The 57,671-nt window shown below is 45.7% G+C and carries 49 protein-coding genes (2 of these 49 running past the window's edge); 24 read left to right on the forward strand and 25 right to left on the reverse strand.

Features of this window, described 5'->3' with window-relative positions:
• Nucleotides 1-2,539, reverse strand: partial view of a hybrid sensor histidine kinase/response regulator transcription factor gene (locus LZZ85_RS12480; protein ID WP_237872152.1) — the 5' portion only. Its footprint begins 1,421 nt before the window's first position; the window shows 2,539 of its 3,960 coding nt (coding positions 1-2,539); it begins with the start codon at nucleotides 2,537-2,539; its stop codon lies off the left edge, out of view.
• A gap of 368 nt (nucleotides 2,540-2,907) precedes the next feature.
• Here LZZ85_RS12480 and LZZ85_RS12485 point away from each other — a divergent pair, with 368 nt between their 5' ends.
• The 6 genes from LZZ85_RS12485 to LZZ85_RS12510 all read left to right on the forward strand — a co-directional run bounded on the left by LZZ85_RS12485 (nucleotide 2,908) and on the right by LZZ85_RS12510 (nucleotide 15,978).
• Complete coding sequence (locus LZZ85_RS12485; protein WP_237872153.1) at nucleotides 2,908-5,925, forward strand: SusC/RagA family TonB-linked outer membrane protein; 3,018 nt, start codon at nucleotides 2,908-2,910, stop codon at nucleotides 5,923-5,925.
• An 18-nt stretch (nucleotides 5,926-5,943) separates the two neighbouring features.
• Nucleotides 5,944-7,443, forward strand: a complete 1,500-nt coding sequence (locus LZZ85_RS12490) for a RagB/SusD family nutrient uptake outer membrane protein (protein ID WP_237872155.1) — start codon at nucleotides 5,944-5,946, stop codon at nucleotides 7,441-7,443.
• Between the two features lie 31 nt (nucleotides 7,444-7,474).
• A complete protein-coding gene (locus LZZ85_RS12495; RefSeq protein WP_237872157.1) occupies nucleotides 7,475-8,947 on the forward strand; it encodes a SusE domain-containing protein in 1,473 nt (490 codons plus the stop codon).
• A 15-nt stretch (nucleotides 8,948-8,962) separates the two neighbouring features.
• Nucleotides 8,963-10,735, forward strand: coding sequence for an endo-dextranase (locus LZZ85_RS12500; RefSeq protein ID WP_237872159.1), 1,773 nt, complete (start codon nucleotides 8,963-8,965; stop codon nucleotides 10,733-10,735).
• 15 nt (nucleotides 10,736-10,750) lie between these two features.
• Nucleotides 10,751-13,246: a glycoside hydrolase family 31 protein gene (locus tag LZZ85_RS12505; protein ID WP_237872161.1), complete on the forward strand. Its 2,496-nt coding sequence runs from the start codon at nucleotides 10,751-10,753 to the stop codon at nucleotides 13,244-13,246.
• A gap of 92 nt (nucleotides 13,247-13,338) precedes the next feature.
• Nucleotides 13,339-15,978, forward strand: coding sequence for an alpha-L-rhamnosidase-related protein (locus LZZ85_RS12510; protein ID WP_237872163.1), 2,640 nt, complete (start codon nucleotides 13,339-13,341; stop codon nucleotides 15,976-15,978).
• 49 nt (nucleotides 15,979-16,027) lie between these two features.
• Here LZZ85_RS12510 and LZZ85_RS12515 read toward each other — a convergent pair whose 3' ends face one another.
• Complete coding sequence (locus LZZ85_RS12515) at nucleotides 16,028-16,705, reverse strand: DUF2461 domain-containing protein (RefSeq protein ID WP_237872165.1); 678 nt, start codon at nucleotides 16,703-16,705, stop codon at nucleotides 16,028-16,030.
• Between the two features lie 63 nt (nucleotides 16,706-16,768).
• A complete protein-coding gene (locus LZZ85_RS12520) occupies nucleotides 16,769-16,993 on the reverse strand; it encodes a DUF4287 domain-containing protein (protein ID WP_237872167.1) in 225 nt (74 codons plus the stop codon).
• A gap of 357 nt (nucleotides 16,994-17,350) precedes the next feature.
• On the opposite strand from LZZ85_RS12520, the gene LZZ85_RS12525 reads away from it, so the two are divergent.
• Entirely contained in the window at nucleotides 17,351-17,650 is a 300-nt protein-coding gene (locus LZZ85_RS12525) for a SemiSWEET transporter (RefSeq protein WP_237872169.1), read from the forward strand.
• A gap of 21 nt (nucleotides 17,651-17,671) precedes the next feature.
• On the opposite strand, the gene LZZ85_RS12530 is transcribed toward LZZ85_RS12525, so the two are convergent.
• Both LZZ85_RS12530 and LZZ85_RS12535 read right to left on the reverse strand, forming a co-directional pair.
• Nucleotides 17,672-18,847: a zinc-dependent alcohol dehydrogenase gene (locus LZZ85_RS12530; RefSeq protein ID WP_237872171.1), complete on the reverse strand. Its 1,176-nt coding sequence runs from the start codon at nucleotides 18,845-18,847 to the stop codon at nucleotides 17,672-17,674.
• A gap of 3 nt (nucleotides 18,848-18,850) precedes the next feature.
• A complete protein-coding gene (locus LZZ85_RS12535; protein ID WP_237872173.1) occupies nucleotides 18,851-19,651 on the reverse strand; it encodes an SDR family NAD(P)-dependent oxidoreductase in 801 nt (266 codons plus the stop codon).
• 164 nt (nucleotides 19,652-19,815) lie between these two features.
• On the opposite strand from LZZ85_RS12535, the gene LZZ85_RS12540 reads away from it, so the two are divergent.
• Both LZZ85_RS12540 and LZZ85_RS12545 read left to right on the forward strand, forming a co-directional pair.
• A complete protein-coding gene (locus tag LZZ85_RS12540; RefSeq protein WP_237872175.1) occupies nucleotides 19,816-20,097 on the forward strand; it encodes a hypothetical protein in 282 nt (93 codons plus the stop codon).
• Between the two features lie 217 nt (nucleotides 20,098-20,314).
• Entirely contained in the window at nucleotides 20,315-21,751 is a 1,437-nt protein-coding gene (locus LZZ85_RS12545; RefSeq protein ID WP_237872177.1) for an ATP-binding protein, read from the forward strand.
• A 152-nt stretch (nucleotides 21,752-21,903) separates the two neighbouring features.
• Here the strand turns inward: LZZ85_RS12545 and LZZ85_RS12550 are convergent, their stop codons facing one another.
• The 3 genes from LZZ85_RS12550 to LZZ85_RS12560 all read right to left on the reverse strand — a co-directional run bounded on the left by LZZ85_RS12550 (nucleotide 21,904) and on the right by LZZ85_RS12560 (nucleotide 24,914).
• Entirely contained in the window at nucleotides 21,904-22,797 is an 894-nt protein-coding gene (locus LZZ85_RS12550; protein ID WP_237872178.1) for a bestrophin family protein, read from the reverse strand.
• A gap of 154 nt (nucleotides 22,798-22,951) precedes the next feature.
• On the reverse strand, nucleotides 22,952-24,085 hold the full coding sequence (locus LZZ85_RS12555; protein WP_237872180.1) for a PAS domain-containing sensor histidine kinase: 1,134 nt from the start codon (nucleotides 24,083-24,085) through the stop codon (nucleotides 22,952-22,954).
• Complete coding sequence (locus LZZ85_RS12560; protein ID WP_349291742.1) at nucleotides 24,075-24,914, reverse strand: alpha/beta fold hydrolase; 840 nt, start codon at nucleotides 24,912-24,914, stop codon at nucleotides 24,075-24,077. Before LZZ85_RS12560 ends, LZZ85_RS12555 begins: the two co-directional genes overlap by 11 nt.
• Before the next feature lie 190 nt (nucleotides 24,915-25,104).
• On the opposite strand from LZZ85_RS12560, the gene LZZ85_RS12565 reads away from it, so the two are divergent.
• Nucleotides 25,105-25,602, forward strand: a complete 498-nt coding sequence (locus LZZ85_RS12565) for a hypothetical protein (RefSeq protein WP_237872184.1) — start codon at nucleotides 25,105-25,107, stop codon at nucleotides 25,600-25,602.
• Between the two features lie 240 nt (nucleotides 25,603-25,842).
• Nucleotides 25,843-26,973: a glycosyltransferase family protein gene (locus tag LZZ85_RS12570; RefSeq protein ID WP_237872186.1), complete on the forward strand. Its 1,131-nt coding sequence runs from the start codon at nucleotides 25,843-25,845 to the stop codon at nucleotides 26,971-26,973.
• 8 nt (nucleotides 26,974-26,981) lie between these two features.
• Here the strand turns inward: LZZ85_RS12570 and LZZ85_RS12575 are convergent, their stop codons facing one another.
• A complete protein-coding gene (locus tag LZZ85_RS12575) occupies nucleotides 26,982-27,260 on the reverse strand; it encodes a hypothetical protein (RefSeq protein ID WP_237872188.1) in 279 nt (92 codons plus the stop codon).
• Between the two features lie 110 nt (nucleotides 27,261-27,370).
• Here LZZ85_RS12575 and LZZ85_RS12580 point away from each other — a divergent pair, with 110 nt between their 5' ends.
• A complete protein-coding gene (locus tag LZZ85_RS12580) occupies nucleotides 27,371-27,961 on the forward strand; it encodes a YciE/YciF ferroxidase family protein (protein WP_237872190.1) in 591 nt (196 codons plus the stop codon).
• Between the two features lie 80 nt (nucleotides 27,962-28,041).
• Nucleotides 28,042-28,242, forward strand: a complete 201-nt coding sequence (locus LZZ85_RS12585; protein ID WP_237872192.1) for a hypothetical protein — start codon at nucleotides 28,042-28,044, stop codon at nucleotides 28,240-28,242.
• Nucleotides 28,243-28,391: 149 nt separating this feature from the next.
• Here the strand turns inward: LZZ85_RS12585 and LZZ85_RS12590 are convergent, their stop codons facing one another.
• From LZZ85_RS12590 to LZZ85_RS12620, 7 genes are all read right to left on the reverse strand, one after another.
• Nucleotides 28,392-29,600 (reverse strand): family 1 glycosylhydrolase, encoded by a 1,209-nt coding sequence (locus LZZ85_RS12590; RefSeq protein WP_237872194.1) that lies wholly within the window; start codon nucleotides 29,598-29,600, stop codon nucleotides 28,392-28,394.
• 59 nt (nucleotides 29,601-29,659) lie between these two features.
• On the reverse strand, nucleotides 29,660-31,633 hold the full coding sequence (locus LZZ85_RS12595) for a family 1 glycosylhydrolase (RefSeq protein ID WP_237872195.1): 1,974 nt from the start codon (nucleotides 31,631-31,633) through the stop codon (nucleotides 29,660-29,662).
• Complete coding sequence (gene glf / locus LZZ85_RS12600) at nucleotides 31,608-32,744, reverse strand: UDP-galactopyranose mutase (RefSeq protein WP_237872197.1); 1,137 nt, start codon at nucleotides 32,742-32,744, stop codon at nucleotides 31,608-31,610. Before glf ends, LZZ85_RS12595 begins: the two co-directional genes overlap by 26 nt.
• Before the next feature lie 392 nt (nucleotides 32,745-33,136).
• On the reverse strand, nucleotides 33,137-34,759 hold the full coding sequence (locus tag LZZ85_RS12605) for a Na+/H+ antiporter (protein ID WP_237872199.1): 1,623 nt from the start codon (nucleotides 34,757-34,759) through the stop codon (nucleotides 33,137-33,139).
• A 159-nt stretch (nucleotides 34,760-34,918) separates the two neighbouring features.
• Nucleotides 34,919-35,284 carry a cupin domain-containing protein gene (locus LZZ85_RS12610; protein ID WP_237872201.1) on the reverse strand — a complete coding sequence of 122 codons (366 nt, stop codon included), beginning with the start codon at nucleotides 35,282-35,284 and terminating at the stop codon, nucleotides 34,919-34,921.
• Between the two features lie 218 nt (nucleotides 35,285-35,502).
• Nucleotides 35,503-36,162, reverse strand: a complete 660-nt coding sequence (locus LZZ85_RS12615; protein WP_237872203.1) for a hypothetical protein — start codon at nucleotides 36,160-36,162, stop codon at nucleotides 35,503-35,505.
• 68 nt (nucleotides 36,163-36,230) lie between these two features.
• Nucleotides 36,231-36,503, reverse strand: a complete 273-nt coding sequence (locus LZZ85_RS12620; RefSeq protein WP_237872205.1) for a hypothetical protein — start codon at nucleotides 36,501-36,503, stop codon at nucleotides 36,231-36,233.
• Nucleotides 36,504-36,750: 247 nt separating this feature from the next.
• Here LZZ85_RS12620 and LZZ85_RS12625 point away from each other — a divergent pair, with 247 nt between their 5' ends.
• From LZZ85_RS12625 to LZZ85_RS12635, 3 genes are all read left to right on the forward strand, one after another.
• Nucleotides 36,751-37,161 (forward strand): fasciclin domain-containing protein, encoded by a 411-nt coding sequence (locus LZZ85_RS12625; protein ID WP_237872207.1) that lies wholly within the window; start codon nucleotides 36,751-36,753, stop codon nucleotides 37,159-37,161.
• Nucleotides 37,162-37,255: 94 nt separating this feature from the next.
• Nucleotides 37,256-37,507, forward strand: a complete 252-nt coding sequence (locus tag LZZ85_RS12630; protein ID WP_237872210.1) for an RNA recognition motif domain-containing protein — start codon at nucleotides 37,256-37,258, stop codon at nucleotides 37,505-37,507.
• A gap of 226 nt (nucleotides 37,508-37,733) precedes the next feature.
• Nucleotides 37,734-38,804, forward strand: a complete 1,071-nt coding sequence (locus LZZ85_RS12635) for a 3-oxoacyl-ACP synthase III family protein (RefSeq protein ID WP_237872212.1) — start codon at nucleotides 37,734-37,736, stop codon at nucleotides 38,802-38,804.
• A 187-nt stretch (nucleotides 38,805-38,991) separates the two neighbouring features.
• On the opposite strand, the gene LZZ85_RS12640 is transcribed toward LZZ85_RS12635, so the two are convergent.
• From LZZ85_RS12640 to LZZ85_RS12670, 7 genes are all read right to left on the reverse strand, one after another.
• Nucleotides 38,992-39,261 carry a hypothetical protein gene (locus tag LZZ85_RS12640; protein WP_237872214.1) on the reverse strand — a complete coding sequence of 90 codons (270 nt, stop codon included), beginning with the start codon at nucleotides 39,259-39,261 and terminating at the stop codon, nucleotides 38,992-38,994.
• An 800-nt stretch (nucleotides 39,262-40,061) separates the two neighbouring features.
• Nucleotides 40,062-41,009 carry a manganese catalase family protein gene (locus LZZ85_RS12645; RefSeq protein ID WP_237872215.1) on the reverse strand — a complete coding sequence of 316 codons (948 nt, stop codon included), beginning with the start codon at nucleotides 41,007-41,009 and terminating at the stop codon, nucleotides 40,062-40,064.
• A gap of 938 nt (nucleotides 41,010-41,947) precedes the next feature.
• Nucleotides 41,948-42,340: an SPW repeat domain-containing protein gene (locus tag LZZ85_RS12650; RefSeq protein ID WP_237872217.1), complete on the reverse strand. Its 393-nt coding sequence runs from the start codon at nucleotides 42,338-42,340 to the stop codon at nucleotides 41,948-41,950.
• A gap of 144 nt (nucleotides 42,341-42,484) precedes the next feature.
• Nucleotides 42,485-42,763, reverse strand: a complete 279-nt coding sequence (locus LZZ85_RS12655; RefSeq protein WP_237872219.1) for a hypothetical protein — start codon at nucleotides 42,761-42,763, stop codon at nucleotides 42,485-42,487.
• A gap of 390 nt (nucleotides 42,764-43,153) precedes the next feature.
• Nucleotides 43,154-44,608 (reverse strand): OmpA family protein, encoded by a 1,455-nt coding sequence (locus LZZ85_RS12660; RefSeq protein WP_237872221.1) that lies wholly within the window; start codon nucleotides 44,606-44,608, stop codon nucleotides 43,154-43,156.
• A 201-nt stretch (nucleotides 44,609-44,809) separates the two neighbouring features.
• Entirely contained in the window at nucleotides 44,810-45,397 is a 588-nt protein-coding gene (locus LZZ85_RS12665; RefSeq protein ID WP_237872223.1) for an outer membrane beta-barrel protein, read from the reverse strand.
• A 33-nt stretch (nucleotides 45,398-45,430) separates the two neighbouring features.
• Entirely contained in the window at nucleotides 45,431-45,877 is a 447-nt protein-coding gene (locus LZZ85_RS12670) for a hypothetical protein (protein ID WP_237872224.1), read from the reverse strand.
• A gap of 235 nt (nucleotides 45,878-46,112) precedes the next feature.
• Between LZZ85_RS12670 and LZZ85_RS12675 the strand changes: the two genes are divergently transcribed.
• The 3 genes from LZZ85_RS12675 to LZZ85_RS12685 all read left to right on the forward strand — a co-directional run bounded on the left by LZZ85_RS12675 (nucleotide 46,113) and on the right by LZZ85_RS12685 (nucleotide 48,034).
• A complete protein-coding gene (locus tag LZZ85_RS12675) occupies nucleotides 46,113-46,622 on the forward strand; it encodes a DUF892 family protein (protein ID WP_237872226.1) in 510 nt (169 codons plus the stop codon).
• A gap of 360 nt (nucleotides 46,623-46,982) precedes the next feature.
• A complete protein-coding gene (locus tag LZZ85_RS12680) occupies nucleotides 46,983-47,576 on the forward strand; it encodes a helix-turn-helix domain-containing protein (protein ID WP_237872228.1) in 594 nt (197 codons plus the stop codon).
• Nucleotides 47,577-47,584: 8 nt separating this feature from the next.
• Nucleotides 47,585-48,034, forward strand: a complete 450-nt coding sequence (locus LZZ85_RS12685) for a response regulator (RefSeq protein ID WP_237872230.1) — start codon at nucleotides 47,585-47,587, stop codon at nucleotides 48,032-48,034.
• 23 nt (nucleotides 48,035-48,057) lie between these two features.
• On the opposite strand, the gene LZZ85_RS12690 is transcribed toward LZZ85_RS12685, so the two are convergent.
• Complete coding sequence (locus LZZ85_RS12690; protein WP_237872232.1) at nucleotides 48,058-49,311, reverse strand: sensor histidine kinase; 1,254 nt, start codon at nucleotides 49,309-49,311, stop codon at nucleotides 48,058-48,060.
• Between the two features lie 440 nt (nucleotides 49,312-49,751).
• Here LZZ85_RS12690 and LZZ85_RS12695 point away from each other — a divergent pair, with 440 nt between their 5' ends.
• The 4 genes from LZZ85_RS12695 to LZZ85_RS12710 all read left to right on the forward strand — a co-directional run bounded on the left by LZZ85_RS12695 (nucleotide 49,752) and on the right by LZZ85_RS12710 (nucleotide 55,204).
• On the forward strand, nucleotides 49,752-50,306 hold the full coding sequence (locus tag LZZ85_RS12695; RefSeq protein ID WP_237872234.1) for a helix-turn-helix domain-containing protein: 555 nt from the start codon (nucleotides 49,752-49,754) through the stop codon (nucleotides 50,304-50,306).
• Between the two features lie 27 nt (nucleotides 50,307-50,333).
• Nucleotides 50,334-50,771, forward strand: coding sequence for a response regulator (locus LZZ85_RS12700; protein WP_237872237.1), 438 nt, complete (start codon nucleotides 50,334-50,336; stop codon nucleotides 50,769-50,771).
• A gap of 57 nt (nucleotides 50,772-50,828) precedes the next feature.
• On the forward strand, nucleotides 50,829-54,749 hold the full coding sequence (locus tag LZZ85_RS12705; RefSeq protein ID WP_237872239.1) for a CheR family methyltransferase: 3,921 nt from the start codon (nucleotides 50,829-50,831) through the stop codon (nucleotides 54,747-54,749).
• A gap of 242 nt (nucleotides 54,750-54,991) precedes the next feature.
• Nucleotides 54,992-55,204 carry a hypothetical protein gene (locus tag LZZ85_RS12710; protein WP_237872241.1) on the forward strand — a complete coding sequence of 71 codons (213 nt, stop codon included), beginning with the start codon at nucleotides 54,992-54,994 and terminating at the stop codon, nucleotides 55,202-55,204.
• A gap of 249 nt (nucleotides 55,205-55,453) precedes the next feature.
• Here the strand turns inward: LZZ85_RS12710 and LZZ85_RS12715 are convergent, their stop codons facing one another.
• Nucleotides 55,454-56,770: a T9SS type A sorting domain-containing protein gene (locus tag LZZ85_RS12715; RefSeq protein WP_237872243.1), complete on the reverse strand. Its 1,317-nt coding sequence runs from the start codon at nucleotides 56,768-56,770 to the stop codon at nucleotides 55,454-55,456.
• Between the two features lie 480 nt (nucleotides 56,771-57,250).
• On the opposite strand from LZZ85_RS12715, the gene susR reads away from it, so the two are divergent.
• Nucleotides 57,251-57,671, forward strand: partial view of a SusR family glycan utilization regulator gene (gene susR, locus LZZ85_RS28650; RefSeq protein WP_237872245.1) — the start only. Its footprint extends 1,226 nt past the window's final position; 421 of the gene's 1,647 nt are visible here — the first part of the coding sequence; it begins with the start codon at nucleotides 57,251-57,253; the stop codon falls past the right edge of the window.

Here is a 57,671-nt window from a genome sequence, read left to right on the forward strand (position 1 = left end):
GTGAAGGATTATCTTTTTCCTTTTGCAGCAATTTATCGAGTGGGAGTTTGATCAGTGTCAGTGGCGTCCGGATCTCATGTGCCACATTGGTGAAGAATTCGATCTTGGCATTATAGATCTCGCGTTCTTTTTCTATCTCGAGTACGTCAATCTTCCGTTTGTTCTTTTCTTTCATGGCCATGTGATAATACCGGAGGATGGTCCAGAGTATAATGCCGATGACGGCGGCGTATAAGGCATAAGCCCAAGGACTGTTCCACCAGGGTGGTGTTACACGGATCTGCAAGATGGTTTGCTGCTGATTCCATACACCGCCGCTGCCGCTGCCCTTTACACGGAACGTATAGTTTCCCGGCGGAAGCTTGGTGTAAAAGATGCGGCGGTTATTCTTCAAGGTCGTCCATTCCTTATCAAAGCCTTCCATAAAATAGGCATACTCATTTGCTTCCGGCGTAACGTAACTCAACGAGGCAATTTCAAAACTGAGGGAAGAGCTGTCATAAGGTAATTGAATGCTGCCCGTATTCATGATCGCCCGGCTTAGGGGTGAGCCGGGCTTCAGGGCTTCCATTTCCTTATTATTGATCTGGAGTCCTGTAATATAAACAGGCGGAATGAATGATTCTTTTCCAAACGCAGCCGGGTTAAAACTGATCATACCTTTTACCGTACCAAAGTAAAAAGTGCCATCTCCGCTTTTGAAACCTGAATTGTAGTTGAACTGTTCACTCAGCAAACCGTTGACCGTGGTATATATTTTAGTGTTGCCGGTAGTTGGGTCAAGGCATAATAATCCTTTTGACGTTGACACCCACATCAAGCCCTGCGTATCTTCCAGCACGCGGAATACCTGCTTTTCAGCAAGGCCATTGCTGTTAAAGGGCTGGATGTTCTGTGTCTTGCGGTCATACCTGTACAAGCCTGCTTCAGTGCTGAACCAAAGATTGTTTTTACTGTCTTCGTAAATATTGTTGACATAATTGTTAGAAAGACTTCCGGTGTTTCCCGGCTGATGCATGATCCTCCCTTGTCCTGTTTTTACGCCTTTATAGAATACGCCATTTCCATAACTGCCCACCCAAAGAGTTTTGTCTTTGTCTTCATGAATACTTTGGATCTGCATGGTGAAGAATGTATCACGATCAAAGCGATCCTGTGAACGGTTGTAGCGGAACATGCCATTCCAGGTGCCGACCAGTATTTCATTTGCCGAAGTCTTATACAGACTTACAATAAAGTTGCCCTGCAGGCTTCCATCTGAGGTAGAGTAATTGCGGATCACTTTCCCGGTCTGGATATCCATGCGGTCGAGGCCATGTTCATAAGTGCCTATCCAGAGTTCACTGCCATCGGCTAATATACCGTGCAGGTTTTGATAGGAAATAGAGCCTGGACCTTTTCCAGGGAGATAGGAAGTGATATGGCCTGTCTTCGGATCCAGTTTGTTCAATCCCGCATCTTCTGTTCCTATCCAGATATGTCCGTACTGGTCTTCGCAGATCTCATGTACAAGGTTGCCACTGATGCCATTATTCCCTTTATAAGGAAAATATTTCCGGAAGCGGTTGAGTTGCGAAGAATAATAATTGATGCCGCCAAAGAAGCTGCCGATCCAGGTGCCGCCTTCGTGGTCTCTGTAAAAAGAGTAAATAACGTTGTCAGTTATGGAGTAGGGGTTGCTGTATTCCTTTTGCAGGAGCTGGTAATGTCCGGATCGCAGGTTTACGATATGAATCCCTGTTTCTGTACCGATCCAGAATTGATCATTTTGTTGTTGTACGATCTTATGCACCTGTATCCGCCCTGCTCCGGGAAGAACGTCTGTCAGTGTATTTCGCTTTAAATTAAACAGCAGCACTTTGTCCATCGTGCCTACGAGCAGCGTTGTATCGCTTACCGGATGGATATCCTGGATAAACCCGAGCGGTTTTTTGTAAATGCCGGCGACGTCAAAGGATTGGAAGGAGGAACTTGCTTTATCGTATTTCTTCAGCACACCATAGTTGGTCGCGATCCAGGGGGCTCCCTTTGCAGCAATGCTGAGCGCGATCACCCTTGTACTGTCCGTGGAAAAAGTGGTCAGCTCTGATGTCTTTGCATCGTATCGTGATAATGTAAAGTTGTTCACGATCCAGATATTCCCTGCATCGTCACGGTTGATATATCTCGTTTCCCCGGGAGGAAGCAAACGGAAGGGACTGAACCGTTCTGTTTGCGGATCATAGATGTATGCTCCTTTATAGGTGCCGATCCATAATTTTTCGTTTTCATCTTCGCAAATGCTGAGGACAGAATTACTGCCAAGGCTGAGACTGTCTTTCGGATCATTGCGGAAGATCTTAAAAGAATTGCCATCGAACCTGTTCAGTCCGTTGCGGGTACCAAACCACATAAACCCTTTTTTATCCTGGAGGATGCTGGTGATGGTGTTGCTGGAGAGTCCGTTGGAGACCTGGTAGTTCTTGAAATAGTAATCCTGTGCCTGCGAGGTGAAAGCAATGATGATGGAAAATAATAATATGGCAAGGCCTTTTTTCAAAAAAATGTTATTCCGTTTTTTCTGGCGTAAGAGGAACGCGGCGAACGCAACGATATGCGGCGGGCACGGCGACACAGCCTTTGGAAATATTGTATTTCGCTGCGTCCGCCGCGTATCGTTGCGTTCGCCGCGTTCCCTTACGCCAATCGAATATCAGGGTTGCTCTTCAACCGATAAGGCAACCGTTCAAAGATAAAGTTTGCCATTAATTACCGCTACATCTTTTCCCGTATTGGTACATTTTGAAAACAAATTGGAACGCTGGGATTCCTTCAATTCGCTGATATGTGTTTCTTTCGTGGATCATTCAGGCTGCCATGCCTGAAAACTAACTGACGAACCTATTTATTTACCAAACGATTGCTTCTATGCCTAACCGCATCCCGGGATTTGCACGCCACTGTTCCACTTTGCTGCTTTTCCTGATCTTTGCCCTCTCCGCCGCTGCTCAAAGCAGCCGCATCACGGGCAGGGTCATTTCCGTCGAAGACAATAAGCCTCTTTCCGGGGCTTCCATTCAACTTAAAGGCCGGGCCGAAGGCGCTGTTTCTGATGAAACCGGTGCTTTTGCTATTTCTGTACAGACCGGCGATTCACTCGTGATCTCCATGGTCGGCTATGAATCCCAGGAGATCCGGATCACCTCTGCTGAATCACTGACCATTTCTCTCCAACCAGTTACTGCTGCCTTGCAGGACGTGGTGGTGGTGGGTTATGGTACGCAACGAAAGAAAGACCTGACGGGCTCTTTGAGTTCTGTCAGCGGCAAGGACCTGAAGTCACTGCCCGTGCCGAATGTAGGTGAAGCCCTGCAGGGAAGAGCCGCAGGTGTTCAGATCGTTTCGTCTGGCGCGCCGGGCAGTAACGTAACCATCCGCGTTCGCGGAACCGGTACGATCAACAACAGTGATCCTTTGCTGGTGATCGATGGAGTGCCGACAGATATCCCCCTCAATAATATCAACCCGGACGATATCGCTTCGATCGAAATATTGAAAGATGCTTCCTCTGCTGCGATCTATGGTTCACGTGGCGCGAATGGTGTCGTGATCATCTCGACGAAGAGAGGATCAAGTGGCCGCAATTCCCTTGAATTCAAGACATTTGCCGGTTCTCAAAAAGCCACTGATATGGTGCCGATGCTTACCGCGAGACAGTTCGCATCGCTCCATAATGAAATGATGGCAAACAACGGACAGGCGCAGAATCCTGCCTTTGCCGATCCGAATGCACTGGGAGATGGTACCAACTGGCTGGGAGCGTTGTTCCGCTCCGCACCGATGCAGAGTTATTCGCTGTCTTATTCCGGCGGCAACGCAAAGAATACTTACTACGTATCAGGAAACGTGTTCGATCAGCAGGGCATCGTGATCAACACCGGCTATCGCCGTTATACTGTTCAGTTCAACAGCGAATCAAAAGTGTTCGACTGGCTGAAGTTCGGCAACAATGTTTCCCTGAGCCATGATGTAAAATCAAGCGGATCCTACGATATCCGCAATGCGATGTCTGCACTGCCAACACAGGCGATCTATAATCCTGATGGGACCTATGCCGGACCCGTTGGACAACCTTCATGGGTAGGTGATGTGGCGAACCCGATCGGCAAAGCCACGATCAACAGCAATACCACCAAAGGATACAACATACTTGGGAATATCTATGGAGAACTGACGCTGTTCCGTGGCTTGAAATTCAAAAGTACTGCGGGCATACAGGCTGCATTCTGGGATGGCCGCAACTGGGCGCCGAAATACAACTGGCAACCGATCCCGCAACCGAATTCTTATCTCGCGCAGTCGTCCAACAAATCGCTTACCTGGCTTTGGGATAACTACTTCACTTACGATAACAAGTTCGGGGATCATAATATCACCGTACTTGCGGGTAGCAGTGCCCAGGCAAACCGTTACGACGGCATGAATGGTTCCATTCAGCAATTTGCAAGTGACGTGACGCAGCAACTAAGCAATGGGACGATCCTTCCGACAATTGGTGGCGGAGCAAATGAATGGGCTTTGCTTTCGTTCATGGGCCGCGTGAACTACGGCTATCAGAGCAAATATCTCCTGACGGCAACGGTTCGTCGCGATGGTTCTTCCCGCTTTGGTAAGGATAATCGCTATGGAACATTTCCTTCCGCTTCTGCAGCGTGGAGGATCTCGGAAGAAGACTTCTTCCCGAAATCGGATGTTATCAATGATCTGAAATTGCGTGTTGGTTATGGTGTGACCGGTAACCAGAACATCGGCAATTATTCATTTGCTTCCGTATTGCAGACGGTCCGTTACAACTTCAACGGTACTGCCGTTACGGCGATCGTTCCATTGATGATCCCCAACCCGGGCATCAAATGGGAGAGAGTAGCACAATCCAATTTCGGTCTGGATGCAACGCTGTTTGATAACAGGATCAACGTCACATTGGATGGCTACATCAAGAATACAAATGATATGCTGGTTCCGATGTCTGTACCTATTTCAACGGGTTATTCAGATATTGTAGTGCCAAGCATCAATCTCGGTAAAGTACAGAACAGGGGAGTGGAACTTACCATTTCATCACAGAATACAAAAGGTGCTTTTGTGTGGAATACCAGCGTGAATGTGGCGTATAACCAGAACCGCATCCTGAAGCTGAATGATACGATCCCGATGTATACGGGAAGCATCGGCCTGAATCAGAATCTTTCTATCCAGCATCCCGGTGGATACCCGATCAATACTTTCTATGGATTTGTAACCAATGGCGTTTTCCAAACGCAGAAAGAAGTGGACGATTATGCAGTGCAGGTGCCGGGTTCAGATCCGTTCAACCGCACTTCTCCGGGTGATCTCCGTTTCCGCGATCTGAATAATGATGGCAAGATCGATGATAACGACAGAACATTTCTCGGTAATCCCAATCCATCTTTCATTTTCGCGATGAACAACAGTTTCAGCTGGAATGGGTTTGATCTCGCCATCTTCATCCAGGGCATTTCCGGCAATAAGATCTACAACGCGAACCGCATTTACCAGGAAGGCATGGCCGTAGCAATGAACCAGACAACAGCAGTACTGGATCGCTGGACGGGGCCTAATACCAGCAATACGATGCCGCGTGCCGTATTCAATGATCCGAACAAGAATACACGAGTGTCCAACCGCTTTATTGAGGATGGATCTTATCTAAGGATCAAGAACGTGACATTCGGATATACGTTACCGAAAAGCCTGTCCGACCGGATGAAAATGTCAGCCGCCAGAATTTATCTGTCTGCACAGAACCTGCTGACGTTCACCAAATACACGGGCTTTGATCCGGAAGTGCCATCGAACGGGATCGATCTGAATGTTTATCCGGTTACGCGCACATTGAGCGCAGGTCTTAACATCACTTTTTAACAACCAAATTGTTTCTGTATGAAAACAGTCAAGAATATACTGATCATTGTTACTGCATCGCTGTTCAGCAGTTGCAGTAAGTTTCTCGATAAAGCACCACTGGATTCGGTGAACAGTTCCAATTTCTGGTTAACGGAAGTGGATGCCACCTCCGCGATCAATGGAGCCTACCAGCCATTGCAGTGGCCCAAGTTGTACAATCTCCGGATCTGGACAACCGATATCTGGGGAGGTAATTCTATTGTCGGCGCTGGCGGCGGCACCGATGGGATCGAAACGCAGGACATTGCCAATTTTGTAACGGCAACAGATAATGCAGCAGCGCTCGACATCTGGCGTGGACCGGCGCCAGGCATTCTCCGTGCCAACCTGATCCTGGAGAATGTACCCGGCATGAACATCAACGAAGCATTAAAAAACCGCATACTGGGTGAAGCGCATTTCCTGAGAGCTTCCTATTATTTCATTCTTGTCCGCCTGTTTGGTGATGTGCCGCTGATCACCAAAGCGCAAAAGCCATCGGATAATCTCCGTCCGACGCGCAATAGCAAGACAGAGATCTATAACCTGATCATTGATGATTTCACCCAGGCGATCAACCTGCTGCCTCCTAAAACAAGCTACACCGGTGCTGATATCGGCCGCGCTTCAAAAGGTGCAGCTGCAGGCATGCTGGCGAAAGTGTATCTCACACTCGGGCAGTATCAGCAAACGCTCGATCTCTGCCAGCAGGTTTCTTCACTTGGATACACGCTGAACGCTAACTACAGCGACAACTTCAATCCACTGGCAAAGAATTCCCCGGAATCGCTTTTTGAAGTACAGTATGAAGGAAAGACGAATTTCAGCTTCTGGGATAATGAGAACCAGTCATCCTGGGTGAGCACCTTCACCGGTCCGCGCAACAGTGATTTTGTTGCCGGTGGATATGGTTGGAACCAGCCTACACAGGAATTTGTGAATGCGTACGAACCAAACGACAACCGTAAAGATCAGACGATCCTGTATACGGGTTGCCCTCCGTTTGATGGGAAAGCATACCAGGCGTCTTATTCCGTAACCGGTTTCAATGTGCGCAAATTCCTTGTTTCAAAGAATATTTCACCTGACTATGATACGAACCCTGCGGACTTTCCTGTTTTGCGATATTCAGATGTATTGCTGATGCAGGCGGAAGCATTGAACGAGCTGGGAAAAACCGCAGAAGCGCAACAGGCATCTACTTCTATCAACCAGGGCGGACCGTTGAATCGTGTGAGAAGAAGAGCGGGCTTGCCGGATGTTACAGGATTATCTCAAACAGCTTTGCGCGCAAAGATCCTGCATGAAAGAAGAATGGAGCTTGCGTTTGAAGGTCATTGGTGGTTTGACCTTGTGAGAGTGAACAATGGACAGTATGGTCTTGATTTCCTTCAGAGCATCGGGAAGACGAATGCTACCACAAAACACCTGTTGCTGCCTATCCCGCAAAAGGAGATCGAAGCAAATCCAAATCTTTCTCAAAATACCGGCTATTAAGCCGTGATTGATCAATTCTTAAACTGAAACCATGCGATCATTCATTCAACATATATTCAACAGGCCTTTTACAGGTGGACTGTTTATTCTTGCCTGTGTGCTGGCTTTTGCCGGCTGCCGCAAGAACGATAAGATGGAATTATACAAAGGAGACAATCCTTTAGCGCTTTCGGCAGATAAGACCGAGGTGATACTGGAAGAGAAGAACCGTTCAGCAGATGCGGTATTGCTGAGCTGGACAAGCGGTTCCAATAAAGGAACCAATTCCGCCATCAGCTACACATTGAAAATTGACAAGCAGGGGAATAATTTCAGCAATGCCCACACGGAAGAGTTGGGTAAAGCTGCGGGATCAAAGAAGTATACGGTGCAGGATCTGAATGACCTGGTGATATCAAAATGGTCGTTAACGCCGGGTGCTGAGATCACACTGGAGGCCCGTATCCTGATCACTGTTGCGAACGAGCCAAAGCTCTCCGATTCGTCCAATGTACTCGTATGGAAAGTCAAAACCTTTCAGCCGGTAACAAAAACATTATACCTGATAGGTGATGCTGCACCAAATGGGTGGAGTGCCGATAACGCAACCCCGCTTTTACCCAGCCTCAGTGATCCCGGCGTATTTAACTGGTCAGGAAACCTGAGAGCCGGCGAATACAAATTCATTACTACGCTCGGGCAGTTCTCGCCTTCGTATAACAGGGGCGCAGACGATACAAGACTGGTGTTAAGAACATCCGACAGCCAACCGGATGATAAGTTCGTAAACCTGGCTTCCGGCGCTTACAATATCTCTGTGAATCTGCTTACGCTCACCATCTCCGTGATGGAAGCGGATACTCCGCCATACACAAGATTATGGATGCTCGGCGATGCAGTACCTACAGGCTGGAATATTGACAATCCATCGGAGATGAGAGTGGATAGTTCCAACCTTTTTGTATTTACCTACAATGAGATCCTTGCTGCCGGTGAATTCAAAATACCTGTGGCTACGGGAAACTTCGGTACGGATTATTACATGCCTTTGACCAACAATCAGGCACTCACGGAAACCGGTGTGCAACTGGTGCCAGGCGGTAACCCTGATAATAAATGGAAGATCACTACTGCTGGTCCGTATAAGATCAAACTGGATATCCAGAATAACAAGATCCAGATCAAACCTTTCACACCCTATACGAATATCTGGATGGTAGGTGATGCATCGCCTGCGGGGTGGAATATCGACAACCCGCATCCACTCACGCCAACAGCCGGGAATCCGTACGAATTCTCTTACACAGGACCAATGAGTGCAGGTGAATTCAAATTTCCGCTGGCTACTGGAAACTGGGGATGCGATTATTTTATGCCCGTGATCAATGGTTCCGGTCCGGGAAGTACGCAGATGAAGTTTATTGCTTCAGGAAGTCCTGATTTTAAATGGAAGATCACACAGGCGGGTAACTATAAGATCACGATCAACCAGCTTTATGAAACGATCTCGATCGTTAAACAATAAAAAGTATTCGTACCGATGATGATAAAAAACAACATGTTCTCCCGGTGTTTGTGCATTGCTTTGCTGGTTAGTAGCATTGTACCTGGTTGCCGCAGAGAGGAGCCGAAAAATGATCCGGTTACATATGGCTCTTCCTTTTCGCTGACCATTTACACAGACAAAGCAATGTATAAGCCGGGCGAACAGGTTTTGTTCACGCTGAACAAAGCACTTGCAGGAAATATAAAGATCCGTTACCGCCATTTCAGTGAGACGATCAGTGAAGCCACGCTGTCTGGAACAAACTGGAGCTGGACAGCACCTTCAGCGGACTACACCGGCTATATGGTTGATCTTTACGAAGTGGCCGATGGAAAAGAAAAAGTGCATGCCAGCATTGGTGTGGATGTTTCTTCTGACTGGGCCAGGTTTCCGCGTTATGGATTTCTCACCAACTTCAGCCAGTTGAGCGATGATGAAATAAATAAAGTGGTGAAGAACCTTTCAAGACATCATATCAATGGGCTGCAATATTACGACTGGTTGTACAAGCATCACTGGCCAATGGCTGGTACAGGTGCGGCGCCGCAAAGCAGCTGGAAGGAGATCGCCAATAAGGATGTATATCTTTCAACCCTTAAGACATACATCGAGAAAGGACATGCGGCCAATATGAAGTCGATGTTCTACAATCTTGCATTCGGTGCCCTGAATGATGCAGCGGCGGATGGTGTCAATGAAGAATGGTACGCGTTCAAAGATGCGAATCATGGAACGAAAGATAAACATGAACTGCCCAAACCCTTTTTCAAGAGCGATATCTACGTGCTTGATGCGGGTAACACGGGCTGGCAGAATTATATTGCCGCAAAGAACAAGGATGTATACACCGCACTTGATTTTGACGGTTATCATGTGGATGCATTAGGCGATCGTGGCAGTTTGTATAATTTCAGCGGTCAATCGATCAACCAGGCAGCAACGTTCAAACCGTTCCTTGAAGCAATGAAAGCGGCTTCACCGACAAAACGACTCGTGATGAATGCCGTGAATCAATATGGGCAGCAAACCAGTATCTCCCAGTCGCCGGTGGATTTCCTGTATACCGAAGTATGGGGGCCGAATGAACGCTTCGAGGATCTGGCGAACATTATCCGCAACAATGATTTCTATGGCAACAATGCAAAGAAGACGGTGCTTGCTGCATACCTGAACTACAATAAGGCGAACAATCCGGGAATGTTCAATACGCCTGCGGTATTGCTGGCCGATGCCGTGATCTTTGCATTTGGTGGTTCGCATTTGGAGCTGGGCGAGCATATGCTGGGGAAAGAATATTTCCCGAATAATAACCTGCAGATGTCTGATGAATTAAAGACATCGCTGATGAGTTATTATGATTTCCTTGTTGCCTATGAAAACCTATTGCGCGATGGCGGATCTTTTAATCTGCCTGCGATCAGCTGTACCAATGGCAAACTTTCACTGGAGAGCTGGCCTGCTGCTGCAGGTAAAGTGGCGGTACAGGGAAAACTGATCGGCAACCGTCAGATCTTTCATCTGCTGAATTTTTCTAACGCAAATTCCACTAACTGGCGTGACACGGATGGCACACAGTTAAAACCATCTTTGGTGGAAGATGCTGCGATCCGCTTTACAGCTACAGGCGCTGTCAAAAAGATCTGGCTTGCTTCGCCGGATGCTGATCGCGGTGTTGCGAGAACCTTACAATTTGTACAATCAGGAAATGATGTTTCTTTTACACTTCCATCCATTCTCTATTGGGATATGCTGGTAGTGGAATATTAATAAACAGGCTTTTTTATGAGAATTGTTTTTGTGCTGGCTTTTTTGTTGCACTGTTCTTTTTTAACATTTGCTCAATTGCAGACGGCAGGTAATAGCCGCTCTTACAGGATCGACGGCAACAGTGTTGTGTTTGATTGTGACAATGCAAAGGTATTGTTGAAAGTTTGCTCGGGTTCCATGCTGAAAGTATGGTATGATCCCAAGGGGAAATTCAAACGTGCGAATGAATCGTTTGCCGTGATCAATGAAGATATTGACAATGCGGGGAAGCTTCAACTGGAAGAACGTCCGGAATCGTATGATATCTTCACCGCGCAGCTTCGGATCCGCGTGGATAAGGCACCGTTCAGGATACAGGTATTTGACAAGTACCAGAAACTGCTGATGGGGGATCACCAGCAGAAAGGATTGCAGCATGACAGCAGCAAGCTGATCGCCAGCAAAACCCTCCGCAGCGATGAACAGTTCTTCGGGTTGGGAGAGAAGGCCGGTCCGCTGAACCGCCGTGGTCGTTCCTATACCATGTGGAATAGTGATAAACCCTGCTATTCGCCGGGTGAAGATCCGCTATACAAAAGCATTCCCTTCTTCCTGAGCAATTACCGCTACGGCGTTTTCTTTGATAATACATATAAGACAGTTTTCCGTTTCGGAACTGCGTCTGAGGATCATTACAGTTTTGAAGCGCCGGGAGGTGAAATGATCTATTATTTCATTCATGGGGCAGATTATAAGCAGATCATCTCTCAATATATCCAACTGACCGGCAAACCAATCATGCCACCTGAATGGGCCTTTGGTTTTTCACAAAGCCGTGGGATGTATACGAACGAACCATTGGCCAGAAGCGCTGCGGCAGAGTTCAGAAAGCGCAAGATCCCCTGCGATATCATTTACCAGGATATCGGCTGGACGGATGGTCTGCAGAATTTTGAATGGAGAAAGGATCGTTATACTGATCCCAAAGGAATGTTGAAATATCTCGATTCTCTCGGGTTCAAGATGATCGTGTCGCAGGATCCTGTGATCTCCCAGGCGACGACCAAACAATGGAAAGAAGCGGATTCGCTGGGGTATTTCACCACTGATATACGCACAGGCAAATCCTATGATATGCCCTGGCCATGGGGTGGCAATTGCGGTGTGGTTGATTTTACCAAACCTGCGGTGGCCGACTGGTGGGGAGCTTACCAGCAGAAACCGTTGAATGATGGCGTGCGTGGTTTCTGGACAGACATGGGTGAACCCGCCTGGAGCAATGAAGATGCAACAGAACGCCTGTTCATGAAGCACACAGCCGGTATGCACAATGAAATTCACAATGTATATGGTCATACCTGGGATAAAGTAGTAAAGGAACAATTTGATAAACGAAACCCGGGCAAACGGATCTTTCAGATGACAAGATCAGCATTCGCAGGCCTGCAACGCTACACATTTGGCTGGTCGGGTGATAGTGGCAATGGAGATGATGTGCTCGATGGCTGGAGTCGTCTCGCCAACCAGATCCCTGTCGGTCTTTCAGCCGGAATGGGCGGTATTCCATTCTGGGCGACGGATATTTCCGGCTACTGCGGCGATATCAAAGATTATCCCGCAATGGCGGAATTGTATACACGCTGGTTGCAGTTTGGTATATTCAACCCGCTCAGCCGCGCCCATCATGAAGGTGATAATGCAGTAGAGCCATGGCTGTTTGGCACTGAAGCGGAGAAGAATTGTCGCAATGCGATTGAGTTAAAGTACCAGTTGTTCCCCTATATCTACTCTTACGCAAGAGAAGCACATGATAAAGGCTGGCCGATCATGCGCGCGCTGATGCTTGAATACCCCAATGACCAGCAAACGTTTTCCATCGATGATCAATTTCTTTTTGGGAAGGAATTACTTGTTGCGCCGGTGGTGAAGAAGGGAGCCGTCAGCCGCAAGGTTTATTTTCCGGAAGGAGAGTGGATCGACTTCTACGATGGTAAAACAATTCATGAAGGAGAACAGCAGGAAACGGTAAAAGCTCCGCTGAGTAAGGTGCCGTTATTCGTAAAGAAGGGTTCGATCATTCCGATGATGCCCGTAATGCAATACATTCATGAGCGCCGCGATTACCCATTGAGCCTCCAGATCTATCCTGCCAATGAAGGGCAATCCGCCTCGTTTGTGCTGTATGAAGATGATGGAGAATCTACCAATTATCTGAAAGACGAGTATAGTACGACGCGTTTCAACTGTGAGACACTGGCTGCGAAATATATCGTCAATGTTTCTTCACCGGAACAGAAGGGATATAAAGCACAGGGTATGCGCGATCATATTTTTAAGCTGTTCCTTCCGGCAAAACCCTCTAAGGTTTTGACAGGAGGGAAGGCGGTTCCTGTGCAACCGGTCGGCAACTTTACTACCAATGCCGGGAAAGTCACTAAACAATTGAACTGGTCCTGGGACCCCAAAACAGGTATTTGTTATGTCCGCGTCCCTGCCGGCGGTAAAGAGGTAGTTGTGGAAATTTTTAAATAAGATCAGAACAGACTAATCCCGTATTTATGCTAAATTTTCAGTTGCGCGGCAGAGCCGTACGATATGGCTTTGCTTTGCCTTTACTGTTTTGTATGTATACTGCCAACGCACAACAGCCTTTATGGAAGTCGGAAGCCTATTCGATATATGCAGATAGTGTAGTGCAGCAGACTTTTCATGCAAAGGCGATCTCTGCAAAGGAGATCGTGTCTGACTATAAAAGTCCTGCGAATGAATATAAGCCGGCAGGCATTTCTTTTAAGTTCAGCATCAACGGAAAAGATAATGAGATGGTCAGTGGAACTGATCATCATTTTACCATGGATGGTGACCGGTTACGTTCAGAAACGCCACTGATCGTTTTTGGAAAGCAGCTGAAGCCAAAGAAAGCAAGCAAGGTGACGTATCTCAAAGCGGGTTCCTCGCTACTGGTGAAGCTCGATATGCGGCATGTATTCAATGACTTCAATACAAAAGGATTCTACGCAGGGGGAGACGGAAGCAAGATCTACAAAGAAGATTTCAAAGCCGTTTACATTGCGGGAAGTTCAGCACCACTGATCTGGGATTTTGATAACCTGGTGCATCATACGGAATTAAAAATGAATGACGATGATGGCGATGGTATCTATGAGATCCTGCTGAACATGAACGTGGAAGAGAAGGAGAAGAAAACGCTGTCTCACTGGAAACTCGAAACGGATCTCTCTGCGTTTCCGCGTTATCAATCGCCGTATCTCTTAGGGGATGCATTGTATAATATGTCGCTCGAAGAAATGAACCGGGCGATCGAGCCGGATAGCACGCTTCGTACAGGCAAGGAATGGGCAGGAGTCTGGACGCGTGATGTCAGTTACAGCATTATTCTGTCGATGGCACATTTGCAGCCGCGCGCCGCGCAATACAGTCTTATGAGAAAGGTCGATAAAAAGAAAAAGATCATCCAGGATACAGGTACCGGTGGTGCCTGGCCGGTGAGTACTGACCGGATGATCTGGGCGGTTGCGGCCTGGGAGATCTACAAGGTGACCGGTAACGTAAACTGGTTGAAGGATGCATATGAGGTGATCAGGAACTCGATCTATGCGGATATGAAAACAGTTTATGATGAGGAGACAGGTCTGGTGAAAGGGGAATCATCGTTTTTGGATTGGCGTGAACAGACCTATCCTGTATGGATGCAACCCGCGGATATTTTTGAATCAGAAAATCTTGGCACCAATGCTGTCCACTTCCAGGCAAACATCGTGGCTGCGTCGATGGCAGCAGTTTTGAATGATCAGGCAGGTGCTGATATATTCCGGCAAAATGCATCACGCATAAAAAAAGCCATCAATGAAAAACTGTGGATGCCTGACGCCGGTACTTATGCGCAATATCTTTATGGCCGGGGGCATAAGATGGTTTCTCCCCGGACGGAAGCGCTTGGCGCTGCACTTTGTGTGATCTTTGGCATTGCCGGTGAGGAAAGGGCGAAGCAGGTGGTCAGCTCTATGCCCATTTCTCCATATGGCATTACGTGTATCTATCCGCAGATCCCGGGCATTCCTCCTTATCACAATAATGGCATCTGGCCTTTTGTTCAATCTTACTGGCTTTGGGCTGGTGCGCAAACAAAGAATGAAACATCGGTAATGGAAAGCATTGCGGCGATCTATCGGCCTGCAGCATTGTTCGCAACGAACAAAGAGAACTTCGTTGCCACTAATGGTGATTATGCAGGCACGCAGATCAATTCCAGTAATATGCTGTGGAGTCTTGCAGGAAATATCAGCATCGTGCATCATGTGCTGTTTGGTATCCGTTTTAATGAAGACCGGGTGGTATTCCAGCCATTTGTGCCAAAGGCGTTGCAGGGCGAGCGGAGATTGGATAACTTCCGTTACCGCGATGCGATACTGGATATTACATTACAGGGATACGGTGATGAAATAGAGGCAGTGCTGATAGACGGAGTTAAAGCATCGAGGGCGGAATTCCCAGCCAGCCAGCAAGGCAGGCATAGTATCAGGATCGTTTTGAAGAACACCACTCCTGGAGCAATGGCCGTTAATCATCGTGCGGTTGAATTTACTCCCGCAATGCCAATATTGACTTATAAAGATTTTAAGCTGCATTGGCAGAAGATTCCGGGTGCTGTGAAATATAAAGTGTTTGTAAACGGTATGCCGCTGACAGAAACAAGATCGACAAGTGTAAAAATATTCCCGGATACAGTGAAGGAATGCCAGGTGATCGCCATTGATCAAAATGGATTGGAATCATTTGCCAGCGAGCCGTTTGAAATCGTAAGAGCTTCGTTCCGGCAATTATATGAAACGGAGGAGCAGTTGCCCGCAGCAGCTTATCCTTACGCAGGATATTCAGGGAAGGGCTTTATTGAATCGGGCGTAGCGGTCAACCCTGTTATTCGTTTTGCTATTGAAGTGGATACGCCGGGAGACTACCGTATCGATTTCCGGTATGCGAATGGAAACGGGCCAGTGAATACAGATAATAAATGTGCAGTGCGTACGCTGTTGGTGGATGATCAACCAGTCTCGTCGCTGGTGTTCCCGCAGAGGGGTAAGGATGAATGGAGCGACTGGGGTTGGAGTAGTGGTTTGACGGTGAAACTAGGCGCAGGGAAGCATGTGATCCAACTGGAATATAAAGGGGAAAATGAAAATATGAGTATTGACGTGAACCAGGTAATGCTGGACGTGTTGAGAATTACGATGTTGGGAAAGTAGTGACAGACGGAATGAGGTAGAAGGTAACGGGGCTTCTAACCGGTTGCCTTCAGGAGGGTACATACAAGACCTCGCTCATGTAGTCGAAAAAAGGTCTGAGAGCCTTCATTGTTGTCTCCGCCATATCTATATAATCAGGTGCCAGTATTTCCGTATCGGTGAAATGATGTTGAAGCAGAAATTGCTTATACTTCAGCAGATCGGCGGCGGGACTGGCGGCGTCATATCCTCTTGGAACGCGGGTCAGGGTTTCCCCGGTAAGACCGGTGAATACCTTAGCTACTTTAGATGAGGCGAGCACTTTTCTTATAGGTTTATCATCAAAGACCAATTCATCCCGGATAAGTTTCAGATCTGAAGATGACGGCCCCCAGAAACCACCCGCAATAAAGCTGTTACCGGGTTCGAATTGAAAGTAGTATCCTCCGCGCAATAATTTTCCTTCTCGATGAAAACTGCCGCTGAAGTTGGTTTTATAAGGGGTTTTATCGGCGGAAAACCGGATATCACGGTAGATCCGCATCAATGCTTTTTTGCCGGATGGGGTGTCGATGCGGTCATGTTTTTTCATGCGATCGAGCAGGCTTTCCGTAAACGATTCTATACCTGAAAGCTCACGCTGATAAATCTGCTTGTTTGCATTAAACCATTCACGATTGTTGTTCTTCCTGAGTTTTTTCAGGAATTCAAAAGAGGTGGAAGGGATGATGGTTTTGGTATTCTTCATGTTGACGTTAATTGAGAAATAATGACTGTTGCAGGATCAGCCAGGCGTGCCCGTTAGTTTGACTTAATTGCTGTTCTCGTCTTTGGAACCTTTAAGTATGGCAAAAATGGCCATTGCATGACCATGGCCAAGATCGAATTCATCCTTTAACCATTTAGTGATATCGCCGGCTTTTGCGGTGAGTTGGCCGTTTTTGGTAAAACCCCGGCTGGCTGCAAGTTTTCTGAAGTCTTCCGCGGTCTTGCCTGTCTTCTCTTTGATGGTCTTAAGATATCCCTGAAATGACATTTTCTTTCTTTTGTGATGTAAAATTAATGGATCACCGCTAACATACTATTTTGGTTTAAGAAGGGCGAGACCCTGATCATGTTTTTTGTAATCTTTTTTTGAAATAATTGTTTGGTGATCGGACCTTACTGTCACAGGAATACTTAACCGGGATTTTCCGGAATGAAATATTTCACAGGGCGCAGGCAGGCACATCCCTGCGAATCGCACTCGAGGGCCGGTCCATTGCTATTGCTTCTTTTATCGCTGGGAGCGGGCATGACGATATATTGTGATCGCCAGTCAGGATGAGATCCATCTGATCGTGTTTAAGTTTCCTGTATGTGTTGTCAGGCACGGATTATGCCCCTGGGTTGTATGGAAACTGAACAATTGATCGGTATCGTCGCCGGGGTATGTACCGGCATTTCACTGGTTCCGCAGCTTGTGAAGATCAGAAAAGAGAAACAAGCGGAAGGTACGTCTACGGTAATGCTGATCACATTACTGCTGGGGCTTGGCGGGTGGATCGTTTACGGGGTGATGCGCACAGATTATCCCGTGATCTTTACGAATGCTTTCTCTTTTATCATCAATATCTGGATCATGTGTCTTTCTGTGAAATATTCACGGCGAAAGGATCTTCAAAAAAGGCCGGACAAAATGCCCGGCCATTAATGAAATAACCATGAAGCAGGATCACTCCGCCCACGGATCAAGTACCACTTTTACACAGTTGTCCTCTTTCTTCCTGAACATGGAGTATCCGTCTGCGATCTTTGATAACGGCAGGCGATGGGTGATGATATCATCTAACTGAACTTTGCCTTGCTTTACAAAATCAAGGAGAGTGTCGATGTGTTTATGCGCAGGCGCTTGTCCACCACGCATAATAATACCTTTGTCGAAGAACTGACCAAGCGGGAAATTATCATAGCTAGTTGGATAAACTCCCAGCACGGAAACAATTCCACCTCTTCTAACCGCACTCATACAAGCTTCGATCACTTTGGGAGAACCTTTCTCCAGGTTGATCACCGCTTTTGCACGGTCGATGAGAGAACGGTCTGGCTCGAAACCGACGGCTTCAACACAAACATCTGCACCCCGGCCGCCAGTTAATGCCCTGATCTGTTCTATCACTTCTTTATCCTTTGTACCTTCCCATAAGATCCCTTCAGCATTGGCGGCTTTCTTTGCCATATCCAAACGGTATTGTAGTGTATCTACGATTATTACCCTGCCGGCGCCTCGAAGCCAGGCGCTTTTCGCGGCCATAATGCCGACCGGACCGGCTCCAAATATGGCCACCGTTTCTCCTCCCTTCACTTCTCCCCAGTCAATCCCGGAATAGCCGGTAGGGAAAATGTCTGTCAGGAATAAGACCTGCTCGTCTGAGAGGTTGTCGGGAACGAGACGCGGGCCATAGTCCGCATAGGGGACCCTTACATACTGTGCCTGTCCGCCATCATATCCTCCGTATAGATCGGTATAACCAAAGAGCGCGCCCCCTTTTTCCGTGAGCAATCCGCCTTCGGGACCATAATGCTCAGGATTACTGTTCTCGCAATGACCGGGTAAATGATGATTACAAAAAAAGCAATGCCCACAGGCTATCGGAAAAGGTACTACAACCCGATCTCCTCGTTTCAGATTCTTAACGGCCTTGCCTGTTTCTTCTACGATACCCATGAATTCATGGCCAAGAACCATTGGTCTTGGCTGCGGAATTCCCCCGCTGTAGATATGCAGGTCTGAACCGCAGATAGCGGTTGCGGTTACTTTCAGGATAATGTCCCTGTCATCTTTTAGAATGGGATCATCCACATTGTCGCAGGTTATCTTGCCTGGCCCATGTATTACTGCTGCTTTCATTGTTTATTTTTTTGGGGTAACTGGTTCCTGTTGTTTTTTCATTGTATCAGCCGCTTTCTGATCAGACATCAAATTAGATGCGGTAACCGTCAGCTTATTTTTCAAGCCGGAGATCACTTTATCGTCGCCATTCATCAGTGCATCATAGCCATCTCTGGCCACCTGGGCGGGGTCGGATAACTTTGATTCATCCTGTACCGCTTTTGAAGATTCCATCCCTGCTTTATGGAAGAAATCTGTGTCGGTAGCTCCGGGAAGCAATGCTGTAATGATTATATTATGTTCTTTTACCTCGCTGCGGACTGCTTCCGTAAAAGACTGGACGAACGCTTTGGTGCCATGATAAACTGCCTGCCAAGGTCCAGGTGTTTTACTTGCAATGGAGGAGAGATTGAGGATCTTTCCTTCACCACGTTCCAGCATATCCTGCAGGAAAAGTTTTGTAAGAATGGTCAATGAAGAGATATTCAATTGAATAATGGCGAGTTCCCGTTTGATATCTGTATCCGCAAATAAACCGTATTCTCCCTGCCCCGCATTATTTACAAGTATATCTACCGTCAGGTGCTGCGATCTGATCTCCTCGTACAGCTCGAATGCCGCATTTGGTTCAAAGAGATCTTTCACGATCGTAATAATATCAACGCCTGCACCTTCAAGGTCTGTCTTTGCCTGCTGAAGATCTGCTTCAGTTCTCGCGACGAGGATGAGGTTATGCGCCTCCTCAGCAAAGATTTTGGCCAGTTCATAACCGATGCCAGTAGTTCCTCCGGTAATTAGCGTATATGTTTTTGTTGTTGTCATAATGATTTTTATGGTGAGCAATCAATCCTGTTGATAATGGTACAAATGATATGCCGCTGAAACTGAAGCCGCGCCTGTTCAGCATCCTGGAGGATTGAGTAAGATTTTGCACGTCACGGATCGTAATCAGGTAGGAGGGTGACGGTATCCGGTAAAAGGGGGAAATGAAGTATATGCTGTTCTTCCTGATGACGCGTGGTTATATTTTCACAGGCGTGATTGTTGAATGTTCGTGTTCCGGCAATATTCCCATCGTTCGATTTATTGATCGACGCAGTCGCCTATCCGCAGCCTCTTCAACGGAAGCGGCAACGAAGGGTCCGGGCCAGAAACAAGATGGTTCCCGCCCTGATCATGGCGGGCAGAAAGAGGGATATTTTGCTGACCTATTCCCGGGACAAAAGGGACTTCGCCCGGCTGGCCGGTGGGAGATTGTTGAACTATAGGGGTTACAATGCACTTTCAAAGGTGCCGGGATTTAGGGCGGATCCGCTGGTAACATGGTAACTGCATCTGATATTAATGGTTCTTTTGATTACCGAATGCCATGTTTTGCCGGTCATCTTGACGAAACCGGGTGTTTAATGCGACAACTTCTTGGATAGCATTTTAAAAGCTGTATCTTGGTTATCCTGATTACGTGTACGTAAACGGTCCTATATCATGAAACCCATTTCTACTTTACCCTTTGCAACAACATTTTTGAGGATACTCATTCTCGAAGACGATTCTGATCATGCGTTTGTTATCCGGCACCGGTTAGAGCGCGATAGAGGGGATTGTGCTTTTTTAATAACTTCCGCCGAAGAAGATTTCAGGCATGCCTTACAGCATTTTTCGCCCGATGTAATTATTACCGACAATTCTCTACCCGGCTTCAATGCGTTTGCTGCACTGCGGGTTGCGCGTGAATTGCGTCCGGAGGCGATCTGCATTCTCGTTACGGCGCTGCTTCTGGAAGACCAGGCGATCGACTACCTGCGTGAAGGCGGTGATGACTGCCTTGATAAGTCAGCCCTTTCCCGGCTTTGTAGCTCTGTTGCCACTTCACTTGCCCGGCGATCAAAGATCCCATCGGCAAGTAAGGGCGAAAAGCAGCAGATGAAACGGGCAGATATATTCCGCTCTTACCTTGAACACGGACCTGACGGACTTCTTGCGCTGGATACCGCTGGCTATATCATGCATATCAATGATGCTGCAGGACAATTGCTCAGCGGAAAAGCATGGTCTCCTGCAGGGAATCTGGTCTGGGATGTGTTTCCGGAGATCAAAGACAGTTTTTTCGGGGCTGCTTTTACCGCCGTGTTGCAAGATGCGGAGCGTCTTGCTGTCCGGCTGTACCTAACGGCATCGGACAGCTGGCTTGACTGTTTCTTCCAACCGGTTGACAAAGGAATGACGGTTCTGATCAAAGATGTAACCCGGGAAGAGAACCTGCTGCAGGAGCTGCGGGAACAGCAGGGGCAAATGCAATACGAGCTCGATCAGCTTAGTTTGGTGGCCGGGGAACGTGAGCGCCATTTACTCGGGCAGGAGTTGCATGACAATGTGAACCAGCTACTGGCCAGTGCCAACCTGTACCTGACATTGATCAGTGAAGCGCCTGAACGGGCCTCCGAACTGGTACCGTATTGCAAGAGCAGCGTGTTAAAAGCGATCGAAGAAAACAGGCGCCTTGCGCATGGCCTGATCTCTTCAGACGAGGATAAGGATGCGCTGATGGTACAGGTGGAGCGCCTGTGCGAAACCCTGCTTCGCCCGGCAGGGATCGCTGTTGAGTTGCAAACAGAATGTCTAAATGAAGCACGGCTGGGATCTTCTTTTAAACTTGAGCTTTACCGGATCCTGCAAGAGCATTGCACCAATATCGTGAAGCATTCGAAAGCGAACCGTGTATCGATGCATCTGAATATGGATGAGAAGGAATTTACAATGACTATTGCCGACAATGGAGTAGGTGCGTCCTTTACCGATGCCAAAAACAAAGGCGTTGGATTGTTGAATATCGAGAAAAGGGCAAAGAAATCAGGAGGTAAGGTTACTATTGCTACTTCCCCGGGAAATGGGTTTACGCTTGCGATCATCCTGCCGGTTTAATAATGCTTCCCTTATTGATCAGCCGCCGCTGCTTCCTCGCAACCATGCCTGATCCTGGAGTTCTCCTGTTTTACTACGACCTGGTCCAACTTCTACAGATCCCGGGGCAGCCAGAAGGGCGCAAGGGAAGTGACGCTTTCCAATCAGCGATATTACATCAGGTAATAAGTCCCTGGTTGATTTTTTTTCTCTCCGGTCGCTTCGCCCAGCAATGACCTTATATCCCTTTCGATATTCTCCGAAATATCTGTGACCGGTACATCGCTTGGCCTGTTCCGGAACGGATCCTGCAAGTGGTAGGCAATTTTTTCGATCAACAGAAAACTTGCCGGGATCAGTAACAAAAGAGGTACTACGAGGGAGTAATCAATTGCTTTCAGGGAAATAGCCAACGTTACTACAAAAAGATAAATGATAAAATGAAGAACGAGGCGGTAAGTTGATGGAAAGATGGTGCGGTTGATCCTTTCCGCCACACCCAGCGAATCGGTGAGGCGAACGATCGTTTCCTGCAAATGAATTTGTCCATGTACATCGAGAGATTCAACTGATCGAAGCTGTTGTATATCTTTTGCCGTGGATCTTAATAACATAAGTGGATGATTATGGCTGGAAGCCAGTTGGTCATTTTCTTCCTTTGAAAGATACGACCCGGCAATGGAAGATGACTCGACGCCACGGAGCGAAGCGCCTGTAATGTAGCACCAGGCAATCTGTCTGTACGCAATTTTTTGAATTTCTTCAGTATGAGTGTTGTTTAAAAAAGATTGCAATTGGATCACCAGTGTCCTTGAGTCATTTATAATGGTTCCCCATGCTTTTCGTGCTTCCCACCATCTATCATACGATTGGTTCATTTTGAAGGATAACAGTACAGAGAGCGATGTTCCCAGAAATGCCGGGATCGCGAGCGGCATCGCGGGAAAAGGTTCCATAAATCGTGCGGCCAGGTAGTGGCTAAGCAAGCCAATGGATATTACAATTGCCAGGTCGAACTTAACAATGTTGATCAGGTATTTTAGGGGAATGCGTTTTTCAAGAATCATTTAATGATGATCGTTTAGGGTATGAAGTTTAATCAGGTGCGTGCGATTCGGGTCGAAGCAGTGCTCAACATTTCAGTAGTGCATGGTGTAGTTGAAACTATGATCGGCGTGGGTGTCAGAACTATCCGGTAAGGACAGCAGCATGACAAGTTGTTTACAAGACGGGCATGGTGAAGGTGAAACACGTTTGTTCGGAAGTGGAAGTTACGCTGAGCGAGCCATTATGGGCTTTTGCTATTTCTGATGAAATATACAGACCGAGCCCCAGGCCCTGTCGCGGGTTGTTTTGATTTTTCCCTGTTTGTTCTCTCCGGAAAGGTTGAAAGATATCGCTTATTTGCAGCTGATCGATAGGGTCTCCTTCATTACATACAGAAATATGCAAAAGGCCGTTCCGTATTCCAGCTTCTGCGCTAACAGGCTGATCTGTTGCTCCGTGTGTGATCGCATTGGCAAGAAGGTTTGAAACCAGCTGGGCTATCCTTGCTTCATCGCAAAGGATGGGGTCCGGCAGTTTTATATCCCGGATAATGATCTTTGACGGCCATATAGACATCAGTTCGTCTATGACCTGATCAATTACGGGTTTCAGGGGGACGGATGTTAGAGTCAAAACAATTCCTTCACCCAAACGTGTCCGTGCAAAATCCATCGTGTTGGTAATGAGTTCTGAGATACGCAACGCACTTTTACGGATCAACTGGACCGCCCTGGCATTAATGTCTGGTGAATGATCACCTGACAATAAAGAAGCAGATGCCAGTATGGAACCGACGGGATTACGCAGATCATGGCCAAGTACTGCTATAAATTGCTCCCGGTAGTGCGTAAGTTGCTCAGCCTGTATCAGATTAGTTTCGAACGTCGCCTTAAGTTCTTTAAGGTTCTGTTCGTAGATCCTGCGGTCAGCTGCTTTAAAAACGGTAAAGCGGATAAACACCGGGTTATTATCAGTGTCACGCCGTTCTATCGCATTGATCAGTACCGGAACCTTAGTACCGCCTTCTCCCATCAGTTCTACCGCCACTTCGTCGAAGTGCCCCTGCATTCGTAAAAGGGGGGCGAGATGTGTTTCGTAATAGATCCTGCCGCCAATGGTGAGCAGATCAGAAAAAGAGCGCCCACGGATCTGCGTGGCTGAAGCTTTTACCCAGGAAGCGAGTTTATTGTTAACCCGTTCAATTTTTCCATCTGGTGATGCAATGATATTACCAGTGAGGGAATGTTCAAACAGGTCTTCAAAATCTTCCCTACGGGAATCGATATTATATCGTGTGTCAGATTGCATGCAAATAGGCTTGAATAGCTGATATGGTTTCCGCTGGGGCACTCAGGTTCGGGCAATGCCCGGTTGCTTTAAGGATAACGAGTTTGCTGGCTGGAATTTGCTCATGCATATACATTCCAACTTCAACCGGTGCTATAATATCGTTGGAACATTGAAGGATCAGTGACGGTACGGGTGTTTCTCCAATCACATCGCGTTTATCCGAAAGGAAAGTGGTGCGTGCGAACTGTCTCGCAATGGCGGGGTCGGTGCGGCAAAAGCTGTTGGCTAATTCTTCCCGGAGATCTTCCCTGTCAGGGTTTCCCATGATCACTGGCGCCATCGTCATAGACCATCCCAGGTGATTGTCGTCAAGTGCTTCCAGCAATTCATCTATCTGGTGTCGAGTAAAGCCCCCGGTATAATTCCCGTCATTAATATAAGAAGGCGAGGGGCTGACCAGCACCAGTTGACAAAAAACCTCCGGCCGCCTTATGGCAGCCAGAATTCCCATCAGCGCGCTGACCGAATGTCCCACAAATGTTACCTCACTCAGTTGTAACTCATCAATGACCTCCAGAATGTCTTCCACATACCCATCGAGCGTATTGTATTTATCAAATGAATAAGCTGTGAGATCGGAGTCGCCGGCCCCGACATGGTCGATCAGTACGATCTTGTAATCTTGTTCAAAAGAAGGATAAATGTATCTCCACATGTTCTGGTCGCACCCGAACCCGTGTGTGAAAAAAAGAGGTCTTGTTCCTTTTCCAATTACCCGGACGTTATTTCGTTTAAGAACAGAAGCCAAATTGTTATTTACGATTTGTTTAAAGGTAGGGCTTTTCAAATGAAGCTATAAAACAAACCACAGGCAACGCTGCTATCCGGGAAAATACCTAGATATAAACTAATACAATCATAAAAGTTTTTGTTTACAGATCTGCATGTGACCGGGTGGTGTATTGACAACCGTGCAGGCCATCTTTCGTGGCATGCTATTTCTCTTATACTATATTATCAATCACAAAAATATTACAATGTCAAAAAATCAAAATGGTCAGAAAGACCAGCAGGCTGCACGCCGCGCAGATAGCTCATCACCTGGCAGTAAGCGCGATGATGAAGGAAATTCCCGTAACACGGATCGAAATGACGATGAGCAAAATCAATTCGAGAAGGATGCGGACCGGAGAAGAGCAAAAATGAACAGACCAGCAAGTGAATCAGATGAAGAGGGTGAGGACACGGAGGTTAACGGAAATGTTGCCGAGATCGATGCAGATCAGGACGATGAGGAGATTGAAGGAAATGTGGACGAGGAAATGGAAGGCGATGAGGATGATGAGCTCCAGGTAGACGCAGGTAACGAAGATGGGCCTTTTGAAGAAGAGGAAGAGGAGGCAGGTGACAATGAGGTTAACGAAGATTTTGAAGACGAAGACGGTGAGGAAGAAGAAGATGATGATGAGAATGGAGAGGCAGATCCTCAAGATCAGCCTAAGCCTAAAAAGAATGTGTATCCCGAGAAAGAGTAATCAGAAGAATGATCACGGGCCTTCCGGATAACGGAAGGCTTTTATTGAGGCATTAATTGCCGACTTTTAAAAACAGGATTTATAGTTACATTAATTCGGGCAATTAAAGTGCTGTTTTTAGTCACGCTATTTGTGGCGGGTAAGAGAGCCTGTTAAACTTGTTCACATAATTTTTTCTGGTCCGGTGAATGACCTGATCCGATTGCCCGGATTAATCTTAATCAACTCAACTAAATTTAAATGGATGTATTATGCTTTAGCCATCTGCGCTGGGATTTCGTTTATCAACGTCCTCAGCATCTGATGTCAAGATACGCGGAAAATGACCGTGTTTTTTTTATAGAAGAGCCTGTGTGGCAAAATGGCGCTGCGAAAATGGAGGTTAAAAGACCTGCCCTTAATATTTATGTGGTAACTCCCCATCTCCCGGACGGGGTGTCTGAAACAAATCCGCTACAGCTGCAGCAGAAACTTTTAGCGGATGTAGTGAAGCAGTATAAGATAGACAGCTATGTTGCATGGTTTTACACTCCCATGTCTATTGATTTGCTGGCTGGGCTGGTAATGCCAAAGCTGGTCGTTTATGATTGCATGGATGAGTTATCGATGTTCCGGAATGCCCCGGTTGAAATGCAGCAAAAGGAACATGAGTTGTTTGATATGGCAGATCTCGTCTTTACGGGTGGCAACCTGTTGTATGAAAGTAAAAAAGCTCTTCACGATAATATTCATTCATTTCCAAGCAGCATTGACAAGGAGCATTTTCAGCGGGCGAGGAAAACAGGTCATCAACCGGCAGATCAGGAGACCATAGAAGGGACCAAGATCGGTTTTTTCGGGGTGATCGACGAGCGGATGGATCTTGGGTTGATAGATGCTATCGCAGAGAAATGTCCAAAATGGAGTATCATTCTTATCGGTCCTGTAGTGAAGATAGATCCGGCAAAGTTACCCCGCAGACCAAATATTTATTATCTCGGCGGAAAAACGTATGATGAACTTCCGAATTATTTGTCGGGTTGGGACGTAGCGCTTATTCCATTCGCGCAGAATGACTCAACGAGGTTTATCAGTCCGACTAAGACCCCTGAATACCTTGCCGGCGGTAAACCGGTTGTATCCACGCCTATACATGACGTTATACATCCCTATGGTGACGATGGGCTTGTTTATATTGGCGCATCGGTTGACGATTTCATTTCAGGGATCAAGTGGAGCCTGGAGATCAAGCGCAATCCTGAATGGTTGAGATCGGTTGATATTTTCCTCAAAGATCTTTCATGGGATTATACATGGCGAAGGATGTCGGAACACATTGATAATGCCTTGTTACAAAACCAACGACATTTGTCTGGGGTTGAACTGAGCTGATGAGCCGCTCAATTATTGTAAAACTGACCGATCAATTCCATGTTTTCGACAGAGTGAAAGGCAGACAGCAAATCGCTTTCATTTTCGCTGACCCAGTTGGGGAGTAATAGTTCAGGCCCTATCTGCCAGTAATCCTTATCCTTTACCAGGGAAAAATAACAGCGTTGCCCATTTTCGTCATCAATGTTCACATCATATAATAGCTCGGTGCGCTTAGTAAAATTATATTCCTGCATAACAGGATACGCCTTTATGACCAGTGTTATTTGAATAAGCCTCTTGTGCATTGTAATGTTTTCATCAGAATAAGAGTGAATAGCATGCCAGATAAAGATTTTTACAACATGCGGCATGTCATTTGGAACTATATATCAATAAACAACAAAATAAAATTTTTATGCCAACAAAATCATCTCCTAAAAAGAGAACACCAACTGCAACTGCAACAAAAGCAAAAAAAGCAGTTGGAGAAGGAAATACGCAGCTTGAAAAATTCTTTACAGATTCTCTGAAAGATATTTACTGGGCTGAAAAAGCGCTTACCAAAGCGTTACCTAAAATGCAAAAAGCAGCAACTACAGAAGAGCTGCAAAGCGCTATTGAAGAACATATTGATCAGACGAAAGAACAGGTTTCACGTCTTGAACAGGTGTTTGAGTTGATAGGGGAGCGCGCCCAGGCCAAGAAGTGTGATGCCATGGAAGGTCTGATCAAAGAAGGCGAATCCATTGTAGAGGAAACTGAAAAAGGCTCTATGACGCGTGACGTTGGGATCATCATGGCGTCTCAGAAAATTGAACATTATGAGATAGCTACATATGGCGGCCTGGTATCCCTCGCAAATACACTCGGTAAAACGGATGTTGCTGAAATACTTTCGACAACACTGGAAGAAGAAAAACAAACTGACCTTGGTTTGACCGAGATAGCGGAAAATAATATTAACTGGGAAGCTGAACAGGAAGATGGTGAAGACAGCGCCGATTAGGCTGTTTGATTTCGAGCACAAGGTCACATCTGTGGCCTTGTCTTTTTGTAGCTGCACAGATACTCTTTAAATCTAAATGTATGAATGAATCTATTTCTCCCGATAAGATGATTCCCGAGGCAACTGCTTTGCTTGCCGATAATTCTCTTCTGATACAGCAAAATAATTTCAGGGCCGAGGAGGTCAGATCGGATCAGTTCATTGATATCTTTGATGGGACTGATCTCTTTAGTTATTTTACGGCGGACATCATTAAACTCAAGACGGTATTCACCAGGTGATAATCTCCCGAAATGGGACGAGCGTAGTACTACGAAGAAGCCGCGACGCGCACTAAGATATCTTAGCGTTCTACGCGGCTTCTTTGCGTACTTTGCGATACTATTACGACAATCTTATCTTATTCTATGCAGAGATTTTAGCGCCGGTCTTACCAGTTATCGAACGTAAGCCCGAAACTCTCTTCATTCAGAATGTCTTTCCAGTCAAGGATCAGTTTTTTATAAGCTTCGCCGACAGGCATGATGTTTCTGTCGAGATCAAACAAGCCCAGTTCATTGATTACTCCGTGATCATTACGTAAAGCAGAGTCCCAATCTACCTGGTGTGTGAGGCTGTACCAGGTGAATCCGATTATCGGAATTCCATCCCGTTTGAGGCGGTGCACATTCGCCCATTGTTTCAGCAGCCATTCTTTTGAAGCAGGCATTTTGATGTTCGTTTCGGTGTGCATGATCGGAAGTTTATACCTTCTATAGTACTGGTGCGTGATCACATAGTATCCGAAGATCTCACCGGCGGCTTGCGTATGTCCGTCAGGGAAGACAAGGTGTTCATTAGTGACGTAATAGTCATTTCCCATTACACAGCGGGCTTTGACCTGGTTGCGTCCGAACCACTGGTATTCTTCCGGCGTCATGCCGTTTTGAAGCAGGTAAGTATACATTGGAACATTCAATGGATAGCCATAGGTGAGATCGAGCGGGAGAAAGCGTTTCTGATTCAGGAACCTTGCTAGATTGATCGCTCCGGGGTCCATGGCATGAAAATATTCTGATGATTCGCTTTGAATAAATGTTGCGTCCGGTTGAACTTCCAGTATTTTCTGCATGGCAAGTACATTCGCTTTGCAAAGGTTTTTCATTGCGGTTACGAATGCATAATCCGACTGCAGCCGTTCATTCCACCATCCATATTTTGCAGAGAACATAGCAGTGATGAAGATCTCGTTAATAGGAGTGTACAATTGCAGATCAGGAAATCTTCTTGCGAATGCCTGAGCATACTCAGCAAAGAAGCGGGGGAATTCGGGGTTTTGGAAATTTCCAAGCCAGTCTGGCAAACCGAAATGGCAGAGATCAACTATCGGGGTGATCTGTAACTGTTTCAAGCAGGCAAATGCTTCATCAGCGAATGCCCAGTCGTACTTACCGGGGCCTGTATGCGTACTGTATAGTGCGGGACCAAAACGTACAAATTCCAATCCCAGCGATTTGATCAACTGGAAGTCTTTTTTCCAGTGGGTATAATGGCCGGTCTTTTCCATCTCGTCCACGCGTTTTATCTTTCCGTTGGGGAGCAGAATAGTGGGATAACTGTTTTCAATCCCCGTACTGAACATGAACCTGTTTCCAGACATGGTATGTTTTTAAAGAGTAGCTGAAGCTATGATCACCTCAATCCCCGGAGGCGGACACTTTATTTAGTGAACTGGTAAACGGGGACTGCCATTTTCTTCGTCAACTGTTTCCTTGCATCTGTCGTTTGTGCCTTCTGGTCTATGGCCTGAACATTTTCTTCTGCGTTCATCAGGAGATCCTCTGTGTTTTCGGTGAAATGCCAAATCCCTTTAGCATTATCTATAAGAAGGTCAAGGGCTCTGTTGGCCACCTTTTTCATACGATCCTGGTCGATCTCCGTGTCTGTTGTGCCTGCGAAGGTTGCTTTTTTATGTAGACGCTCCCGGAGATATTGAAATATATCTTCAGCGTTCAGCCGATCGACCAGTATTTCTACGCCTGACTGAACGGGGTGGTCAGTACCGCCCTTCGATCCATCAGTAGTAAAACCTGCGGAGAACTGAAGCAGCTGTATCGGACGCGACTGTTGCACAATAAATGACCGGTGGGTTCGCCTGGGTTTTTCAAATAAAGATGAGTCAGGCCCCATTATGGGTGCGCGAACATCCACGATTGCCCAGGGGAAACATTTATCAATTTTCTTTGCAAGCTGCTCATGATCGAGGTATTCAGCGTCTGCAGCTGAAAGGACTGTGCACAAAAGATCTCTTTCCTGGCATAAGCTGTGAAAGATATTGCCAATAGGGGAATTGTTATCAATTATTACAAGTCTTTTGCCTGAACCACCACGCAATGATAAAGGATAGTTGAAAGCAGTTGATCCGGCAGGCTGCCACCATCCTCTGCCATCCAGTGCAGGATGATAGCAATCTTTTCCTTTAGCGAGCGTGCGGATCATTCTTGCAGTTGCGGTGGGCTGGAGTTGTTGTTTCTGGATCTCGAAAACACCGCTCTCATATTGCCCGTTATTCTGGCATATGAGGGTGTTCCAATCTACAGCTCCTAACAGTCCCCAGGCTGTGATCGCAACGACCGGGATAGCCTGCCGGCGAAGATCTTCTGCGAACTTATAATGCTGATAGAACCACTTCATTTGTTGTTCCCGTGTGCAAACAAGCTGGCATTCGGTCAATGCAATGGGTATCCTGTAACGCCACCATGCTTCTTTCAGCAAACCAGCCGCACCTTTCATGTGACCGCTTCTTGCTGCTTCAGTATCTGCATAAGCCTGCTCATGGTTATGACCATGTGTATGGCGGGGATATTTTGAAATGTTCTCATCAAGAAACCGTTCTGATGTCACATAATAATTGAATCCCGCAATAGCAGGAGGGCATAGGTTGTCCAGGAAGAAAAACAATTCATCTTCTTCAATTCCGTTATCGATGAAATACTTCCAGGCAAAGTGTTCTTTATTTACTTTCCCCGTGAGAAAATCATAAGTAAGCCACCTGCGTTGATTTTCGAATTCGGCCTGGTAAGCAAGCGCAGGTGTACTATATGTTTTTGAAAGATCTTCCGTCTGGATCAGGCTGGCTTCGGGATTGATCTCCCTTATGGCCTGCATAGACAAGACAATTCCTTTCAATTGATTAAGGAGCATCCTTACGAATGCAGCATCACTTTTTTTATGTGGATACCAGAAACCGTATAAGCCGCTAAACCTTGCAGTTGTCAGCGGTTCATTAACGGGGGTATAAAACCTGATCCAGGGAAAAGTCTCGGCAACCTGTTTTGCATAGGCAGCAAGTTTTACCGGAAATTCCATGTCAAGCAGATTTGTATATAATGGTCCGCTTCCATGATGGATCAGCCCGGCGATCGGCTCAATATTCTTTTTTCGCAGAATATTCAGCTGACCGGCAGTCCATTCCCATTCCTCCTGGTGATCTTTCTTGGGAAAGTGGCGTTCCCAGAGTATAGGGTACCGGAACTTAGTGAAGCCGAGAGCAGATAATTTATGCAGATCATCACGACGTTCGTAGTGACCGGTCTCGGCCAATTGATCCCTGTACACATCGCCGACACGATTAATGGTGCATTCCATCCCGCCCCAGATCTCCGGTTTAGTGCAAGGCAATCTTTTGTTCATCGATTCTGTTTTCTGGTGCTGATAAGGTCATTAACTTTTTAAAAAGTTTAAGCGACTGCGCTACCACCTGGTCCATATTATAATATTTGTAAGTGGCAAGGCGACCTGTAAAATGAACTTTGGTGAGTTTGTCGGCCAGGTCTTTATAACGGCTGTATAAGATCGAATTTTCCGGCCGCGGAACCGGATAGTAAGGATCGCCTTCAGCTTTTGGATGTTCATAAACAATGGTTGTCTGACGATGCTGCTGACCTGTCAGGTATTTGAATTCAGTTACCCGTGTATAAGGCTGATCGTTGGGATAGTTTACAGTTCCTGTAGGCTGATGATTCTCCTCATTTTTCGTATCAAAGATGAATTCGATCGACCGGTAGGGTAATTTTCCATAGCAATAGTCAAAGAAATAATCGATCGGACCGGTGTAGATCATTTCTTTGAAAGGGATAAAATCCGCTATCTCCTTATAATCTGTATTGACCATTACTTTGATGTTCGGATGGTCCAGCAGTTTTTCGAACATTCTTGTGTAGCCGTGCATCGGCATAGCCTGGTATTTATCTGTAAAATACCGGTTGTCACGGTTATTCCGGGTGGGTATTCTCGCCGTTACCGACGCGTCCAGCTCACTGGGATCCAGATCCCATTGCTTTTTAGTGTAACCTTTAAAAAATTTCTCATAAAGATCTTTCCCTACTTTGTTCAGTACTACATCTTCAGAGGTGAGGATCTGCTCTTTTTTTACAGCTTTTGATGCAAAAAAAGATTCGACCTCTTCACTTGTCAGGTTCAGGCCATACAGCGTATTGATAGTGTTCAGGTTGATTGGTATGGGCACCAGCATGCCGTCTACACTGGCAAGTACACGGTGTTCATAGGGGCGCCATGAGGTAAATTTCCCAAGGTAGTTAAAGATATCCTCGCTATTGGTGTGAAATATATGCGGTCCATATTTATGGATGAGGATGCCTGCTTCATTATAAAAATCAAATGTGTTTCCCCCTATATGATTCCGTTTATCAATGATCAGGATCTTTTTATCCGCTTGTGAGGCTAAACGTTCAGCGAGTACGGCCCCGGCAAATCCGGCTCCAACAATTAAATAATCAAACATACTTTATGAAATTTTAAGTTTCCGCAACATTTTAAGATGTGCTTTAAGAGCGATAATGCCGATGAGGAGCTTAAGGAGAAAGTTTATCATATCTACAGAAGTCAATTAACGAGCCAGTTGCAATGTATTGTAGAAGACGAAGGCAATCAGGTGCTCCTAAATGAATAAGATGTTCAAGCTTTTGTTAATGCGCAACAGATAAAAAAAAATTAAGGCAAAGGGAATATTATACCGGGAAAGTATTGCTGATTCCATAGTATATAATTCAAACAGCATCATAATCTATGCATGTGAAGGTAATGACCGGTATTACTTACTATGCTTCTGAAATGACGACAGACAACTGTTACATATAACCATGTTGGCAGTTTATGGGTCACTCCGGATCACTGCTACGAGTTAAGCTTCATCTCATCGATATCCATGATCTGTTCGACGTGACGAATGACTACATCATTGAAAGTTCCTTCCTTGTGTATCTTTATTAACAAGGTGCGCTGGAATTTACTGATCTCAAATTTTGCATGCAGTAAGGATCCGGAAGGGGCGTCAGCCGGGTCAGGAGGAGTTTTTTCGCTGCTGTGATCTGTGTCCATTTCTTTTGTCAGCAGTGTGTGGACCAGTTCTGCATATTTATTTTTGAGTTCACGGTGCAGTTTGTTATCAGTCAGGGCTGGTAGTTCATTATCGATAAAATAGATTGTGCTTGTAGCGATATGTAATTGAAGCTTGGTTATTTCAATATCAGCGTTCTGCCGGGGTTTTATTTTAAGCAGACGGATCAGGAGAGGGAGCGAAAGTCCCTGCACTACCAGCGTCACGAAGATGACAACAAAGGAAAGAAAGATGATCGAGTGTCGTTGGGGAAAGGGGCTTTTATCCTGCAGTAACAATGGCAGGGCGAGAGCGGCGGCCAGTGAGATCACACCGCGTGTCCCTGTCCAGGCGACGACCAGTACATTTTTCCATGTGTCATCGGGTTCAGCATTTTCATCTTCTCTTTTTGTTTTACCTTTTATTTTTTCCTGGAATCCTGGCCATCTTGCGCCGGCAACTACCCAAATGATCCGAACCAGGATCGTTGCAAGGCTTATCAATAGGCCAAATCCGATCATGCGGGGAAGCTCGGGGCCCCGAAGGTCCCGGATGATAGCAGGGAGTTGCAGCCCGATCATCATAAACACAAAGCCATGTAAGAGGAAGATCAGGGTATCCCATACAGCCTTTGTTTGCATCCGCGTCTGATAGGCAAAGATCTCCGGCGACCTCCATGAGATAAGCAGGCCGGTGCAAACAACCGCCAGTACACCAGAAACATGAAGTTGCTCCGCGCCAAGATAGGAGATATAAGGAGCAAGTAAGGTAAGGCTGGTTTCAACTACAGGATTGTTTTCGATTTTTTTATGTATCAGCACAAATAGATACCCGGTCAGTATACCGATCGCTATTCCTCCTCCGGCCACCAGCAGGAATTGAAGACTTGCGTCCCAGAATACAAAGCTGCCTGTGGTAACGGCCACGACAGCGTATCTGTACGCAATCAATGCGGAAGCATCATTGACCAGGCTTTCTCCTTCCAGTATGGTCACTACTTTTCTATTCAATCCCAGCCCTTTTATGATCCCTGATGCTGCAACCGCATCGGGTGGTGAAACAATTGCGCCGAGTACGAAAGCCAGCGGCCAGGTGAAGCCGGGAATAAAATAATGCGCTGTGATGGCGACGGTGACCGTTGTGAAAAACACGAGGGTTATGGCTAACGCAGCTATGGGCCGGATGGATGTTTTGAACTCATGCCAGGAGGTCTTGAAAGCGGCATCATAAAGTAACGGGGGAAGTATTATCACGAATACCACTTCGGGATTCAGTGCGAGATCCGGTAGCTGCGGAACAATTCCGATGATCAGACCTGTTACAACCAACAGAACAGGGTGCGGCAGATTCCTCTTATTTGCTATCGCTGTTAAAATGATCAGTATAGCCAGGATGAAAACGACAATTTTAAAATTCTCCATACTTTAATTCAAGAGGCGAAAATGTCAACGGATCATGAGTTTGATAAGCTTGCATCAGTTTTTTTGCGCAGGCGTGATAATGATCTTGATCCTGCACTGGTGAAAGCAACGTCGTTCTTTGATAAGGGAAATTCATGTGCAAATACCTTAGTATTTACGTCATTCACTGCCATCGTGTACCATGGTATTGATCATCTTAAAAAAAGAATTGGCCTTCAGGTAATAAGGTGAATGCGCCGGAACAACAATGCCCTGCCCCAGGTCAAGCATTGTCGGTGTGTCGTCAATAATGATCTCCACATTGCCGGCAACAACCTGTATGAAGTTGGCATGAGGGCGTGTTCTTTTCCGGAGACTTTCCCTGCTGTCAAAAGACATTGTGCTGACGCTGTTGTTATATTTTTTAATGATCGTCTTCGTTATGGATGAGCCGGCGGAATATTCAATAATTTCTATAGTGATATGAGTTGCTGCACCCTCAAAGGCGTCATCTTCAAAATTGTTGTCAAAGTTGTCTGTGTCCATAATTTTTAAGTATTGTTCAATACGAGTGGAAATAAAAAGGGACCGGATAAAGATCCAGCCCCGTATGACAGGTATTTCTGTTGAGAAGAACTACATGTTGAGAACCACTCTGGCTTAGTTACGCTGAATGAGAAAAAGTTTACAATACACTACTCCTGGTTATGAAGGTGTATTTTGGCATCGCGCGTTCTTGTTGGTTCCTGCTGGACAATCGGGTCCTATGCTTTTCTTTTGAGTTTAAGCGTATTCAGTGATTTTAACTGGAGATCGGCATTTATTTGCTGCTCTGCCTGATCACTTTGGTTCTTTATCAGATCGGCTTGTAAAAGCTTGATCTTGTCTTCGATACCCTGGCCATCTTTCAGCAGAGATGCGATCTTTTTACGGGAATCTGTTACCAGGGTTTCCTGTTTTTTGATATCCTGCTCAAGGCTGTAAGCTGTTGTACTTGCCGGGAATCCCTGAAGAAAGCTTTCTGCGCCGGCCCAAAGTGCCGGGTCGCTTTCAGGGGATACAAAATTTTCATTGCCGGTGGTCAGTAAAAGATAGACGATGCTATTATTGATCTCTTCCTTGTTCTTTGAAACAATTTTGAAGTACATATCTATTTTCTTGTTGCCAACGGACGCGAGGGATACATTGTTAAAAATGTAGAACCCGTCTTTCTTGTTGTTCTTCCAGAACAAAGAGCCGGTTGTTTCCGGATTGTAGCCAGCGCTATGTAATCTTTCAAGGATGGTTGCTTCGGCATCGGCCGTGTTATTCATTAACTCAACCGAAAGTGCCGGACGCATCGTTTTATTAAACTGAATGCTTGTGGATGATGTCTGTGCAGTCGCACCAGCGACCATAGATAATCCCACTATAAAGGAAGCCATTTTTTTCATTTTATTTTGTTTATCTGACACTGCGATACTTCGAAGAAGCCTTCACACTCTTACACATGTTATCCCCGCTGATACTGCAGTACCGTATTAAGTAATTTTATCTTTTCCATGATCCTTGTTCTGAGCTGTATATTATTCCCTGTCCGTTTGATTTCGTCCAGTGCTGTTTCATACTCGCCGATCGCTTGTTGAAAACTGCTGTTATTCTCACTTTTGCGGGCGATATTAAAAAGACGGACTGAATTGTTTTTCTTGCGAAGAGGTCTCAGCCAAAAGAGATACAAGGTCAGTAATATGAAAACAGGGATCAGTATTATGCTTAAAAGGAACACGATGGTAATTTACGGTATAAAGCAAAGGTCGGTAACTATTACATCATAGTTGTTATATAATTCTACTAATCAAGTATACAATTCACACTTAGTGAATTTGATTCGAATGGTTTTCTTAATTGACCCGGATTACTTACACCTCAGGGAAAACAAGGAGGTTTTTCTGAAGAAATAAACCGGATGCTATCATTTATTAGAGGTACATTACATTCATGCAGATCATTTTATTTGCAGATAAATTATTCCCATGTCAAATATTGTAGATGTTGTTGTGGCGGACAGAAATCTTGCCACTATGCTGAGAAGTGTTAAAGCTGCGGGACTCGTAGAGGAATTAAATAAAACAGGTCCGTTTACAGTTTTCGCACCGACTGACCTCGCCTTTGGTAAGATGGCGGCTGGCGAACTGGGCGAGCTTTTAAGGCCACATAATAAGGCAAAGCTTACGATCTTATTAAACCATCATATAGTTAATGGCAGGCAATATTTCGATGATCTTAAAGACGGCCAGCAATTAAAAACCATCGATGGGGATGATCTGCTCGTTACAGTGCGGGACGGTTCGGTAAGTATCAATGGATCCGTTATACAAGGCCGGGATATGGAAGCTTCCAACGGTGTGGTGCATTCACTTAGTAAACTTGTTTTTGGTGCGTAGTAAAGCCATAGATGGCAACAAGAAGCGTGTTCCGCGGCGTCTTTGAATAATGGTGAACCTTTCCCGATTATCATACATTAATACTTCAGGGATCATGGATATTTGCATTTCCAATATAGGGCTTCATGTGAGCAGGTATGATATCAGGCAATTGTTCGAGCCGTTTGGATCAGTTCAATCCGTAGAAGTGGTCACAGATCACCGGACCGGCGCCAGCTGCGGATTTGCACGCATTAAAATGCGATCAAGAAAAGCTGCGGAGAAGGCCATTGATATACTTGATGGAATTGATATTGAGGGACAGTTTGTATCCGTGGCACCTGAAAGAGTAAATCTCAGTCAGTAATTATAAAAGAGATCCCTGCGCTGTTTATTTTTTTTATCTCATGCGGGGATATTATCATAGAATTGTAACAAATCCGAAAGATCTTTTGTAGCATAGTATTTGTGATTTGTATCCGGGAATTTAATGTGCTTACATTTGTTCCGACAGCGATACAGGTCATGATAGGATCAATACAGATCAACCTGGAATAATTACAAATCCATCGAAGTATTTAAGAGTAGTTAAAATGCAACGTTCAATTATTACCGGCACGGGGGCTTATATACCTGCTGTTGTCAAAAAGAATGAAGATTTTGGTTCAGAAGGTTTTTATGATGTTAAGCATCATCGTATCAACCAGCCAGTGGAAGTCATCCTCGAGAAGTTCACCCAGATCACCGGGATCGTTGAACGCCGGTATGCGCCCGACAATATTGTCGCTTCTGATATGGCGGCTTACGCGGCAACTGAAGCGATCCTGGAAAGTCAAACCGATATTGAAACAATTGACCAGATCATCGTTGCTCATAATTATGGCGATATTAAAACGAACACTATTCAGACAGATAGTGTTCCCTCTCTTGCATCACGGGTGAAACATAAGCTTGGTATAATTAATCCTTATTGTGTCGCTTATGATGTGTTGTTTGGCTGCCCCGGCTGGTTGCAGGGATTGATACAGGCCGATCTTTACCTGAAAGCAGGTGCCGCTAAGAAATGCCTGGTTATTGGAACTGAAACATTATCCCGTGTAACAGATTTTTCTGACCGGGATGGTATGATCTTTTCCGATGGTGCAGGAGCTTGCATGCTCGAAGCAGGAGAAGACGGGATAGAACGCGGGATCATTGGCACTGCTGCCCGGTCAGATTGCAGGGATGAAGCTTTTTATATCGACTTCGGCCAAAGTCATTCTCCTGATTTAAACAGCAGTAGACGTTTTATAAAAATGAATGGGAGAAAGGTATACGAATACGCGTTGAAATATGTTCCTGAAGCCATGAAGGATTGCCTGGATAAAAGTGGTGTTCCTGTTCACGCATTGAAAAAGATATTTATTCACCAGGCAAATGAAAAAATGGATGATGCTATTGTAAAAGCATTCTACAAACTATATGAAATTGATAATCCGCCGGAATACATCATGCCGATGTCCATTCACTGGCTGGGAAACAGTTCCGTTGCAACCATCCCCACGTTATTAGACCTTGTAAGAAAGGGTAAGATCGATAACCAGGAACTTCGTACGGGCGACATCGTCATGTTTGCTTCTGTAGGGGCAGGTATGAATATAAATGCGGCCTGTTATCGATATTGAATGCTAAGTGGCTTGTTCTTGGGTTGATCCGATTGCCGACGACCGATGCCCCACCTTTACAGCGGAATGAACAGTGCTGGTCGATAAATTCTGACTGTTCGTCCCGCTGCTCCGGCCATCGGTCATCCGCAGCCGGATCGAGGATACCATTTGTCCCTTTACGATCTCAGCATCATTGAGGCCGTTTTTAGTAATTATTTGCTTTTTCTGTTTGGCTTTCTGAATCATGTCCGCTCTGTTTTACCAGTTTGTTATAAATCCCGAGTAAAAGAAAAGGAGCGGCCCATTGCCCTACAAAAAGTGCGTCGTGTTTTTTGCCCATACATTTAAGTGTCAGGGAAGTTGCCATTGCCGCAACCGATGCGACGAGGTATACAGCAGAAGGTACTTTAGCGGTATAGTTTTCGATCTTTTCTGTAACCGGTCCTTCCTGGGGTGTTTTTTTTGTCGTGTCCATATTTATGTTTGATAAGTAAATTCAAAAAGGCTGCCAGCTATCCACATCAGTGGTTATTGGAAGAATTATGATATAAAAAGACATAATGATGATAGTCAAAAGTCATTAACGATTGAGAGCCTGTAATGACGCTGAAAACATAGATGATGCCTGGTCTAACTAACATATTTCGGATCAAGCGTAAAAGTTGTGGGATGGTTGTTTAAATGTTTAATGGTTTAAAAGTTTAAAGTTTTTGTTTTTGCTTCGGTCTCTCGCTTGCTCCTTAGATACGACATTTTGGCACGCGAAGCCAGTTGATGTGTTGCCTAATGATAATCATCCAGGGTCAAATTCCACGTGTTTTTGCAATGCTTGTTAGTCGTCGTTAGTTCGTCTCTTGGTCGTCCTTTGGCCGTCCAAAGTTTGACGGGATTTTAAGCAGTGAAAAATGGTGACAAGCTGACACGCTGAGGGTGATAAATCTTTTGAGCGACTGGCGTAGGTTCCTTCGTCTGCTTCGCTATGGTGGAAGGGCCGGCAGAAGTTTATGCCAGCGATGCTCATCCGGAACATTTCAACCCAAGCCATTTTGTAGACCATCCCCCAACTTTTCAACATGGTCCCATATTGCGACAGGGTTTCTTTAGAATCTATCTCCAATGAAAAGGGATAGCCGAAGCTATCCCACACAGAAGAGGAGTCTATGGCAAATCTTCTTCAGAGTTCCCGAAACTTTTATTTCAACCCGAATATACCTTCCGTCACCGTGCTGTCGTGATCTTCGAGATGAACAAAATTTCCGGCAAACAATAATAGTTCTAACGCGTTTTTTTCCCGTTCTTCTTTGCTGCTTTTTTAGCGGTCGTTTCCTTGTAATCTGTCAAGGCATCAACAAGCGCTTGCAACTCTGGATCGAGGCCTGGTGAAAATTCTTCCGGCCGTTCAGGCGCTCCCGGATCAGGATAAGATTGCTCTGGTTCTGCCAGCGCTTCAAGCTCGGTGCCATCGTTGGCCGGAGATGCTCCCTGAAAGATCGTTGCCAGTTGTGAAGACTCCAGGTTGAAATGGTATTGCTGCCTGTTTATTCCCGCGTCAATAAGGGCCTGAACCTCTGGATAATCACTTGCTTCAAAAGCAGGGATGGGAAGGATCTTACCCCAGTTTACGCCGAGCGTTTCCAGGGCTTTTGCGAAAGCCATCTGGTGCGCGGAGTCGCGAGCGATCAAAAATGCAACAGTAGAGCGTAATGTCTTGTTCGAAGACATTTGATAAATGCGGCATTTCTGCAGGCGGCCTGTTGCTTCAAGAACAAGGTTATCTAACAGATCGAGCACTAAATTTCCGTGGGCATGTACATATGACCCCTGCCATGGGTTCCCGGCAGCATCTACAGGCAATGCGGCCTGTGCGCCTACAATAAAATGATGCGGGTTCATTTGCTCTTTCGCCATATCCATGGGAGCTTCTCCTCCGGCACCCGGCGTGGCAAATTTGTCGCCCTGGTAGCGTGGACTGCCATCCAGGAGTTGAGAGATGGTTTTGGTGATCAGTTCCACGTGACTGATCTCTTCAATTCCCACTGACTGGATCAGATCCCGGTAAGGCGCGGCATTACCCCTGAAATTAAAGCTTTGAAAGAGGTATTGCATCATCGTGCGCATTTCGCCGAACTGGCCACCGAGTCCTTCCTGTAATGCATTAGCTGCTGAGGGATCCGGTTCATCTGCAACGATAGGATTGATTAGTTCACGAACATGATAAAACATAGTTTCCAGTTTTAATGATTAAGTTTCTATATAGATTAATCTGATCAATACATAAGCCAAGATCTGTCTCATGCATAGCCTGGCTTTATTCCTGTAAGAAGTCCGGGTATTCCCTGATCATTTAATGGGTTATATAAATAACAAGGATGGATCTGACACTATATTATCTCAGGGCAGGGGATTTAACACGACGTGCTTTGTGACAGATATGATACACTCCGGTAAGTAATTGCTGGCTACATTGCCGCTGGGAATTATCTACAATTATCAGGCAACAATTATCCGACCTTTTATTGCTTTAGATCATGTCTTCATTCTTATAGACAGGTTTAGGCAGCTGCAAGCAACCTTTAGTAGGGGCGGTTATAGTTGATCGATAAGAACATCCTGGGTCAAGACTCCGACAGTTCGTGACAGGTCAATGCACCGGAATGGGGGAAAGTCGTGGTTGTCATTAAGTTCTCCATAAAATATATTAGTCTTTTCTGAATGGGAGTCATTCCATTCAATATAAACTCTCAGGGATTTCCCTGAGGGCATTATGTTCCCCTGTTAATTCCGCAAGGCGACTTCATTTTCAATTCGCCATAGCATCATATGATCGTGATGGTCACGGCCTGTGAATTAAACAGATATTTTCACTTATGTTGCCATGATATTTGGTAAGGGCTTCTGCATACGAAACTGACGAGGTATTTTTTCCTTCTTTGCCATGTAAGATCAGGCAGAAATGAGAAAATGATCGGCAATTGTATATACATGCTGCATGTCAGCATTTGTCGATTTGCCAATGATCTATCAGATAGTGACCTTCCTGTTACTGCAAAGCGATCTTATATATTCTCAACGGGATGTTCCGTCACGATCAATAATACAATTACCCTTGTACCGTTGTATCAAAAACCGGCTGTTATGTCGCTGCTGCATTCAGCGCGCAGTCATCTCATTTTGCTCTCGGGCGTTATGCGGTAAGGTCTTTTTACAGACTTTTCTTCAGGATAGGTTAACAGAACAACGGTCATTTCCAACACAGCGATGGTGAGGTGGGGTAGCCAGACATGCCGGGAGAAGCCGGCGATCCACGGTGAGATGGCTAAAAAGAGTGCGCCTAACAGATCAAGCGTTAAATGAAAAGGCATGGGAAGTTTCTTTATAACGCCTGCTTCGTAGTTAGTGAATAAGCTATAGAGAATAGTGCTGCCGCCCAATACGACAGGTATCCAGGTTTCGGCGCCATTCCGGTAAAATCCAAATAACCAGGGAGATGTTGCAAGCGTCAAGCCGACCGTGTAGTCCAATGCTCCGTGAAGTTTTGTAGAGATGATCTTCATAGTTGTCATGCTTTATACAGGGATATAAGCGTGCCAATGTTTAGCTTATAAAATTCATCTGCCATACTCTTCACGTTGGGAATTTATTTTGGCGGAGATAGGCGAGAGGCGCCAGCTTGGTACCGCAAGAAAGTTTGACGAATATCAATTATTGTAACCTGTAACACTGGCGTTTGGGAGAGTAAGGGAAAACAATGAAACGACTTCAGATTCCCTCTCCACCAACCATTGAGGAAGTGATGCCTCCGGATCGAATGCCCAGTGATCCTGGCTGTTAACCAGACTAAAGCCGTAAGAAGGGCCATCTATATCTGTCGCAAGTCCATCAAAAAAACGGTCAGTCCGATAACGGAACTGGTATTTACGCCTTCCTTTTGTGACGCAGATAATGGTGATTTTTATTTGAAAAGGTAAGGCTTGCATATATAGCGGCCCGTTAGCCGGGCAACATATATGATGGCAATAACGTGCCATAACGAACTTTATGTCCGCAGGATGTTACTTATCAGTTGAAGAACCTGAAAGGATATGACGGCCGATGAAAAAGGGCCGTGATAGAAATCAAGCCCCGTTTTTATTTATCCAATATCCTATGAAAAACCTTTGTAAAAATAAAATCCGGAAAGCAGTTTCAGCGAATACATTTCTATCTAAATATTATAGAATTCACATGTTTTAGCTCAGCTTGTAATCCTGTTGATCTTCCGGAAGTCTGCGCTGATCAGACCTTAAAGAAGTACTCATTTCAGAATGTAAATAAAAGTGGGCTGCCGGGGCAACCCACTCAAGAGAATATTCTGTATGATCTGAGTGTTAGTATGTCAACTGTAATTCAACTCTTCTGTTCCTGGCCCGGCCTGCGGCAGTTTTGTTATCAGCTACAGGATTTGCTTCACCCATACCGGTACTTTTTAACCGTGATTCAGCCACTTCTTTCTGAACGAGGTAGTTTTTAACGGATTCGGTTCTTTTTTGCGACAATGCCAGATTGAATTCATCTGAACCTTTGTCATCAGTATAACCTTCGATCGTCAGGTTAGCCGTTTCATACTTCTTCAGCAAGACGATCAGTTCATCTAACTGATTCAAAGACGCCGTTTTTAACTTAGCGCTATTGTTCTCGAAGAACAGCTTACTGGCGATCTGTGTGATCTTTGTTTTATCTTCTGTACTCACTTCCGGGCAACCTTTATTCGCAATAGTTCCGGCAACGTCAGGGCACCTGTCTTCATTGTCTGCTACTCCGTCCCCGTCTTTATCAGGGCAACCTTTCAGTGCAAGTACGCCGGCAAGATCAGGGCAAGCATCCTCTTCATTCACGACACCATCTTTGTCGTTATCGAGTGTACAACCGGTGGTATCCACTTTAAAGCCAGCTGTTGTGCCCGGGCACTTATCGTCAATATCTGCGACGCCATCCGCATCTGCGTCCGGACATCCGCGTAATGCTGATGTGCCAGCTACTTCAGGGCAACGGTCATCCTGGTCGGCAATGCCATCTCCATCTTTGTCCGGACATCCCTTCAACAGTTCCGTACCTGCCACATCCGGGCAATTATCGAGGTAGTCGGGTACTCCGTCCGCATCTTTATCAAGCGGGCAACCTTTTTTATCGACCATGGTGTTGGTCGGCGTATTGGCGCATTTGTCAAGACGATCTGCCACGCCATCATTATCTGCATCTTTTTTCTTGCCAAAATTGAACGCCAGTCCTACTGTATGAAGCAGGTATGCATCGTTCCTGTCAGCTACCACACCATCTCTGTCATCTTCGGTACTGTACATGAAAACTTCCTGCACGTTCAGCATAAGGGATGGTCCGAGTTTGAAATTTATACCACCACCGAATGAAGGCGCGATAAAGTCGACCTTTTCATCCTTCACATCAAGATTCTTATCAAATAAGATGGCACCGCCGCCCACCATCAGATAAGGCCTGACGGGCGAGTTGGGACCCAGTATATTGAACCTGAAATTCAGCAGGGCCGATGTGAAATCATTCTTGAAATTGCCTATATTGCTTCTGTATCCCATCGTTCCTTTTGTTGCAAGCAGATTTACATCAAAATTACCGCCGAGGTATCTGGACAAGGATAAACCGCCAAAACCATAGTACGTGCCATTGGTTTTATAGAAGTCATTACCCAGGTCACCATTATATTGCGAAACTCCACCGTGTAATCCTATTGCCCATTTTTTATCCTGGGTCTGGGCAGACGCCGAAAGTATACCGATCACACAGCAAGCTGCAATTAAAATTCTTTTCATTTGTTGCTTTTTAGTTCCATCAAAGGTGGTTCAAGCTTTTGGTTGCATCATTATACAATTAAGCATATCCCTTACACCTCTTTACAATTCGCTGTTAAATTATTTCGTGATGCGTGCTTTCTTTCACCAGGTCAATCTGCTATGTTCCGGGAACAAAAAATGATCGCCTTGGAGCGATCATAATGCAAGGAGGGGGAAAAACTAATTGATATCTTTTCTCATTGCTCTTAGTTTGGATTTTGGCAAATGGATCTGAAAGCCAATGCCGATGTTAAGTGAATTGTTGGTGGTCGCGTTACCGAATCCCACCGTAAGGTTATATTTAGCGAGCGCTTCCAGGGCAATATTTTCATTCAGGAAATACGCAATCCCGGGTCCCAATCCGATTCCGAGTCCATTTGTATTCGTGCTGCCGGAGCCGGATACTTTTTTGTTGGAGCCATAAATGCCAACATTGCCATCGACAAACCAGCGCGTTTTTTTTACATCGGTCAGGGCTCTTTTTTTAAGGTAATACCTGGCTACAGGTCCTACGCCGTAATTGATCGTAGTAAAGCCATCACCCGTCTGCAATCCAAAAAGCACTTCGGCTCCCAGGGCGAAATCGTCTGCGATGAACCAGGCTACTCTTGGCGTGAGGTCGAAGCTGAAAGAAGTGTTGCCTTTTTGAAAATTGAGGTCGATGTTTGAGATCTGGCCACCGATGATGTACCAGTCTTTTTTAGTTTGTGTATAAGCAGCTGTGCTGAACAGCGTTACTATCAGGGTAAGTGTAAAGATCCTTTTCATGTTTTTTGAGTTGATTAAACAATAGATGTCATATTATGCTGAGGGGTTAGCGATCTCGCGGCTCTGTTGCCGGATCATTTGAAGCAATGATCGGGGCAAAGACTCCTCTTTTAACAGCAGGTGTTGATAATGCTCTGTCAGTATTGCTTCCATCTTCATCCAGGTACTTTTGCACTCGCTTGCCGATAACCCGTCCAAAATATTTAATGCATTTTTCCATGCCTGCTGGTATTGATTTTCCCTGTTGGCAATGGATTGTACTGCATCACCGAAATCCGAAAGCTCATCGGTGAGCTGAGTGATCCATCCCGTACTTTGAAGGACTACCGGAGTATCGGCGGCATCTTCAAGTGTCGGATTTAACCTCCTGGCAGCGTCTATGCGTGTGGTATGAATGGCTATGAGTTCCTGCACGATATCTACAGGTTTATCGGTTTCACTTGTTGCCGGAGTGCTTTGCTGATCAATGTCTTCATGCATATACAAAGGTTGGGTATATCCTCCGGCGGTCTCTTACACAATTTCTCCTAAGTGTTACAAGATGTGCCGGCAGGGCAAATTCCGTAAAAAATCATGTAAGTTTTTTGAATGCCGGTATAACAATTACCGTTTGGCTACTCCGCAACTTTGCAGGATCATTGATTGGTTGATCCTTCACGCATAATTTTATCGGAAGCTGCCTTTAATGAGAGTTTGACAGTAAAAAACAGTTTACATGAAAAAAGAAATCCGGAAATCTTTGTCGCGGTTATTAACCTCAGGTATCCGCGATCTCTATTGTGCGGAAAAGGAGATTGCCCGAGTGCTGCCTAAAATGATCAGGGCTGCCACATCGCCCATCCTCAAACGGGCATTTCAGGAGCACCTGGATATTACCCACATACATGTGAACAGGTTACTCGAGGTATTCCGATGGATCGGCCATAAGCCTAAAGGAAAGAAATGTGTGCCGATACGGAATATCATCAGGGAAGGAAAGTATGCGCGTGAACTTGCTGTCAATGGGTCCGCATCAAGAGATCTTGGCCTCATCTTTACGGCTCAGAAGATGGAATGCTATGAAATTGCCGGATATGCGATACTGGCCAATGTTGCCACCGAGTTACTGCTCGATAATGTCGCAGATACCCTTTTTCGAACACATGAAGAAGAGGTTGAAGCCGGCACTATGTATGCTGATATTGCATCAAATGATATCATCCACCCGGCATTTCACCTCAACTGAAAGACGCTGCCGATGCTATGGCATTCAACACGCTGTTAGTGACCTGTGTACATATCTACCCCACGTGTTAAGATAGTTGCTGATGAAGCATTTTTTCATTTTGAATGCTGGGTATGTCCTGTTTATTCCTGTTTTATTATTCAGACATAAGATAAAAACGATATCTCTCGCATCTTCTGATCAATCTCTTACCTGACAGGGAGTTAGTGGTATTTCGTTCAGTTGGATAAACACGGGGGAATCTCTTCCGTGAACTTTTGCCTTAGATCATCGTTCCATACCGATAAATGTTGACGATAGGGCAGAAGGAAAATGTATCTGGAACAGATATTGGATATTTACTGGTAAGAAAACTTATCAATGAACTTTTATGTAAAATATGATCTCCAGGTTATTTGCCGGAACCTGTTGTTAGAAAAGATCGGGATGATCGGATTGGATTGCCAGCTGAACAATACCAATGAACTGAGCTTCCGGGAAGAAGTTTCCCCGGATTTCCTCGCAACGATCAATGAGGGCTTTCGGAATGCAGGCATAGAAATAGTTGCTTCCCCCGAAAGCATCATTGTAGAAAAGACGAAAGAAGCGATACTTGAACTGATTTCGGAAGAAGATAATCTGGTACTTTCCAAAACCTCCCATCACCTTGCCAGAACGCTCAACGTCAGTTACCGATATCTTGCTGCCGTTTTTTCCGAAGTGACCTACTCCACAATAGAAAACTATATTATCCTGCAAAAGGTGGAACGCGCCAAAGGAATGATCGCTGCGGGGATACTAACCTTCACCGAAGTGGCCTGGAAACTGAACTACAGCAGTGTGGGGCATTTCAGTATGCAGTTTAAAAATACGACCGGACTTACTCCTACATTATTTAAAAAGATCATAACCCAAAGGCGCAATAATCAGCAAGCAGCATTTTCGATGAACGAAAGTCCTGGTCTGAACATTTAGCAAGAGTCATGAATAACAATGAAACAATAAGAATATTGCTGGTGGATGATGATGAGGATGATCGTGCAGATTTTATTGCTGTATTTGCAGGTCTGAGAATGAATACTTTCGTAGAGACTTTGAAGGATGGTGTGGCATTGATGAACTATCTTATGAATGATGCGGCAAAACTACCTCATATACTTTTCCTGGACCTGAACATGCCCAAAAAATCAGGACTGGAGTGCCTGATAGCTATTAAGAAGATCGATCGGCTGAAAGATCTCACGATCGCAATCTATTCGACCTCTTCGTCGCAAAAGGATATTGAAGATACGTTTGTGAACGGCGCTAATATCTATATAAGAAAACCGACACATCCTACCATGCTGAAGAAAATACTCATGCATGTGCTGGCAATCAACTGGCAGTACCATACATCTGGACTGAATAAGGATAATTTTTTATTGCAGTTGTGAGGGCAGGACATCATGACCCTGGTTTAAGAAGCCGGCTTAAGTAACGCTGGCACCGGTTCTTTCTTGATCTTCCTGGTTCTGGCTGTCGTGTGCCTGACGCGTGTCAATGGAAAGTTAACGGTGATCATATACTCTCCTTTGCGGTGTGATACGCTACTTACGCTTCCCTGCGCCAGCTCCGCCCTGCTTTTGATCGTTGTAAGTACAGCCTTCTTTTCACGGGAAGTATGTTTCTTGCGTCCGTCATCGGAGATGACCAAAATAAGATGTTTGTTCTTTTTGCCAATACTGATGGAGGCCCGGGTAGCAGAGCGATCGATCATATTGATAAGCTGCTCCTGGATGATACGGTACAATGTTTCCTGCAACTGTTCATTCAACTCTTCTGGTAGAACTGAAAACACCGAAAAGCGGATGTGCATTTTTTGCGATAGCGAAACTTCCGCAATGAAACCTCGGAGTGTCTCGAATATGCCGACAGAACTAAAATGGGGCTTTAAAAGGCCATTGGCGAGCAGCCTGATCTCCGTGATCACTTCCTTCACGTACTGCAGGGCTCTTGTGGCATTTTCGCGTCTTTGGGTTTTGGAAGTGACGGCCATATCCAGATGCATTCTCGAAGCGATCAGTGCCTGGCCGATATTATCGAATAATTCGCGACCAATGCGTTCATTCTCGCCATCCCGGAATGCGAGGATCTCCTGCTCTGTTTTTCGTTGATTCATCAGCAGCCAGTCGAGCCGCTGCTGATGTTTTAAAAGCCTGTTGGAGATATCCTGGGTGATCCCGATCAGTTTGACCGCCTTTTTTTCAGCGTTCCTGATAATACAGGCGCGGTTATGTACGGGAATAAATACCCCGGCGGAGTTTCTGAACCGGTATTCCTGTTCCCACATGGTTGTATCGGGTTCTGAAATGGCAACAGACAATCGCGCCAGTACCAGGTTTCTTTCATCAGGATGTATCATGGCTTCCCACCAGTGCTCGCAAATCAGCTGGTTTTCTATTTGGTAACCAAATACGCGTTTGTGGCCTCCATCTATCCAGTTGATCTTATTACCGGAGAGGTCTTTTTCCCACAAACAGTCGCGGCTGAAATTCGCTAAAAGGGTATAATGTTCAAGACTATTTCTGAAAAACTGGTATTGATCTGGATTTTCGAAGAACATGTTCGTACTGTTTTCTTTATCTATTCCATGCCCGTCAGTGCAGGCACGGTATAGCTGATTTAGTTGGTTATTGCCGGTGATGTCATTATCCTTACATCCTTTCCTCAAATGTTTTCAGGCCCCTTGATTCAGTCCATACCTGATGGTCGAGACTGTCTCGCTAATACCTGTTGGTGATGAATGATGGCATCGCAAGTGTTGCAACGATAAGCGGAGGAAAGGGCAGGAGAAATGGTCATTTCGGCTCGGTATTTAAAACTATGAAATGCAGTGGAGACGGTTATTATATCGAAAAAGAGAAATCAGGTCAAATTCACAGATGGTAGCATGACTCTTGCCTGATTAAAGATGTGAAGTTGTCCGAGGGTATGATAAGCGGTCGTATTGGAATACTAATAATCCGCCAAACGCTATTATTAGCATGAGCTGTATTGTATAATTAATCTAAATTGGTGTATCGCGCCACCCGCCGGGGAAATAAGGTTTGTTTCCTGCATATCACTCTTTAACCGACTTAGCCACCTCTAATGTATCTATTTATAAAAAATATGGTATGCGTACGGTGCAGGATCATTGTGGAGGAGATCCTGACCAGGTTGAATGTTCCTTTCGAAAAAGTGGAACTCGGAAAAGTGACGATGAGTTCAGGGTTAACGCCCGATCAGCGGCACCTGCTGGATGTATGGTTAGCGCATTATGAACTTGAAGTGATGGATAATGCAAAGCAGATCCTCGTAGAGCGTATCAAGATCTCCATCATCGAAGTGTTTCATTCTAAAAATGATGATCTGCTTCTTAAGTTTTCCGAGCATCTCAGTAAGGACTTAAGCTATGATTATACTTACCTGGCCAATGTTTTTTCTGAAGTCGAAGGAAGCACAATAGAAAAATTTTACATTCAACAGAAGATACAGCGGGTAAAAGAACTGATCATGTATGAAGGAATGGGACTGAAAGAAATAGCATATTCGCTTAACTACAGCAGCGTCTCACATCTTTGCAAACAGTTTAAAAAGGTGACGGGAAAAACCCCGGCCGGTTTCCGGAAAGACTGGCAAGCTCCCATGAAGGAAAAGACGGAGAATGAGATATACATTCGGTAATGATGATCCCCCAATAAATTTTTAACCATGTCAGCTAACAGATATTTGCTCATTATCGACGATGACTCCGATGACAGGGCTCTTTTTATCGAAGCAGTGAAGGAGATTGATGCCACTATCCGGTGTGTATCCGCAGACAACGGGCAGCATGCGCTTGAACTTTTGCATACTTCTCCAGACAGGTTGCCTGACTTTATCGTGCTTGATCTTCGCATGCCCAGGTATAGCGGCAAGCGTTTTCTCTTTGAAATAAAGAATGACCAACGCTTGAAAAATATTCCCGTGATCATCTATACCACTTCGAAAAGTGTTGAAGAATCAAATGAGCTGGCAAGACTGGGAGCGTGCCATTTCATGACCAAACCCCGGAATTCCGGGGAGATTTATTATCTTGCCTCATTCATTCTGGGAGAAAAATGGGTTTTACCGGAAAGTCATATGCGCCCGCCGGACATAAGCAACTAGCTGTACTTCCCCTTGGTTTCCTTCTTAATACACAGAATTCCGCCAAACAATTATTGGATGAAGAGAAACTCTCCTGCAAAAAAAGCAATTAAGAAATCAACCGGTAAAGTTCGGGCCAAGGAAAAGAAATATCCGATAACGTCAACGGATCCTGTCAGCAAAAGGGCGCTGTTCCCGGTTGTGGGAATAGGTGCATCAGCCGGGGGTCTTGAATCTGTTACGGAGCTTTTGAAAAGCCTTCCGTCATCAACCGGGATGGCCTTTCTTTATGTGCAACACCTGAGCCCGGAACATGAAAGCCTTCTGTCTTCAATATTGCCGAAGGTTAGTAAGATCCCGGTGCAGGAAGCAGTGAATGGCATGGTCATCCGTCCCGATACGCTGATCGTGATCCCTGCCAAAAAAGAAATGACGATCAGAGGAGGGAAGATCCTTTTATCCCCGCGTTTGTCAAAGAACAAGGTCAATGTCTTGATAGATGTTTTCTTTACTTCACTGGCCGAAGAATTTCAGGAAAAAGCATTCGGCGTTATCCTGTCTGGAAATGCTACCGATGGTACACATGGACTGGAAGTGATCAAAAGCTCGGGTGGTATCACCTTTGCCCAGGATGATACGGCGAAATTTACCGGTATGCCGCATTCCGCGATCGCTGCCGGAGTGGTGGATTTTATTCTGAGCCCTTCTGAGATCGCCCGCGAACTCGTCTCCTTCAGCCGTCATCCGTTTGTTAAGGGAAAGGCTTTTGCAAAAGATCCTGCCAGTGAGGAGGATGAAAGCAATAGTCCTCATCTCAAATCCATCCTTCACCTTTTGCAACAGACATATGGCGTAAATTTCTCTCTTTATAAACTCAATACCATTAAAAGGCGGATCATTCGGCGTATGCTGCTGTCCCGCATCAGGTCGTTAAAGGCCTATGAGTTGTGGCTGAAAGATAAACCTGAGGAACAGGATATCTTGTTCAACGATCTCCTGATAAATGTGACCAATTTTTTCCGTGATGGGGACGCCTGCAGATATCTCAAATCAACATTACTACCAAAATTGCTAAAGACCAGGAAAACTGGTGAGCCACTAAGGATCTGGGTGACCGCATGTTCTTCCGGAGAAGAGGCTTATTCAATAGCAATGATGTTTCTGGAGATCAGGGACGGAACGCGGTTTAAAAACAGCAACATACAAATATTCGCGACGGACCTTAGTCGCCAGGCGATCAGCAAGGCCCGTGTAGGTGTTTATACAAAGCAGCAGGTAGAATATGTTTCCCCCGCCCGTTTGCAGCGTTTTTTTACAAAATATGACGGAGGATACCGGATCGCACAAAAGGTGCGCGACCTGTGCGTGTTTGCACCGCATAACATACTTAGTGATCCGCCATTCTCCCGGATAGACTTTATCAGCTGCTGTAATTTGCTGATCTATTTTGATGCAGCAGCACAAAGAAAAGTGTTGTCTACCTTTCACTATTCGCTCAACCCGGAAGGATATCTTCTTTTAGGCAGATCCGAAACAACTGCTTCCGCTCCGCAGTTGTTCACATCTTTGGGAACGAAAGTGAAATTATATACGCGTAAAAAGAACTCAGGTCCGGGATTACTTCCTGCTCCCGATTACCGTTACCGCAACCCGCGCCAGCACGTCGAAGATCCGGCAAACGGTAAAAAGAAACTAATAACTCCCTTAGCCAATACGAGCACACTGGATGCAGCAGTTAATTCCGTGCTGCTAAGCAAATACGTTCCACCCGGCGTGGTGATCAACCAACAGATGGATATATTACAATTCAGGGGTAATACATCGCAATACCTGCATCATCTCGAAGGGAAGGCCACGTTAAATATCCTGAAGATGTCGCGCCCTGAAATAGCATTTGAGCTTCGTAATGCGATTGGAAAAGCTTTCAAATCAGGAAAAGCTGTTGCGAAAAAGAATATCGTGTTAAATAGCGGAAGCATGTTGTCTTTGGAAGCGGTGCCGGTTGTAACGGATGCGGAAGAACCTGCCATGCTGATACTATTTACGAAGACCGAAGCTGCGGAAACTCGTTCCGGAAAGGGTAGCACTAAAAAGCTTACGGGCGAAAATGAAAAAAGAGTTGCCCGGCTTGAAGAAGAAATTGCAGCTTACCGGGAAGATCTTCTTTCTATGGGACATAACCATGAGGCTGCGGTGGAAGAATTGCAGAGTGCGAATGAGGAGGTGTTAAGCAGCAATGAAGAATTGCGAAGCATCAATGAAGAGCTGGAGACTTCGAAAGAGGAGATCCAGTCAGCAAACGAGGAACTCGCGACCTCTAATCAGGAGCTGCAAACACGAAATGAACTATTGGACGAGTCATACCGGTATTCCGAAGCCATCATTGCCACTATACACGATCCGATGGTAGTACTGGATAACGCAATGCGCGTCAAAACAGCTAACCGGTCTTTTTATCAACGGTTCTACCTGACAGAAAAAGAAACAGAAGGAAGTTCTTTCTTTGATATTGGAGCAGGAACCTGGAATATTACAAAGCTGAAGAAATACCTGAAAGGAATAGATCAGAAAAATACCGGGTTCAAAGATCTGGAAATAGAGCAAACGTTTCCCAGGATCGGAAAGGTGATCATGCGGGTAAATGCAAAAAGGATCATTCAACCTGCCCATCGTGAACAATTATTACTTCTGGCCATTGCCGACGTTACCGAGCTCGTGGCGAAGCAACGTGCAGAAAAATTTGAACTGCAACAAAGAATTACGATACAGGAAGAACTGGCGAACGCGAGTAAACAGGCTGATGAATACATTCGAAGTATATTTTCACAGGCTCCGGTACCGGTGATTGTCTTAAAAGGCAAAACATTTGTTATGGACCTGGTGAACGACAAAGCCCTCGAAACATTCCAGTTGCGAAGGGAAGACCTTTCTGGCAAACCATTTTTCAGGAAATTTCCTGAATTCCATGAAGCGCGTATCGGGTCTATTCTTACCAGAGTTTACCAAACAGGCGAATCTTATTCCGCAGAACAGTTTCGTATCCCTGATAAAAATGGAAAAGGGGAAGGAGACCGTTATTTCAATTTTACATTGAACGCTGTTCGTAATTTGGGTGGTGAAGTCAATGGTGTAATTGCCGCTGGAATAGATGTTACCCAGGAAGTAAATGCGCGCCGTGAGATCGAAAAGCAGTCCTCAGGTTTTGAAACTGCTGTCCGTCTGCGCACCATGGAATTGAATCTTGCCAACCAGGAACTGGCTTCCACCAACAACATTTTAAAAAAGGTAAACAAAGAGCTGGCATCATTTGCCTATGTGTCAAGCCATGATCTTCAGGAACCTTTAAGGAAAATTCAGCTCTTTGTCAGCAAGATCCAGTCACAGGAATCCGAAGGGCTGACTGAAACTGGCAAGCAATACTTTTCAAAAGTGCAAGATGCGTCAGTGCGGATGCAAAAGCTCATTGAAGATCTGCTGGCATTTGCACAGATCAACACCAGCGAGATCAAGGCCGAAATTGCAGATCTGGAAAAAATCACTTTAGAAGTGGTGCATGAACTGGCGGAAGAAATCGCCGCTAAAAATGCAAAAGTGGAGGTGGGAACACTATGTTTTGCCCGTATCATCCCCTTCCAATTTCATCAACTGATGCAGAACCTGATCAGCAATGCATTGAAATTCGTGGAGCCTGGAAGAGATCCGGTTATTATTGTCGAAGGAAAAATTGCAAAAGGAAATGATTTACAATATGCCGAACTGCTGGATGATTCCCATTATTGTCATATCAGCGTTACCGACAACGGGATCGGTTTTGAACCTGAGTTCAGTGAGCAGATCTTTGAAGTGTTTCAAAGGTTACACGGGCAGCAGGAATACCCGGGCACGGGCATTGGGCTGGCGATAGCGAAAAAGATCGTTGAATTCCATAAGGGAATCATCACCGCCAACAGTGAACTGGGAAAAGGGACAAGATTTGATATTTACCTGCCGGAGGAATAGGAAGTGTTGTTGTCCGGTGACTGGTAGATGCAAAGCCAACTTCAGTAAGGGGGGCGGCGAATGAGCAACGGCCAACGGACAACGAAATGCGGAAGGGAAAGTTACGCTGTATCTTCTTTTTCCCTTTTTGAGCAACTTATCGGGATCAACCTACCAGGATATTATCTTTCTGAGCGGTCAAAAAGAATGGTCGCAAATTAGCAGTACCATGGTAAATAAATTAGTCATCAAAAATTATTACCATGAAAATTCTATTAGGAACAGCAGCGCTTACTTTGGGATTATTTGCATTTGCGGGTTCAGGCGAACAACCGTCATCATCGGTCACTTGTGATCCTTCAGCCACATCTGTTTACCAGGACACTATTCCGCGCAAAGATACAATGAAGAAAAAAGATAAGACCCGCAAAGATAAAAGGGAGAAACGTGATACGATGTATCAGAATCATCTCTAGAAAAAAAGCTGACCCATCACGGTCAGCTTTTTTTATGTTCGTTTTAATGGTTATTAGCTGAGGCAGCTGATGCAGTTTTGTATACGCCCTTAATTAATTCCGGGCAACGATAAGATCTATATCATCTCATCCATCAGCTAATTCGTCCAGTATGAATCAGCTGATCTTTTAGCAGATTTTCAGGCATACTCATGCGATGACGAAAGAGTGGTTCCCCTGCCCATCAATTATTTGTACTCCTGGCTCCGCTTATTTTAACAGCTTCCGGCTGATCACTTCTTTTCCCTGGATTACCTGGAGCAAATAGGTTCCTTTCTGCAATCTTCCGAGATCTTCGAGTGTGTAAATGAGTTTTCCATTCACAGTGGACAGCTGGCGGGTGAGAATGGTTCTTCCTGTCATATCGCTTAGTCTCAGGGTGAGGTTTCCAGTAGCCGGGAAGCTGCCATCCAGGTAAACTTTATCGCTGAATATAGTGGGATAGGCAGACAGTTCAAGGGACCGGTTGTTCCTGCCCGGCGTTATTTCTACCGTTTTAGAGTAGCGGAAGCTGCTGTCCTTATCGACCAGCTTTAACCGGTAATATAGTTTCTCAGGGTTCTGATAAGCGGCCGCAGGCTGTTGGTCGATGTATTCATATTGCACTTTGTTCGCAGATTCAACGGAAGGTTTGCTACCGATGGGGGCGAACTGTCTTGCGTCCGCACTGCGTTCTACTTCAAAATGGCTGAAGTTGACCGCATCGGCTGTTTCCCAGCGCAACAGGACGTTTTCCTCTCCGTATTGGGCAGTGAACGAAAGGAGGGTGACCGGAACGACAATGCCGCTGGACTGGATATTGAATGCAATATGAATAAGGGCTGAATGGACATCGGTAGTCCAGGCCATCGAAACGGAAGCTGCACCGGGCTTCGTGCTGGTACTGTAATTGCCGAACCCGTTACCGGCTCCGAAATTGACAGAGCCGGAATTGTTGGTTACGGTCTGTCCAGCACCAGGCGTTCGCACGCCACCGCTTACATTATGCCAACTGTCAAATATGTCGAATACCAGGTCGCCCGACGCGCTCGGGACGTTCAGGGTGCTCACTGAAGGCGTGACGGAATTCTGCGCTGTGCGGAAGCTCGCGGCGGGTAAGGGATCCGACTGATTCACGCGTTGAAAGACTCTTGCAGAAATGATCTTTGCCGTATGGGAAGCGGTGCTGCTTACCACTACAATATTTCCGGACGTTGCGGAAGCGCTTGAACCCAGGGCCAGGACAAAAATCGCATCACAGGCGAAGCCATCCGCCACCTGTCGTGCTTTGATTAGCGGAGTACCGTTAAACGTTACGCTATTGATATTGATTGTGCCTCCATCGGATGCGGTCACCAGCAGGATGCGGTTAGTGCCAGCCGGGACAGTGAAGCCCGTGATGGTGTTGGTCTGTGTGACCATTACAGATGTTCCCAGGGAGCCGACCTGGCTGTGCGCGTTCACGAGACTGGAAAGAAGAAGTACTGATCCGAAAAGAATGCGAATGACTGAAAGGCTCATACGGGCAAAGCGTAGAAGTTTATTCATCCGGAAAAATTTAAAGGTGTTGATGGGTACCACAAGAAATGTACCTATGCGTTTTGACCATATCGATGATCTATCAGTATTTAAAAGAGGTCAGCAGGGGGCGTTGTTGTAACAATGGGTGTAAAAAAAAGTAAACATTAACCACTGAACATAGCCCGCGATTAACAGCAATGTCCAGGACGCCTTTCGTCTTGTTAGAGTCTGATCAGGCGCCGGCGTGACATCAAATGTAGAAGAAGATGTCACTAACGATAGTTTCAATCGTGGGAGGATGAGAGTACGATCATAATACTACTTCCTGCACTACTCAGCATGCTGCGTCGATGGTGCAGGCACTCCAGAATCATCGAAACACTTTTCCGGCTTTTCGCTATTTTGCAGACCGATGTCTTTTCAATCCAGGAACTTCATTGAAGCGGTTAAAAAAAAGGTCATTGTTTAAACCGTAGCTTCCGAAACGGACCATCTAATATTATTGCTGTGAAGATATATCTGATCCTGATCTGTGCAATTCTTTTTCCTGCCGGTATGTATGCGTCTGTTAATGATTCCCTGCTCAACAAACTGGATCTTGCCATCGCCAGTAAGCAATATTATTACGCGTTAAAAGCAAATAAGATCACGGCGCTTAAGAACAAGTTGACCGGGACCTTTTCAAGAGAAGAGGAATATACCATCAATCAGCAGCTCTTCGAAGAATACCGCAAATTCCGGATCGATTCCGCGTTGTATTATGTGACCCGCAACATTGAACTGGCTGAATTATTAAAGCAGCCTGATCTTCAGCAGCGTGCCACCCTTCAGCAGGCGCATTTGTATTCCTCCACCGGCAGGTATCTCGAAGCCGGAAAGATCCTCGACAGGATCCGGCCGGCTGAGCTACCGCGCGGGCTGAAAGAAC

Origin of the sequence: Terrimonas ginsenosidimutans, from assembly GCF_022012415.1 — a bacterium.
Taxonomy (GTDB): Bacteria; Bacteroidota; Bacteroidia; order Chitinophagales; family Chitinophagaceae; genus Terrimonas_A; species Terrimonas_A ginsenosidimutans.

Excerpts from the sequence above, each read along its gene's own strand:
- LZZ85_RS12485 (WP_237872153.1), top strand. The coding sequence starts at position 2,908 with ATGCCTAACCGCATCCCGGGATTTGCACGCCACTGTTCCACTTTGCTG.
- LZZ85_RS12490 (WP_237872155.1), top strand. The coding sequence starts at position 5,944 with ATGAAAACAGTCAAGAATATACTGATCATTGTTACTGCATCGCTGTTC.
- LZZ85_RS12495 (WP_237872157.1), top strand. The coding sequence starts at position 7,475 with ATGCGATCATTCATTCAACATATATTCAACAGGCCTTTTACAGGTGGA.
- LZZ85_RS12500 (WP_237872159.1), top strand. The coding sequence starts at position 8,963 with ATGATGATAAAAAACAACATGTTCTCCCGGTGTTTGTGCATTGCTTTG.
- LZZ85_RS12505 (WP_237872161.1), top strand. The coding sequence starts at position 10,751 with ATGAGAATTGTTTTTGTGCTGGCTTTTTTGTTGCACTGTTCTTTTTTA.
- LZZ85_RS12510 (WP_237872163.1), top strand. The coding sequence starts at position 13,339 with ATGTATACTGCCAACGCACAACAGCCTTTATGGAAGTCGGAAGCCTAT.
- LZZ85_RS12515 (WP_237872165.1), bottom strand. The coding sequence starts at position 16,705 with ATGAAGAATACCAAAACCATCATCCCTTCCACCTCTTTTGAATTCCTG.
- LZZ85_RS12520 (WP_237872167.1), bottom strand. The coding sequence starts at position 16,993 with ATGTCATTTCAGGGATATCTTAAGACCATCAAAGAGAAGACAGGCAAG.
- LZZ85_RS12525 (WP_237872169.1), top strand. The coding sequence starts at position 17,351 with ATGGAAACTGAACAATTGATCGGTATCGTCGCCGGGGTATGTACCGGC.
- LZZ85_RS12530 (WP_237872171.1), bottom strand. The coding sequence starts at position 18,847 with ATGAAAGCAGCAGTAATACATGGGCCAGGCAAGATAACCTGCGACAAT.
- LZZ85_RS12535 (WP_237872173.1), bottom strand. The coding sequence starts at position 19,651 with ATGACAACAACAAAAACATATACGCTAATTACCGGAGGAACTACTGGC.
- LZZ85_RS12540 (WP_237872175.1), top strand. The coding sequence starts at position 19,816 with ATGAAGTATATGCTGTTCTTCCTGATGACGCGTGGTTATATTTTCACA.
- LZZ85_RS12545 (WP_237872177.1), top strand. The coding sequence starts at position 20,315 with ATGAAACCCATTTCTACTTTACCCTTTGCAACAACATTTTTGAGGATA.
- LZZ85_RS12550 (WP_237872178.1), bottom strand. The coding sequence starts at position 22,797 with ATGATTCTTGAAAAACGCATTCCCCTAAAATACCTGATCAACATTGTT.
- LZZ85_RS12555 (WP_237872180.1), bottom strand. The coding sequence starts at position 24,085 with ATGCAATCTGACACACGATATAATATCGATTCCCGTAGGGAAGATTTT.
- LZZ85_RS12565 (WP_237872184.1), top strand. The coding sequence starts at position 25,105 with ATGTCAAAAAATCAAAATGGTCAGAAAGACCAGCAGGCTGCACGCCGC.
- LZZ85_RS12570 (WP_237872186.1), top strand. The coding sequence starts at position 25,843 with ATGGATGTATTATGCTTTAGCCATCTGCGCTGGGATTTCGTTTATCAA.
- LZZ85_RS12575 (WP_237872188.1), bottom strand. The coding sequence starts at position 27,260 with ATGCACAAGAGGCTTATTCAAATAACACTGGTCATAAAGGCGTATCCT.
- LZZ85_RS12580 (WP_237872190.1), top strand. The coding sequence starts at position 27,371 with ATGCCAACAAAATCATCTCCTAAAAAGAGAACACCAACTGCAACTGCA.
- LZZ85_RS12585 (WP_237872192.1), top strand. The coding sequence starts at position 28,042 with ATGAATGAATCTATTTCTCCCGATAAGATGATTCCCGAGGCAACTGCT.
- LZZ85_RS12590 (WP_237872194.1), bottom strand. The coding sequence starts at position 29,600 with ATGTCTGGAAACAGGTTCATGTTCAGTACGGGGATTGAAAACAGTTAT.
- LZZ85_RS12595 (WP_237872195.1), bottom strand. The coding sequence starts at position 31,633 with ATGAACAAAAGATTGCCTTGCACTAAACCGGAGATCTGGGGCGGGATG.
- glf (WP_237872197.1), bottom strand. The coding sequence starts at position 32,744 with ATGTTTGATTATTTAATTGTTGGAGCCGGATTTGCCGGGGCCGTACTC.
- LZZ85_RS12605 (WP_237872199.1), bottom strand. The coding sequence starts at position 34,759 with ATGGAGAATTTTAAAATTGTCGTTTTCATCCTGGCTATACTGATCATT.
- LZZ85_RS12610 (WP_237872201.1), bottom strand. The coding sequence starts at position 35,284 with ATGGACACAGACAACTTTGACAACAATTTTGAAGATGACGCCTTTGAG.
- LZZ85_RS12615 (WP_237872203.1), bottom strand. The coding sequence starts at position 36,162 with ATGGCTTCCTTTATAGTGGGATTATCTATGGTCGCTGGTGCGACTGCA.
- LZZ85_RS12625 (WP_237872207.1), top strand. The coding sequence starts at position 36,751 with ATGTCAAATATTGTAGATGTTGTTGTGGCGGACAGAAATCTTGCCACT.
- LZZ85_RS12630 (WP_237872210.1), top strand. The coding sequence starts at position 37,256 with ATGGATATTTGCATTTCCAATATAGGGCTTCATGTGAGCAGGTATGAT.
- LZZ85_RS12635 (WP_237872212.1), top strand. The coding sequence starts at position 37,734 with ATGCAACGTTCAATTATTACCGGCACGGGGGCTTATATACCTGCTGTT.
- LZZ85_RS12640 (WP_237872214.1), bottom strand. The coding sequence starts at position 39,261 with ATGGACACGACAAAAAAAACACCCCAGGAAGGACCGGTTACAGAAAAG.
- LZZ85_RS12645 (WP_237872215.1), bottom strand. The coding sequence starts at position 41,009 with ATGTTTTATCATGTTCGTGAACTAATCAATCCTATCGTTGCAGATGAA.
- LZZ85_RS12650 (WP_237872217.1), bottom strand. The coding sequence starts at position 42,340 with ATGAAGATCATCTCTACAAAACTTCACGGAGCATTGGACTACACGGTC.
- LZZ85_RS12655 (WP_237872219.1), bottom strand. The coding sequence starts at position 42,763 with ATGCAAGCCTTACCTTTTCAAATAAAAATCACCATTATCTGCGTCACA.
- LZZ85_RS12660 (WP_237872221.1), bottom strand. The coding sequence starts at position 44,608 with ATGAAAAGAATTTTAATTGCAGCTTGCTGTGTGATCGGTATACTTTCG.
- LZZ85_RS12665 (WP_237872223.1), bottom strand. The coding sequence starts at position 45,397 with ATGAAAAGGATCTTTACACTTACCCTGATAGTAACGCTGTTCAGCACA.
- LZZ85_RS12670 (WP_237872224.1), bottom strand. The coding sequence starts at position 45,877 with ATGCATGAAGACATTGATCAGCAAAGCACTCCGGCAACAAGTGAAACC.
- LZZ85_RS12675 (WP_237872226.1), top strand. The coding sequence starts at position 46,113 with ATGAAAAAAGAAATCCGGAAATCTTTGTCGCGGTTATTAACCTCAGGT.
- LZZ85_RS12680 (WP_237872228.1), top strand. The coding sequence starts at position 46,983 with ATGAACTTTTATGTAAAATATGATCTCCAGGTTATTTGCCGGAACCTG.
- LZZ85_RS12685 (WP_237872230.1), top strand. The coding sequence starts at position 47,585 with ATGAATAACAATGAAACAATAAGAATATTGCTGGTGGATGATGATGAG.
- LZZ85_RS12695 (WP_237872234.1), top strand. The coding sequence starts at position 49,752 with ATGGTATGCGTACGGTGCAGGATCATTGTGGAGGAGATCCTGACCAGG.
- LZZ85_RS12700 (WP_237872237.1), top strand. The coding sequence starts at position 50,334 with ATGTCAGCTAACAGATATTTGCTCATTATCGACGATGACTCCGATGAC.
- LZZ85_RS12705 (WP_237872239.1), top strand. The coding sequence starts at position 50,829 with ATGAAGAGAAACTCTCCTGCAAAAAAAGCAATTAAGAAATCAACCGGT.
- LZZ85_RS12710 (WP_237872241.1), top strand. The coding sequence starts at position 54,992 with ATGAAAATTCTATTAGGAACAGCAGCGCTTACTTTGGGATTATTTGCA.
- LZZ85_RS12715 (WP_237872243.1), bottom strand. The coding sequence starts at position 56,770 with ATGAATAAACTTCTACGCTTTGCCCGTATGAGCCTTTCAGTCATTCGC.